The organism is Streptomyces sp. NPDC002324 (assembly GCF_053593335.1).
The window spans coordinates 113,470-170,874 of the sequence record NZ_JBSFCF010000017.1; the positions used below are offsets into that span (position 1 = coordinate 113,470).

Here is a 57,405-nt window from a genome sequence, read left to right on the forward strand (position 1 = left end):
GGCCTCGTTCGTGCGCAGTCTCGCGAACGCCGGGGAGATGGACCGGGCGCAGTACGGCCTGCCGTTCACCGCGAGCACCCGGCTGCTCTACTACAACAAGGACCTGTTCGAGCGGGCGGGCCTGGAGCCACCGAAGACCTGGGACCAACTCCTCGCCGCCGCACGGGCGTTGAAGGCGCAGGGGGTGAAGTACCCGATCGCCGTGCCGCTGGGACCGGAGGAGGCGGAGGCCGAGACGCTGATGTGGCTGCTGGCCGGCGACGGCGGCTACACCGACTCCACCAACCGCTACGACATCGCCTCGTCCACCAATGTGGCGACCCTGACCTGGCTGAAGGAGAACCTGGTCGGCGAGGGACTGACCGGCCCGGTCGCGCCCGGCGAGCTGAACAGCCGGGAGGCCGTGGACGCCTTCCTCACCGGTGACGCGGCCATGGTCAACGCCCCGCTGTCGCTGGTCCGCCAGATCGCGGACTCCTCCGACTCCGTGCTCTACGGCGCCGTGCCGCTGCCGAGCCGCGACGGCAAGGAGACGCCCACGATGGGCACCGCGGACTGGGTCTTCGCCTTCAAGAACGACGACCGTCGCGCCGCCATCGGGCAGTTCCTCGACTTCCTCTACACCGACAAGTACGTGACCGAGCAGGCCGCCCAGTACGAGCTGCTCCCCGTCACCACCTCCGCCGCCGACGCCATGCGGGCCGACAAGGCGCACCGGGCCCTGTGGAGCGGCCTCGACACCCTGCAGAACCTCCGCCTCTACCCCGTCGCCGAGACCAACTGGTCGGAGGTGGCCGCGACCATCCGCAAGCGGATCGGCAAGGCGGTGGCGCCGGACGGTAGTCCGCGGGAGGTGCTGGAGTCGATCGCGAGGGCGACGAAGTAGGCGGGCGGGGCGTACCGACGCCGAGGCGGTCGGCCGGGGCGGGGTGATCGCGCCGACAGGGCGGGGAGCGGCGGGGCCGGGCGAGGCGGGTGTCAGGAGCGCGTCGGCGCGCGCCCCGGAGCGGTCGGGGTGATCGGGTGATTCGGCGGTGCCGGCAGATGCGTCGCGATCCCAGCGGTGACCAGGCCGGATGCGAGGAGCAGGCCCTGTGGTGGCGCCATGCCCGGGAGACCGCCGCACCGCACGCGCCAGGCTGGTTCCACACGGGGTGATCGAGCCATGCCCCTGGCGCCGCCCGCCGTCAACACACCTGTCTCACAAGCGACTTGACGGTCACCGACTTTGCCGGACTGACAGCTGACCTACAGCATCCGTTCCTACGGTGCCGTGTTCATGACAGACACTCCAGTGCCCTCAGAGGCAACAGGCACGACAGAGACTCCGACTGCGACACCGACGCCGATCGGACGCCGTACCGTCCTGATCGCCACCGGCGCCACGGCCGCCACCCTGGCCGTGGGCGCCGCCGCCACGCCTGGAGCCCCCACTGCCAGGACGGCCGGCACGGGGAACACGGCCCCCGTGGCCGCCACGGCCGTCTGCACCCTCACGAAGGAGATGACCGAAGGCCCCTACTACCTCGACGGACAGCTCGTCCGCCCCGACATCCGCGAGGACAAGACCGGCTTCCCCCTGGTGCTGACCCTCACCGTGGTGGACGACGACACCTGCGCGCCGCTCAAGGGCGCCCTGGTGGAGATCTGGCACTGCGACGCGCTCGGCGAGTACTCCGGCTTCGTCGGCAACAACGGCCACGACGAGCCCGACAACGGTACGTTCCTGCGCGGCGCCGTCCTGTCGAACTCCAGCGGCGTCGCGAAGATCACGACGGTCTACCCCGGCTGGTACCGGGGCCGGTGCGTCCACATCCACCTCAAGGTGCACACGGACGTCACCCTCACCTCCGACGGCTCGTTCACGGGCGGCCAGGAGCTCCACACCGGCCAACTCTTCTTCAGCGAGACGATCACCGCCCGGGTCGGGGCCCTCTCCCCGTACGCGGCCAACACGGTCCCCCGCACCACCCTCGCCCAGGACTCCATCTACGACGAGGGAGGCGCCGCGTCCGGCCTTCTCACCCTGACGGCGCTGGGCGGCTCACCGGCGGCCGGGTACGCGGGGTCGCTGACGGTGGGGGTGGAGTCGAGCTGACCCAGCCGGTCCTTCCCCTCCGGGGCGCCGGCTCCCTCCCGGACCGTACGGGAGGGAGCCGGCGACGGACGCCGAACACCGAACACCGAACGCCAACCGATCAGCCGAGGTCGGGCAGACTCAATCACGACTCGATCGAAATCGTACGGTTTTGACCAGGCACGATGTCCTCTCGATCTCCTGGGTACTCATCGGACGAGCGCGGCTAGCGTGGGTGAGGTGCGGCAGTTCACCTTTGACGCCCAGCACCCGTGCTCGTACCCATCGAGTCCCATCGAGAGGAGGCGGCCGAGATGCCGGGCGGGGAGACGGACAGCGGTACAGGAACGATCGGCGGCCCGAGCGGCGACAGCCCGGACCACGCCCCCGGAACACTCCTGCTGAAACGCCACTTCACGGGCGAGAACCTGCCCCTGGTACGCGCCCAGGTGGAGGACACGGCCGCGACAGCGGGCCTGTGCGGCGTACGGCTCGGCGAGTTCACCCTCGCGGTCAGCGAGATCGCCGCCAACGCGGTCGAGCACGCGGGCGGCCAGGGCCGCCTCGAACTCCGCCGCCTGGCCCACGAACTGGAATGCCGCATCACCGACAACGGCCCCGGCTTCACCCCCACCCTCCCCGAACTCCTCCCCGGCCTCGACACCTGCCCCGGCCGCGGCCTCTGGCTGGCCCACCTGGTCACGGACCGCATGACGGTGACGACGGACATCACGGGGGCGGGGGCCGAGGTGACGTTGGCCGTGCGGCTGGGGTGAGGGCGCGCAGGACGGTCGAGCGCCGATCGACCCACGCACGGCCCACGCACGGCCCACGCACGGCCCACGAGCCAGCCCGGCCCATCGGTCCGCCGGGGCCCGCCGGGTCACGGGTTCTCCCAGGCCGCCGGTTCCGCCGCCAGGTTCTGCACCGGATCGGGGAGGGTGCCGGCCGCGATGTCGGCCACCGTGACGCCCTCCAGGATGCGGCGGACGTTGGCCCGCAGGGCGATCCACAGGGGGAGCAGCGGTTCGGCGGAGCCGGTGTAGGTGAGGCCGGTGGGGCGTTCGCCGCGTACCGACACGATCGGGCCGTCGACGGCCCGGATCACGTCGGCGACGGTGATGGCGGCGGCCTCGCGCGCCAGCCGGTACCCGCCGCTGCCGCCCCGCCTGCTGGTGACCAGGCCGCCTCGCCGCAGATCGCCGAGGATGCCCTCCAGGAACTTGTGCGGAATCTCCTGGACGGTCGCGATGACTTCCGCCTTCACCGGGCCGCTGTCCTGCCGTACGGCGACTTCCAGTACCGCGCGTACGGCGTAGTCCGCCCGTGCCGAGATCCTCATGGCCACCATTGTCGGCCACGCGGACGGCACTGCGGTCCCGCGCTCCGCAGGGGGCGCGGGAGCGGGCACGGCGGCTCAGCCCAGCCGGATCACGTTCCACGACAGCGGCTCCAGGACCGCGCTCAGTACGCCGTCCCGCAACGTGGACCCCGCACCCGCGTGCGGAGCGACCCGCTCGGGGTCCGTGAGCGTGTTGCGTGCGTCCGGGTCCGCGTCGGCCAGCACGCCGTGCTCGACGATCCTGGTCAACTCCAGTCCGTTCAAGGCGACTTCGAGCGGCAGCGCGTCCGTACGACCCCGGTTGACCGCGAACACGGTCACCGAACCGTCCTCGGCCCGCACCGCGGTCGCGTGCAGCAGGTCCGCCTCGCCGTACTTCTTCGTCCCGTACGTCGGCGAGTCCACGCGTACGTCGAGCACCTCGCCCCGGCCGTACTTCGCGGCCTGCGCGAACGGGAAGAACGTCGTCTGCCGCCAGGCGGGGCCGCCCGGCTCGGTCATGATCGGGGCGATGACGTTGACGAGCTGGGCGAGGCAGGCGACGGTGACGCGGTCGGCGTGCCGGAGCAGCGCGATGAGCAGGGAGCCGAAGACGACCGCGTCCATGACGCTGTAGTTGTCCTCCAGCAGGCGGGGGGCCTGTGCCCAGTCCCGCTCGCCGGAGTTCTCGATCTCGTGCCACTTGGAGATGTACCAGACGTTCCACTCGTCGAAGGAGAGGTTGATCTTCTTCTTGGACTTGAGTTTCGCGCCCACGTGGTCGGCGGTGGCGACCACGTTCTCGATGAAGGACTCCATGTCGACGGCGGAGGCGAGGAAGGAGTCGACGTCGCCGTCCTCGGGCTGGTAGTAGGCGTGCAGGGAGATGTGGTCGACGAGGTCGTACGTCTCCGTCAGGACCGTCGCCTCCCACTCGGCGAACGTCGGCATGGACTGGCTGGAGGAGCCGCAGGCGACGAGTTCGACGCCCGGGTCGATCTGGCGCATCGCGCGCGCGGTCTCGGCGGCGATACGGCCGTACTCGGTCGCCGTCTTGTGGCCGGTCTGCCAGGGGCCGTCCATCTCGTTGCCCAGGCACCAGAGCTTGATGCCGAAGGGGTCCTTGTCGCCGTGGGCGGCACGGAGGTCGGAGAGGGCGGTGCCGGTGGGATGGTTGGCGTACTCCTGGAGTTCGAGGGCCTCGGCGACGCCTCGGGTGCCGAGGTTGAGGGCCATCATGGGCTCGGCCTGCGGGCCGATCTTCTTCAGGAAGCCGATGTACTCGGAGAGGCCGAAGCGGTTGGTCTCGGTGGAGCGCCAGGCGAGGTCGAGGCGGCGGGGGCGGTCCTCGACGGGGCCGACGGAGTCCTCCCACTTGTAGCCGGAGACGAAGTTGCCGCCGGGGTAGCGGATCGTGGTGACGCCCAGCTCACGGATCAGGTCCAGCACGTCGGTGCGCAGGCCCGCCTCGTCCGCCGCGGGGTGGCCCGGCTCGAAGATGCCCGTGTAGACGCAGCGGCCGAGGTGCTCGACGAAGGAGCCGAAGAGTCGGGGGTTGACCTGGCCGACCTTGAACGCGGGGTCGAGGGTGAAGCGGGCGGTGCGGGTCATGGAGGGGCCCCTTCGGTGTGCGGTGTGCGGTGTTCGGTGTGCGACGGCCGGCGTGCGACGTTCGGTATTGCGGATGCTGATCGTTGAGCCGAACGGGACGCTAGGGTCGAAGTCGGGACCAGTCAATGGGGCGAGGGGCCGACAGCCCGTTGAGGGTCTATTGAGGGCCTGTCGGGGCTTGTCGGGGCTTGTGGAGGGCTTGTCGGGGGCCTGCTGAGGGCAGATGCGGGCTGTGCCGGGTTGATACGGGCTGCCGAGGGGCCGGTGCGGGCCCGGCGCCACCCGCGCCCTGGAGGGGCCGCGGCCGTGGCGCCCGCCGGGTGGCTCAACCATCGTTCGTCAGAATTCAACGATCGTTGGAATCTCATGGTGCCGGGGTCCCCCGGGCACGTAGGGTCGGCGCGTGCCCGTGCTGCCCGACACCCTTGCCGAGACCCTGAGACGACTCGACGCCCGTATCGCGGAGGCCGGTGCCGACCGTGGTCTCCTGCTCGACGTACGGGCGTTGGCGGACCGCACCGCCCTCGCCGAGGACGTGGTGCGGGCGCTGCTCGACGGGCACGGGCCCGCCGCCGACCGGGTCGACGACCGGGTGCGGGGGCGGGTGCGCGCACTGCACGAGGCGTATGCCGCGCGGAGCGGCAAGCGGGCCGGTGAGGTCGGCCGGGAGGTGGCGCAGCGGCTCGCCATCAGTCCCGAGTGGGCCCGGCAGCTGCTGCTCGGCAAGAAGATGCCGAACGTGCCCGACCTGACCGCGCTCGCGGAGTTCTTCGGCATCGAGGAGGGCGTCCGGTTCTTCACCGACCCGGCCGCGGCCGTCCTGAACCGGGAACTCGGGCGCCTGCTCGCAGGACTTGAGGGCGACACGGACGGCGACGGGCCGCTGGTGGAGTTCGCCACCCGGCACGGGGTCGTCACGCTCGCGCTGCGCGGCCATCGGCTGACCCCCCGCAAACAGGAGGCACTCGCCGTCATGCTCGAAGGGCTGCTCGGTGTCGACGACGAGGAGGCCCGCCGATGAGTCACGGCGCCGACCCGGGCCGCGACGCGGAGCGGCGCGGCCGGGCCGGGCGCGTCGCCCGGGGCACGGGCGGGCTGGGACTGCGCGGCGTCGTCGGCCGGGTCCGGGCCGCGTTGGCGCCCTCGCGGTCCGCCGCCGAGATGCGGAAACTGACCGCCGGGCTCAGCAAGGCGGTGCGGGGAAGGCTCGACGGGCCCGTCGGCGTACGGGAGTTGAGTGCGGCGCTGTGTGCGGAGATGAGCGCGCGGCGGGGCGGGCGGCCGGTGAAGCTGCGGTTCGAGCGGTTCCCGGACGGGATAGGGGTGACCGGACTGTGGATGGAGTTCCCCGACTTCGACCTGGTGATCGTCGAGGAGCGGGCGGAGACCGTGCAGCAACTGGTCATCCTGGGCCACGAGTTGTGGCACATGCACGCCGGGCACTGCCATCACCCGCTGCCGGGCCCGGACGCCGCCGCGCTCGCGCTGTCGGACGGGGTGGCCGAGCGGGATGAGCCCGGTGCGCCGGACGCGTCGCACGCTTCGGGCGGGACGACGTCCGCGCTGCCGCCGCTCTCCCCCGAGCTGTCCGCCGCGCTCGGGCAGGGCGGCACAGCCATCGCCGCGCGCAACGGTTCCCACGAGTCGGACGAGCAGGAGGCCGAGGACTTCGGGCACCGGCTCGCGACCGCCTTCCGGCCCTGGGTGGACGCCGGGCCGGGCGGGTCGGCCGACGCGGCGGATCCGGGCGACCCGGCCGACCCCGTCGGGCAGGCCATCCAGGCGTCCCTCGGCTATCGCCGGCCCCGCGGATGAGGGGGACGGCCGTGCCCGCGACGACGACCGGGGCCCTCAGCCCCGCGGACTTCTTCGGCGAGCTGTACATCTCGTTCTGGATCCCCACGGCCGTACTGACCGCCGCCCTGGTGATCAAGCTGCCCAGCATCGTGAAGCTGTGGCGGGACTCGCTGCTGCGGGCGGTCGGCGGGCTGCTGCTCCTCGCCTGCGCCGTCTTCGTGTTCGCGGTGCCGTCGGTCATCGCGTGGACCAACCGGACCGTGGGCGTCGCGAACGTCGCTGCGCCCTGGGTGTACTCCCTGATCACCGCGTTCTGCGCGTGCTGTCTGCTGCTGATCGTCGCCTGGCGCAACGGCCCGGCCGACCGGTCCCCGGCGACCCGCCGTCTCATGCGGTGGGTCGTCGCCGTGTACGCGGCGGTGATCGTCGTGCTCTGGGTGCTGTTCGCGCTCGCGGACGTCCCCCGCGAACGGCTGCGCGACCTCGACACGTACTACGCGACCACGCCCTTCATGCGCGAGGAGATCCTGCTCTACCTCGGCGCGCACACGGCGGCCTGTGTGGTCACCTACCGGCTGATCCGCAACTGGGTCCGCGCGGACGGCCTGGACCGGTGGCTGCGCGGCGGCCTGCGGGCGCTGGGCCTGGGCTGCGCGCTCAATCTGGCGTTCGACGCCGCGAAGCTCACGGCCGTGGTCGCCCGCTGGACGGGGCACGACCTGGACTGGCTGAGCACGCATGTGGCGCCGCCGGTCGCCGCCCTGGCGGCCATCTGCATCGCGGTGGGCTTCATCCTTCCGCACGGCGGCCAGTATCTGCGGGACCGCTGGAGGGTGCGGGCACGCCACATACGGCTGCGGCCCCTGTATCTGCTGACCCGGACCGTCGACGACTCCCGCGTCCCCTTCGCCCTGCGCGCCACCCCGGAGCTGCGCCTCACCCGCCGGGAGACGTTCATCCGGGACGCCCTGCTCCGGCTGACCCGCCACCTCGACGAGGACCTGCGGCACCGCGCCTACGACACCGCACTGGGCCTCGGGCACGAACCCGGCCGGGCCAAGGCCCTGGCCGCCGCCGTCACGATCCAGAACGCCGTGGCCGCGCGGAGGCGGTCGCCCGACAGCGGTACGACGGCCACGCTGATCTCGGGCCCGCTCGTCTTTCCGGGGCTCGCCGCGGGTGCGCACGGCCTGTCGGTGACGGGGGACGCCGAGGGCGCGCCCGGTCGGGCGGCCTTCCCCGCGTTCGCGGTCGCGACGGACTTCACCGATCTGCTCCAGGACATCGAGGCCGTGTCCCTGGTCCTGCGTGAGCCCGCCGAGATCGAGGCGGTACGGGCGCTCGCCGCCGCGTCCGCCGCCGGCGCGCGGGGCGGTGTGCCCGTACGCGAGTGAACGGGTCGTACCCCGCAGCCCGCCCGGCACGACCGTGGCCGCCCACCGAATCGGGGGGCGGCCACGTGGCGTTGGGAGTGCCGGGCTCCGGGATCAGCCCGCGAACGCCGGCTGGGCCAGGCCCTTGCCCGCGCCCGGTACGACCAGCAGGGAGCCGGACAGAGGGTGCGGGGTGTCCGTGCCCGTGCGGGCCGTCGTGATGTACAGGTCGGTGAGGTCGGGGCCGCCGAAGGCGCAGGCCGTGGGACGGGGGGTGGGCAGGGGGACGACGCGGTCCAGGGTGCCGTCCGGGGTGTAGCGGCGGACGGCGCTCCCCTCCCAGAGGGCGACCCAGACACAGCCCTCGGCGTCGACGGTGAGGCCGTCGGGGAAGCCGCCGCCGTCCTCGATGGTCACGAAGGGGCGCCGGTTCACGGGCAGACGGCCGTCCGCCGCGCCCCCGTCGGCACCCGTGTCCGTGTAGTCGAAGACGTCGATCCGGCGGGTCGGCGAGTCGATGTAGTACATCAGCCGTCCGTCCGGGCTCCAGCCGGTGCCGTTGCTGACGGCGACGTCGTCGAGGACGGTCGTGGTGAGCCCGTCGGCGGTGAAACGGGCCAGGGTGCCGCCGCCCGGGGCCTCGTCGTAGCGCATGGTGCCGGCGAAGAGGGAGCCGTCGGGTGCGACGGCGGCGTCGTTGGCGCGGCGGCCCGGGACGGGCTCGTGGTGCAGCCACCGGAAGCCGCCGTCGGGGTCGGTCAGGCCGACGCCGTCGCGGAGGTTCAGCACGAGGCCGCCGCCGGCGCGGGGCTTGACCGCGCCGACGTGCTGCTCGGTGACGAACACCGTGCGGCGGCCCGAGGCGGGGTCGTAGGTGTGGACGCGCGACCCGAGGATGTCGATCCAGATCAGGCGCTGGGCATCGGCGTCCCAGGTGGGACCCTCGCCGAGGGCCGCGTACTCCCGGACCGCGACCTCGTAGCCCGGGTGACTCGTGTGGGCGCTCATGCCACGCTCCGGTGGCCGAGGCGCTCGGACAGTTCCGCGGCGCCCTTGGCGGCGAGCTGCTCCAGCTCGATCCGGCGCTCGTCGCTCCAGCGGATCATGGGGACGGAGATGGAGATCGCGGCGACGACCCGGCCGGTGCGGTCGCGGACCGGCGCGGCGACGCAGGAGACGTCCGGGTTGGACTCGCGGTTCTCCACGGCGAGACCCCGCTCACGGATCCGGGCCAGGGTCTCGCGCAGGGCGGCCGGGTCGGTGATGCTGTTGGGGGTCATGGCGAGCAGGTCGGCGTCGTCCGGGATGCGGGCGTTCAGCTCGGCCTCGGAAAGGGAGGCGAGGAGCATCTTGCCGACGGAGGTGCAGTGCGCCGGGAGGCGGCGGCCCGCGGCGGAGACCATGCGCACGGCGTGCGTGGAGTCGACCTTGGCGATGTAGATGACGTCCGTGTACTCCAGGATCGCCACGTGCACCGTCTCGTCGCAGGTCTCGGCGACGGACCTGGCCACCTGCTGGCCCTCGGCGGCGAGGTCCAGCTGCTCGGCGTAACGGCTGCCGAGCTGGTACGGGCGGACTCCGAGGCGGTAACGTCCCGGCTGTCCCTGTACCTGGACGATGTATCCCCTGGCGGCGAGCGTGGTGACCAGCTCGTGCACGGTGGTGCGGGGCAGTTGGAGTCTGCGCACGATGTCGGGGGCGGACAGCGTGCCGTCCCCGTCCAGGAAGAGCTCCAATATGTCGAGCGCCCGGGTCACGGCAGGTACTAGGCGTCCCACGGTCGGCCCCCTCCCTTGAGTTTGTCTGCGGCGAGTGTTCGAGATTTCAACTGTCGATCGGCATAACGAACACAGGCTAGTCATAGTGCCCATGGCCGGGCAATGGCCGGGGGCAACCGGGGTTTGCGTGGGGGCGGCCGGATCCGGGGGTCGGTGGGTGGGTGCGGGCCCGGTGGGGCTTGTCGCGCAGTTCCCCGCGCCCCTGAAAAACAGGGGCTGCGCCCCATGCCTTTCACCCCACGGGCCACAGAAGCGCCGCCCCACAGAACCGCCATGCCCCAGACGCACAAGACTCTCGCCATACAGGGCGGGCCCAGGGAGCCTGAGCCTTCCAGGCCGCCGGGCCGCGATCTCTCAGCGGCACGGGAGCCAGGGCGCACCTCGCAAACCGCCGAGTCCGGGGCCTTTCAGGGGCGCGGGGAACTGCGCGAGAACCCCCACCGACCCCGCACCCGCCCCCTCGCGCACCCAGACTCACCCGGCTCGCGCACCCCCACTCACCCGGCACGCGCACCCCCACCCTCGGCACGCACACCCCCCGCCCGGCGCCACTCACCGTCGGGGGCGTGGGTCCCCCAGTTCCCCCCGCAGCCGCTGCGCCCTCAGCACCAGCTCCAGCTCGAAGCGGCGGTCGGGGTCGTCGATCTCGTCGCCCCAGAGTTCGCGGATCTGCCGGAGGCGATAGCGAACGGTTTGCGGGTGCACACCAAGGCGGGTGGCGATCTCGGGCGCGCCGCCGCGAGTCTCCAGCCAGGCGAGGAGGGTCTCGGCGAGGCGGCGCCCATGGGTGGGGCCGCAGTGGGCCAGGGGCGCGAGGCAGCGCAGGGCGAGGTCGTCGATCAGCTCCTCGGGCTGGAGGAGGACGAGGGCCTCGGTGTGCTCGGTGCAGTGCAGGACCTCGCCGCCGGGCAGCAGCCGGCGCTCCATGAGACGGACGGCGGCCTCCGCCCAGCGCAGCGACTTCGCCGCGTCGGCCAGCGGCACCGGCGGGCCGATCGCGCCCGACCAGCCGGTCAGGGCCCGGTGGAGCAGTTCGGGGCGGCCGGCCGCGTCCGGTTCGGGGACGACCATGCGGGGCTGCTCGTACTCCATGTCCAGCAGGACGCCCTGGCCGACGGCGGGGGCCATGGCCTCACGGGCGGGCCGTAACAGGACCCCGACCGCGACCTTCTCCGGGAGGGTCCAGCCGATCCGGGCCGCGCGTTCGGTGAGCGCGTCCGCCGGGTCGCCCCGATGGTGCTCGGCGAGGAGGAGTTCCATCAACCGGCGTTGCAGTCGCAGCCGTTCGCCGGCCTGCCGGGCCGCCGCCTCCGCGTAGCCGCGCACCGACTGGTCCACCAGACCGTCCAGGTATTCGTATCCGGCGTCGACCAGCTCGTACATGGCGGGCGGCGGGATCTCCACACGCTGGCCGATCTCCGCGAAGCGGCGCCAGGCCAGGCGTACGCCGAGCCGGTAGATCGCCTGCAGTGAGTCGAGGCTGCGGCCGTTCAGTCCCTCGCCGCGGCCGAACTCCTGGAAGACGCCGGGAGGAACGCGCGGCCGGCCCTCGGCGGTCTCCAGGTGCTGGACGAAGACCTCGATCGCGCGGCGGATGCCGATGAGGGCCATCGGCTCGCCGGAGTCGTCGAGCACGACGGGAAGGTGGGGGTACTCGCGGCGGATCTCGCGCAGGATCTCCTCGGCGAGGGCGGGGGCCTCGGCCATGGCGATCGCGGCGAACTCGCGCACCTGCAGGCGCGGCACGTCGTGCCAGGCGGAGCGGACGGTGACGGTTCCCGGGCCTCCGGTCGTCACCCCTCAGCGCTCCTGACCGGCGTTCTCGTAGGTGATGAGCGGGGTGTTCGGCTGGTCCGGGGTGGCGTCGAGCAGGGCGACGGCGCCGAACGCGGCCCCCACGGCGAGAGCCGCGGCGACCGCCATGGTCAGCGCGGCGGCGAGCAGTCTGGACATCGCAGGGGCAGCCTCTCGGTCGACAGGTCGTCCCCACCCAGGGCACCCCGCGGACTCAGTGTCAGCAATGCATTGACACTGCGTCAAGACTCCGCCTACGGTTCCCGGCCCATACACAGCCCCCACACCCAGCCCCCGTCCGCACGCGCACATTCCACCAGGCGTCGCACTTTCCGCACGCCTACCCGAGTCGCACCTCCCAACGCCCCCTGGAGTGCCCGGATGCGCCGTACAGCTTCACCACTCTCGCTGGTCCTGCTGGGCCTCGGCACGTTTCTGCTGGTCCTCGCGCCCTTGCTCGCCTGGTACGTGGAGCCGAGAGCCGCCGTGAATCCGATCGACATCGACACGACCGCCGTCTACTCCGGCACCGGCAGCGTCTTCGACGTCGAGCAGGTGAAGACCGTGCCGGACCAGGAGATCACCGTGACCCAGCGGGTACGCGGCGATGTGGCCGAAAGTGAGCGCAGCGGGGCCGCGGTGTGGGACGTGATCACCTCGGTCGACACCGACAAGTCGCTGCCGGCGGCCGATCCGCACGACGCGCTGGACTTCTCCCCGCACCGCTGGGTCAGCGACCGGAAGACCAACCGGCCCGTGCACTGCTGCGACGAGAAGCCGTACATCGAGGGCGAGGCGTACCTGAAGTTCCCCTTCGACGTGCAGAAACGCTCCTACCGCTGGTGGGACAACACGCTCGGCGCGACGGTGACGCTCCACTACGAGGGCCGGAAGAAGATCCGGGGCTACGAGGGACTGCGCTTCACGGCGAAGGTTCCGGCCACGAAGACCGGCACCCGGCTGGTCCCCGGCGCCCTCGTCGACGAGCCGGGCCGGCCGCAGGTGCTCGCCGAGGAGTGGTACGCCAACCACGGTCTCGAACTGGTCGTCGACCAGAGCACGGGACGCGTGCTCTACGCGCAGACCGGCCCGCGCCGGACGCTGCGGGCGCCGGGCGGTACCGAGGACGCGGCGGTGCTGCTCGACAGCCAGAAGCTCGCCTTCACCCCGGCGACGCAGAAGTTCGCGGTGGACCAGGCGGAGAAGGACAGCGGACTGCTGCGCCTGGTGGGGCGGACGGTGCCGATCGGTGCCACTGCGGTCGGTTTCGTCCTCGCCGTGGCCGGTGCCGTTCTGGTCGCACGTGGCAGGCGGCGCCCCGATACGCCCGAGTCGTCCCAGGAAGAGATCACGATGTGACAGGGCGTCAGTTGAATAAACCCCGGAAATTGTCACGCCGGTGAGTAGCAGCTTCGTACCGCTGGGCGAAAACTGTCCACCCCACCTGAGCACAACCCACCCACACCTCGCCCACAGCGACTCCCGGCAACCCCCCGCAACTCCGAGCGACTCCGAGCACCTTCGAGGAACGAGAGACCAGAACGACCCCACCCGGACTCCCGCCCACCGGAACATCCCCCACGGCGGACGTCCTTCTCCCCGCTGAGTTCCGCACCCCGAGACGAGTTGGAGCACCCATGCCCCAGCACGTGCCGTTCTCGCTGGTCGAGGTGTTTCCGCGCCTTGATCAGCACCGGTCCGCAGGCCCCCCGCAGCCCCGCCGGATCGTCTTTCTCGCCCGCCGTGACCTCGGTAATCCGGCGGCGGGGGGCTCCGAGCTCCTCGTCGACCGGCTCGCCGACGGCCTGACCCGGCTCGGCCACCAGGTCACCCTGCTGTGCGGCGGCCCCGCCGCCTACCGCGACTACCGGGTCGTGTCGGCGGGCGGCGACCTGAGCCACCATCTGCGCGCCAGATCCGCCTTCGCCCGTCAGGTCGGCGACTGCGACCTGCTGGTCGAGGTGTGCAACGGCATGCCCTACCTCGCCCCGCTCTGGCACCAGGGCCCGACGATGTGCCTGGTCAACCATGTGCACACGGATGTGTGGCAGTTGCGGTTCGGCGGCCCCCTGGCCCCGGCCGCACGCCTCGGGAGACGGCTCGAACACTGGTCGCTGACCGCCGCGCAACGCCGGAACCTGCTGGTCGCCGTGTCCTCCTCGACGGCCACCGCGCTCCGCTCGATCGGTGTGGAACGGGACCGGATCCGGGTCGTGCACAACGGGGTCGAGGAGCCGGGGCCGCGTGCCGAGCGGTCGGCCGAGCCGCTGTTCGTGGCCGTGGGCCGACTGGTCGAGTACAAGCGGATCGATCTGCTGCTGCGGCTGTGGGAACGGGTGCGGCCGGTGACGGGCGGGCGGCTCGTGATCGTCGGGGACGGGCCCGAACGGGCGCGGCTGCAGGCGATGGCCGGGCCCGGGGTCGAGTTCACCGGCCATGTGTCCGAGGAGGAGAAGCACCGGTTGCTGTGCGCGGCCTGGCTGCTGCTCCATCCCTCCGCCGTGGAGGGCTGGGGGCTCGTCGTCACGGAGGCCGCCGTGCGGGAGACGCCCTCGATCGCCTTCGACGTGCCCGGCCTGCGGGACTCCGTCGTGGACGGGGAGACCGGGGTGCTGGCCCGGGGCGAGTCCTCCTTCGCCGCCGCGTGGTGTGCGCTGGCCCTGTCGACCGATCGGCGGGTGCTGATGGGGAAGGCCGCGCGGGAGCGCGCCGCGCATTTCCGGTGGGATCGCACGGTGCGGCAGTTTCGGGCGGTGGCGGCGGAGGCGGTGCGGGGTTGGTCTCGTTGAGCGCCAAATGGGTTGCCACGAGGGTGCGTTGGCGGCTGCGAGTGCGTCGTGGCTCGTCGCGCCCCCGCGGCAAAGCCGCACATGTCACAGCCCCGCGCCCCTATCAGGGCGAGGCAGCCGGCGCAGGCTTCAAGGATCCCTCTTTTCGCCGGTCCGTCACCCTCTTCCGGGCGTTCATGCGGGAGCAGGACGACCCGGAGCACTGCTACACGCTGCTCGCGCGTGACGCCGTCGACCAGGTCGAGGCGTACGGCGGCCGGCCCGTGGACGGGCTGACCGTCGTCGATGTCGGCGGTGGCAGCGGGTACTTCACCGAGGAGTTCCGGCGGCGGGGTGCCCAGGCGTACCTCTTCGAGCCGGATTCGGGGGAGTTGGGGACCAAGCCGCCGGACGGGTCCGTCGTCGCCGACGGGTATCTCCTCCCCCTGGCCGACGGGGTCGCGGACGTCACCTTCACCTCCAACGTGCTGGAGCACGTCGCCGATCCGCCGACCTTCCTCAGCGAACTCGCGCGGGTCACCCGGCCCGGCGGGCTGATCTACGTGTCGTTCACGAACTGGCTGTCCCCCTGGGGCGGGCACGAGTGGGCGCCCTGGCACTACCTGGGGGCCGACCGGGCGCGGGCCCGCTATCGGCGCCGTACGGGCAAGGACGCCAAGCACACCCTCGGCGAGAACCTCTTCGCCGTACACATCGGACGCACTCTGCGGCAGGTGCGCGGCCGGGACGACGTGACGGTCGTGTCGGCGCGCTCCCGCTACTGGCCGTTTCTCGCGGAGACCGTCGTGAAGGCGCCGGGACTGCGTGAGTTCGCCACCTGGAACCTCCTCCTCATCCTCCGGCGGTGTCCACCATGACGAGCACGGTCCAGGCTCCACCCCCCGCGCCGGTACGGCCCGCGGGCACGACCGAGGGACCCCCCGAGGGCCCTCGGTCGCGGCGCTGGCTGCTGGGATTCTGGGCCGTGGTGTTCGTCCTGCTGGTCGCCGCCCAACCGGGCCGGCAGACCTTCGACACCAAGCTCGGCGTCACCACCGACCCCTGGCAGTTCGTCTCCGACCTCGGTCAGCTGTGGCACGACCGGGGCGGGTTCGGCGGCATCCAGGACCAGTACGTCGGATACCTGTGGCCGATGCTGCCGTACTACGGGCTGACCGATCTGGTCGGGCTGCCGGTGTGGCTGGCGGAGCGGCTGTGGCTGTCGCTGATCGTGTCGGTGGCCTTCTGGGGCGCGCTGCGGCTGGCGGAGCGGCTGGGCGTGGGAAGTCCGGCGTCGAGGCTGCTCGCCGCCTCGGCCTACGCGCTGTGGCCCGTGTTCACCACCGTCGTCGGGTCGACCTCGGCCGCCGCGCTGCCGGGGGCGTTCCTGCCGTGGGTGCTGCTGCCGCTGACGAACGAGCGGTACAGCGCGCGGGTGGCCGCCCTGCGGTCGGCGCTCGTCATCCCGTTCATGGGCGGGGTCAACGCGACCGCGACCCTGGCCTCGCTGCTGCCCGTCGGGCTGTATCTGCTCACGCGGAGGCCGGGACCCCGGCAGCGCGGGCTGATCGCCTGGTGGGTGCCGGGGGTGATCCTGGCGACCGCGTGGTGGGTGGTCCCGCTGCTGCTGCTCGGTTTCTACGGCGAGAACTTCCTTCCCTATGTGGAGAGTTCGCAGACGACGACGGCCACGATGTCCGCCACCGAGGCGCTGCGCGGTGCCGGGAACTGGGTGGGCTATCTGAACTTCGGTGAGCCCTGGCTGCCGGCCGGCTGGTCCGTCGCGGCGTCCGTGGTCGTCATCCTGGCGTCGGCGGTGGCCGCGGGGCTGGGTCTGGCCGGGCTGGCCCGGCGGGACATCCCCGAGCGCCGGTGGCTGGTGCTGACCGTGCTGGTGGTCGCGCTGTTCACCCTGGCCGGGTACGGCGGCGCGTTCGGGGCGCCCTTCCACGGGGTGGTCCAGGACTGGCTGAACGGGGGCCTCGTGCCCTTCCGGAACATCTACAAGTTCCAGACGGGGCTGGCGCTCGCGCTCGTCCTCGGGCTCGCGCACCTGGTGGGCGTGGCCGCGCGGGCGGAGGGGGCCCGGCGGGTGCGGGGGCGGCGGTTCGCGCCACTGGTCGCGGCCGTCCTGGTCGTACCGGGGCTGCTGTGGCCGTACCTCAACGGGTCGGTGCTGCAGCCGGGTTCGTTCCAGGAGCTGCCCAAGTACTGGCAGGCGACGGCGAACTGGCTGGAGAAGTACTCCCCGGACTCCCGCGCGCTGGTCGTACCGGCCACCGCGCACGGCATCTACACCTGGGGCACCACCGTCGACCAGCCCCTCGACGTCCTCGCCGACTCCCGCTGGGCTCAGCGCGACTACGTCCCCTTCGGCACCCCCGGCAACCGGCGCGCGATGGACGCCGTCGAGCAGGCACTGCTGACCGGGGGCGAAGTCCCCGGTCTGGGCGACTATTTGAGTCGCGCGGGCCTGTACTACGTCGTCGTACGCAACGACCTGGACCCCGACCAGATCGGCGCGGTGCCGACGGCGACCGTGAAGCGGACCCTGGAGCAGTCCGGGTACGAGCGGGTGACGGGGCTCGGGCCGGTGATGACCGGCGGACGGATCGCCGAGGGCACCCCGATGCAGGTCGAGGGCCTGTACGCGCGGCAGCGGGCCGTGGAGATCTACCGCCCGGCCGAGGACGTGCCGCGCCCCGGGCAGGCCGGGCTGAAGGCGATCGCCGACACGGCCGTCGTCTCCGGCGGCCCCGAGTCGCTGCTGCCGCTGGCCGCCGACCCGGAGCTGCGCGACCGCGCCACCGTGCTGACCGGCGACAACCACCCCGGGCTCGGTACGCCGGCCGTGCAGGTGGTCGGTGACGGGCTTCGCCGCGCGGACACCCGTTTCGGCCTGGTCAACGCCAACACCTCGTACACGTACACGGCGAACGAGCGGAACCCGAGCGGAAGCGTGCAGGACCCCGGTGCGCGGCCGAAGCAGATCCTGCCGGTGTCGGGCCTCGACCACCAGACAGTGGCCGAGCTGCGGGGCGCCAAGTCGGTGACCGCGTCGACCAGCGGCAACTGGCTGTTCCATCTGCCGCAGTACGACCCGGTGAACGCCTTCGACGGCGACCGGGGCACCGCCTGGGCGGAGGGCGCGGCCGGTTCGGCGGACGGGCAGTGGCTGCGGATCGACTTCGACGGCAGCCAGGACGTTCCGGCGACCTTCGAGGTCACGCCGCTGCCGCAGGACGGGGTGCGGTCGGCGCCGACCCGGATCAAGGTGGAGACCGAGCGGGGCTCACGCTCCACGAACCTCCAGGCCGACGGCTCGACCCAGAACGTCAACGCCGCTCCCGGCGACACGAACTGGCTGAAGATCACGATTCTCGACTCGGCGGAGCGGCACACCGGGCTCGTCGGCGCCGGCTTCTCCGAGATCGACCTGCCCGGCGTCAAGGTCACCCGGATGCTGCGGCTGCCGACGGACGCCCAGGACCCCGACGGCACGGCCGCCTCCGCCGAGGTGGTCTCGCTGCGGCGGGCCGCCGACCCGACCGGCCTCTCCCCCACGGGCACGGAACCGGGGCTGCACCGCACCTTCGGCACCACCACGGCGGGGACGTACGAGGTGAAGGCCACGGCCGTACCCGTGCCGGGCGACGAACTCGACAAGCTGCTCTACAAGGCCGCCCCCGAGCAGCAGAGCCAGATCAAGGCGAGCGCCGAGTCCACGGCCTCCCTCGGGGCCGGGCTCTCGCCGCGCAACCTGACCGACGGTGACCTGACCACGGCGTGGATCGCGGGCGACGACCCCACGATCCACCTCGCCTGGGGCGACAAGTGGCCGGTCGGCTCGCTCGTCCTGGCCCCGGCGGGCGGTCTGTCGGCCCGGCCGACCCAGGTCGAGATCAGCTCCCCGGACGGCGCCGCCATCGCCGGTGTCGACGAGAACGGCTGGGTCCGCTTCGACCCGATCACCACCGACCGGCTCGACATCACCGTCACCGAGACGGCCCCGCTGACCGTCCACAACCCCGTCGCCGACGACGACCTGCAGCTCCCGGTCGGTCTCACGGAGGCGTACATTCCGGCCCTGGACCAGTTCCGCACCCCGCGGCCCGCCCCGACCCGGGAGTTCGAGCTGAGTTGCGGCGAGGGCCCGGCGGTCGAGGTCGACGGGACGCTGTACGAGACGAGCGCCCGGGGGACGGTACGGGACCTGACGGAGCGGCGGCCGGTCGACCTGACGCTCTGCCGGGACGGAAAGGCCGGGGGCGGGCTGGAGCTCGGCGCGGACGACCGGCACACCTTCGAGTCCGAGGACACGGGCGCCCTGGCCGTCACCACCGTGACCCTCACCCGCGGCACGGTCGCCGAACCGGCCGCCGGCGGACGCGAGTTGGGCATACGGGACTGGCTCGGTGACCGCCGCGAGGTCACCGTCGGCGACGGCGCGGCCTCCTACCTGACGACGTACGAGAACTTCAACGACGGCTGGAAGGCCACGCTCGGCGGCCGTGAGCTGACCCCCGTGCGGCTCGACGGCTGGCAGCAGGGCTGGCGCGTCCCCGGCGGCGCGGGCGGCACGGTCAAGCTGTCGTTCGAGCCGTCCGTGACGTACGAGGCCGGGCTGATCGGCGCCGGTGTGGGCCTCGCGGCCCTGATCGGGCTGGCCCTGTGGCGCCGCCAGGAGCCCAACCCGGACGCGCCCCAGCCGGCGCCGCCGGGGCCCGGCCTCTGGCTCGGCACGGTCGCCCTCACCCTCGTCGGCATCGTCGTCGCGGGCTTCCTCGGCCTCCTCGTCCCGCTTCTGGCCCTCCTGGCCTGGAAGCGGCACACCCTGCTCGTCCCGATCGCCTTCCTCGCTCTGGCCGGCGCCGGTGTCGCCGCCGCGTCCGGAGCGGGTGAGCCGGTCGCGGCGGGTGAGGGCGCGTTCGGTCACCTCGCCCAACTCCTCGCGCTGACCGGCCTGTTCGCAGCGCTGGTGAGTGTGGGTGTCGGGGTGGAGGCCGGCCCCGGACGGCCCGGCACGACACGGCGGTTCGCGGTACCGCCGGGGGCACAGGCGCCGACGGAGCCGTTGCCGCGGCGCAGGCGGGTGGACCGGACGCTGAACGGCGGGCCGGGAGGCGCGGGCGACGGGTCCGTGGCCGGTCCGACGGTCTCGGCGCGCGGGCCGGGCTCCCCGCAGGGCGACCCGGACACCCCGACCCGGCGGATCGCGTTCACCAAGCCGAAGCCCCAGGCCCCGCCGGAGGACGGCGGCCCCGCGGGAACCGGCGGTACCGGCAAGGGGGAGCCCGGATGACGACGCTGGACCACCCCGCGCGGGACGACGCCGCCCCCGGCCCCGTCCGCATCCCCTTCCCGGTGGTCGACGAGGTGTCCCGGCACTGCGCCCAGGAGGAGGAACCCGAGACCGTCCACATCGAGGTCCACCTTCCCGGCCGGCTCGACCCCGACCGGCTGCGCACGGCCTTCGTCACCGCCCTGCGGGCCCACCCCCGCATCCTCATGCGGGAGGCACCGGGGCGCTGGTACAGGCGCCGCTACGAGTGGGAGCTGACCGAGGGGCCGGACGTCGAGGTGGTGGCCTTCCCGCCCGCCGGCCCGCACGCGCTGCGGGACGCGCGGACCAGGGCCCTGGTCGAGGCGCCCCCGCTGACGCTGTCGCCGCCGATCCGGCTGGAGGTGGTGGAGGGAGCGGGGCCCGCGGTGGGAAGCGAGGCGACCGACGCGGTCGGCCTCACCGCGGGCGGTCGGGCCGCCGAGCGGCGGAACCCACGCCCGGCCGCCCCCGCCCCCGGCCCCGGACGCCCGAACGGCACGGTGCTCTTCCTCACCATCAACCACACCGCCCTCGACGGCCCGGCCTGCCTCCGCATCCTCGCCACCGCGGCCCAGCTCTACGGCGGCGAGGACAACGCCCCCACGGCCCCGCCCGTCCGGCCCACCCCCGCCCCCGACGAACCGGCCCCGCCCGAGGCGGACACCCCCTCCCCCTGGGCCCGGCCCGCCCGCGTCGCCGCCGGCACCCCCGAACCCTCACCCGGCAACGGCCTGCTCGTCACCGAACTGCCCGTGCCCCGCCGCCCCAAGGGCGCCCCCTACACCGTGAACGACCAGCTCATGGTCACCACCGCCCTGACGCTCGCCCACTGGAACCGGGAACACGGCGCCCACCCCCGCCCCCTGCGCATCACCATGCCCGTGGACGACCGGCCGAGGGACACGGACATGGCGATCGGCAACGGCACCCGTCTGGTCGAAGTCCCCTTCCATCCGGCGGAGTTGCGCACCGATCACACCCCGCTCCCCGTGCTCCTGCGCCGCACGGCCGAACGCACCCGCGCCCTGAAGTCGCTCCCCCGGCCCCAACTCGGCCACGCCGCCTCCCTGTTGACGGCCCCGGTGGTCCCCGTCTCCTGGCGGGCGGCCGTCACCCGGGGCCTGCGCAGAGCCGCGGCCCCCTGGACGTCGACCACCCTGCTCAGCAACATCGGCCGTATCCCCTACGCGCTGGACTTCGGCGAGGAGGCCGGACGCGCCCACGCCGTGTGGTTCTCGGCCCCCGCCCGCATGCCGCGCGGCCTCACCGTCACGACCGCCTCCACGGCGGGCCGTCTGCACGTGGCCCTGCGCTGGTCCCGCGCCCTGCTCAGCCACGGCGACGGAGCCCACCTCCGGGACCTCTTCGAGCACCATCTGCACACGACGGAAGAGGAGACCCGTTGACGCCGGCCACCTCGCCCACCTCCACGTCGACCGAGCCGCCCGCGCGGGGACTGCGGGACTTCTACGAGGACCCCTCCGTCCCCGTCGCCTCCGGCACCCCCCGCAGCCTCGCCCAGGCCCGCATGCTGGCCGCCGCCCTCGGCCCGGCGGCCACAGCGGGCCCCCGTACCGTCCTCGACATCGGCTGCGGCGACGGCACCGCCGCCGCCACCGCCGCGCCGCTCCTCGCCGGACACCGCGTCATCGGCGTCGACTGGTCCCAGGACGCCCTCAGACGGGCTCGCACCCGCATCCCGTACGCGGTCCGCGGCGAACTCACCGACGGCGGGCTGCCGTTGCGGGCGGAGTCCGCCGACGCCGTCCTGTTCAGCGAGGTCATCGAGCACCTGGTCGACCCGGACGCGGCCCTCGACGAGATCCGCCGCGTCCTGCGCCCCGGCGGCCATCTGATGCTGTCGACACCCAATCTCGCCGCCTGGTACAACCGCGCCCTGCTGCTGGCGGGCGTCCAGCCGGTGTTCTCGGAGGTGAGCCTGCGCGGCATCCACGGCCGCCCGGGGAAGGAGGTCGTGGGCCATCTGCGGCTCTACACCGCACGCGCGCTGCGGGAGTTCGTGGCCGCGTCCGGCTTCGAGGTCGTCCGGCTGCGCGGGGCGCCCTTCCACGGCGTCCCGCGCCCGCTGCGGCCGCTGGACCGCCTGGCCTGCGCCGCCCCCTCGGTGGCGTCGATCCTGCTGCTGCACGCGCGAAGGACGTAGGCGATGTGGTGGGGGGTGGCCGCGGCCCTGCTGGCGAACGCGCTGTACAGCACCGGGTTCGTCCTGGAGAAACGGGCGCTCACCGCCATGCCGCAGGTGTCGGTCCGCGCACCGGTGAAGCTGCTGCGGCAGGTCGTCGGCAGCCCGCTGTGGATCGCGGGCTCGCTGTCGCTGGCCGCCGGGTTCGCCGCCCAGCTCGCCGTGTACCGGACCCTGCCGATCGCCGCCGCCCAGGGCATCTTCGTGTCGGGGCTGGTCCTGCTGGTCCTGCTCTCGGCGCGGCTGCTCGGCGAGCGGACCACGGGCCGGGAGCGGTACGCCCTCGGAGCCATCCTGGCCGCGCTGCTGATGGTGGTGCTGTCGCTCGACGAGGACTCCGACACGGTCGGCCGCGGGGCGCCGTACGCGCTGGTCCTGACGATCTGCCTGCCCGCCCTCGCGGCCGGGGTGGGGCTGTACCGGTCCGCCGAGCGGCGCGCCCGGCACCGGCACCGGCTGCCGACCACGGGCGTCGAGTACGGCGTGGCCGTGGGCCTGCTGTACGGCGTCAGCTCGCTCGCGATCAAGGGCGTGTCGAGCCGTCTGGCCACCGGCGGGGCCGGGGACGCGGTGGTCGGCCTGCTGGGCTCCCCGTACCCGTATCTCCTGCTCGTCACCGGCGCGTTCGGTCTGGTGATGTCGCAGGCGGCGCTGCAGCGCTGCCGGGCCTCGCTGATCGTGCCGGTCTGCACGACGGTGACCTCGCTGTTCACGGCGGTGCTCGGCACGCTGTCGTTCGGCGAGTCGCTGCCCGACGATCCACTGCGGCTGACCCTGCGCCTGTCCGGCACGGTGCTCGCGGTCGCCGTACTGCTGAGCATGCCCAAGCACGACACCCCGGCGCCCCCCGCGCCCCAACCCCCGGTACCGGCCAAGGAGCTGACTCCCCATGAACCCCGACGACCCGTTGCTCCGGATCCTGGCGTGCCCGCTGGACAAGGGGCCGCTGCACCTGGTGGTCCACGAGGAGGAGAAGGAGAAGCGGCCCGGGACCACGACCGCCGAGGCCCGGGGGTCTGAGTCGCTGTACAACCCCCGGCTGCACCGCCGTTACCCGATCGTCGACGGTATTCCGCAGCTGCTTCCGTCGTCGGGCGAGCAGGTGACCGAGGACGAGCACGAGAGGCTCTCCGCACTGCTGAGGAGGACGGGTTCATGACCACACTCGCCGCACGGCTGGCGCCGCTCCTGCCGGACCGGCTGGTCGCCGCGACCGCCCGGTCCGTCTACCCGCGCTTCGAACCGGAGCTGTCCCGGCTCGACGAGCTGTGCCCGCCGGACTGCGGGACGGCGGTGGACGTCGGCGGCTGGTACGGCCCCTGGACCCACCGGCTGGCGGGACGGGCCGCGCGCGTGGTGACCGTGGAGCCCGCGCCCCGGCTGGCCCGGCTGCTCGCCGCGTCGGCCCCCGACAACGTCCGCGTCGTCCAGGCCGCCGCCTCGGACGCCCCGGGCACGGCCCGCCTGTGGCTGCCGTCCGGCGACGACGGCGGCCGCGGGGTGTCCTCCCTGGTCCGCCGGGACATCCACGCCCGCGCACTGGACGTCGACTGCGTCACCCTGGACGGACTCGGGCTGACGGACGTCGGCTTCGTCAAGATCGACGTCGACGGCAACGAACTGGCCGTGCTGCGCGGCGCGTCGGACCTCTTGGTCCGGGACCGCCCGGCCCTCTTCGTCGAGCTGGAAGCCCGTATCCAGCCGATCACCCCGGTCGTCGACCTCCTGGCCGGCCTCGGCTACGCCGGCTGGGTCCTGCCCGCCGGGACCTGGCTCCCCCTCGTCCCGGCCACCCTGGAGGCGCACCAGGCGCGCACGTCGCACCGGGCGTCCCAGGGGCTGCTCCGGCGGGTCCTGCCGTTCGCCGGGCGGTACGTCAACTCGGTGCTGTTCCTGCCGGACGGGCGCCGCCCGGGTGAGCGGGCCGGTGGCCGCCGGGCCGCCTCCGCCGCCGTACGCGACGATGGACCCCATGCCCTCCGCGAAGCGCCCCGGCCCCGATAGGCCCTCCGGTCCGTTCACCCCCCTGGACTTCCAGCTCGTGATGCTGCGCCGGATGGCCGACCACAATCCGGGACTCGTCGAGGACGCCCGCCGCGCGCTGGGCGTCTCCGTCGCGGACATGCGGGAGGCCAACCGGCGGTGGCAGGCGATGGTGCGCTCGCCCCGGTCGCGGGGCTCGGCGTCGCGGTACCGGTCGGTGCTGGGGGCGCCGGAGTCCGTCACGGTCCAGAAGATCGGCGACCTGGACTGCGAGGCCTGGTTGTGGCCGGTGCCGCTGTGGGCCGACCTCCGCTTCGAGGTGCTGCTCGCGCCGAACGGGGCGGTGTGGAACGAGTGGCTGGTGCGGGCCCCGGGTGTGGCCGGGCCGGAGTTGCGCGCGCTGGAGGATCTGGCGCCGTGGTCCTGCACGGTGGACGAGGTGGCGCGGGCGTTCGCGCCGGCGCGGCCGTCGGAGGGGACGGCGCCGACGCGGTGGGGGCTCAGGTTCTCCGCGCCCGACGGGGAGGGCGTGCGGCGGGAGTGTGTCGCGGAGTTCACATGGGGGCTGTTGCAGCGGATCGCCACGGTGGACGCGCGGCCATGACAGCGCCGGATCGCACCTGATCGCACCTCGTCAGTTCACGCACACCGTCGGTCGCCTTCTTCCCCAACCGCTCGCAAGAGCAGCTCAAGCGGAAGATTGACGATCATCGAGCCGTTGCGGGTCACCGCTGGGCCTACTGTCCGTGAGGAGTTCCGATCCCACGTTCCGATCCCACGGAGAGGCAGCCCCATGACGACCCGGCACCCCGCGGAGCGAACCGTGCCCGTCGAGCGGCTGCGACTGGGGGATCACGCGTGCATGGGGCCGGGGGACCTGGAGGATGCCGGGGAATCCCCGTGGAAGGTGTTCACCGCCTACACCCGGACCAGCCTGGCGCGCGGGGAGAAGGTCCTGCTGGTCATGGACCCGGACGACCTGAGCGACGACGAGGTGGTCGCCCTGCTGGACCGGGGCAGCGGGCAGGTCGTGGCGGCGCGGGCCGGCGGTCAGCTGTCGCTCAAGCGCAACACCGAGATCTACGCCCCCGACGGCCGCTTCCGGGAGCGGCGCACGATCGACACCTACGCCTGCGAGGTCGACCGCGCCCGCGACGAGGGCTGGACGGGGCTGCGGGTCACCGCCGACATGAGCTGGGCACCCCGGATGAACCTCGGCCACGACCGGCTGCTCGACTACGAGGCGTCCGTGGCGCCACTGTTCGCGGATCCGCTGTTCACCGCGATCTGCTGGTACGACCGCCGGCGCTTCGACGACGACCTGACGGCCCGCGTCGGCAAGGTCCACCCGCTGCGGGTCATGGACCGCCTCGACGCCCTGGAGGTCACCGAGACCCCCGACGGCGGGCGGATCGCCGGTACCGCCGAACTGAGCACCCGCACGGAGTTCGTCGAGGCCCTGCGCGAGGCACTGGAACGCCGTGACGAGGCCGGCCCCAGCCACCTCGTCCTCGACCTGCGTGACCTGTGCTTCATGGAGGCCCACTGCGCCTGGCAGCTGATCAGCCTCGCCGCGTCGCTCCCGGCCGGCAGCGAGGTCACCGTGCGCTGCGGCGAGCTGCTGGGGCTGGTGCTGGAGCAGCTGGGCTCCGACGAGGTGCCCCAGCTGCTGGTCAGCGTGGAGGCGGACGGGGACGGGGGAGACGCCGGGTGAGCGGGATCGCGCCGCTGCGGACGGAGTTCGACGCGGCCGGTCTGCCCCTGCTGCGCTCGCTCGTCGAGGAGGCCGGCCTGCGGGTCGGTCTCGACGCCGCCGTCCGAGGCGCCTTCGTCCAGGCCGCGGTGGAGTGCGCGACGGACGCCGTGGAGCACGGAAGCGGCGCCGGTCTCGTCGAACTCCGAGCGGAGGAGGGCGAGTTGCGCTGTGAGGTGACGGGGTACGGGCCCGGTCCCGCGGCGGGGCGGCCGGCGGGACCCGGGGCGCGGCTCGCCGGGGCGCTGCTCGCGGGCGCGGTGCCGGGCGCCGGTGTCCTCCGGGTGCGCGGTACCGGCCGGGGCACCCTCGTCACCCTGTCGGTGCCCCTGCCGGGCTCCGCTACAGCCCCGCCCGCGCGCTGAACCAGGCCGCGACCTGACTGCGGTTGTGGAAGCCGAGCTTCACGAGGATGCGTTCGACATGGCCCTCGGCGGTGCGGCGGGCGATGACCAGGTGATCGGCGATCTGTCGGTTGGTACGGCCCTGGGCGACGAGGGCGGCGACCTGGAGTTCACGGCGGGTGAGGGGGACCGGGTCGGCGCTCGCGTGATCGGCGCCCGGTTCCGGGGCCGCGCCCGCGGGTCTCCCTGCCGGGTCGGCCCCCGCGCACCCGACGGAGGCGGCCCGCGTCCGGGGAGCCGGGGCGGGACCCTCCGCCGCGCGCACGCCGGGCGCCTGCCGCCGGGCCGGCTCGCCGAGCGCGTACGCCACCGCCTGCTCCGGGGTCAGGCGGCCGCCCCGGCGGTGGGCCAGGGTGTAGGCGTGGTCGCCGAGGACGCGGCGGGCGTGCTGTTCGGCGGCGCGGGGGCGGCCGGCCCTCAGGGCGTCCATGGGGTTGCCGCCGATGTCGTGCCAGATGCGGTCGACGGCGCCGCGCAGGACGCCCGCCCGCTCGGCGTCGCCCGCCAGGGCCTCGGCGGCGGCGAGCAGGTCGAGGGTGCGGGCGAGGCTCTGGTGCTGGCGCACGGTGTACGGCAGCCGCAGACAGGCGCGGGCCTGCTCGGCGGCCCGGTCGTACTGCCCGGCCGACCAGTGCGCGAGGGCGAGGGTGCGCAGCGCCCAGGAGCGGGCCCACTGTTCGCCGTGCGCCTCGCAGAGGGCGACGGCCTCGGCGCACAGCGGGATGGCCTGCGCGGCGCGGCCCCGGCTGACGAGGGTGCAGGCCAGTTCGACGCGGGTGAGGACGACGAAGGCGGTGCAGGCGCGGGCCCGGCCCGGGGCGAGGGCACCGGCGGGCACGGGCGGGGGCGCGGGCACCGGGAGTTCCCCGTCGTCGGCGGCGGCCGCCGCCCGCACCGGGTCGAGGCCGGCCAGGACGGCGGCGGAGCGGCTGTGCACCAGCGAGGTCAGGGCGCCCGCCCACATGGCGCGGGTCAGTGCCACGTCCGGCCGGGCCCCGGCCCGCAGGGCGCCGTCCATCCAGTGCCGGCCCTCGCCCCAGATGCCGCCCGCGACCCAGTGGAACCACAGGCGGGCGGCGAGCCGCAGGCCGTGCTGGGCCTCGCCCGGGGTGGTGAGGCAGAAGTCGAGGGCGGCCCGGAAGTTGTCCTGGTCGATGCGGAGGCGTTCGGTGATCTCCGCCTGGTCGGGGCCGAACCAGGCCTGCTCGTACTCGGCGCCGAGACGGGCGAAGTGGTCGCGGTGGCGCCGCCGGGTGCCGGTCGCCTCACCCAGGTCGCGCAGCTTCTCCAGTCCGTAGTCGCGCAGGGAGACCAGCAGCCGGTAGCGGACCTGTCCGGCGTGGTCCTCCCGGACGAGCACCGACTTGTCGACGAGCCCGGCGACGGCGTCCAGGACGGCGCACGCGGCCATCTCCTCCCCGGCGCGGGTGGCCTCGGCGGCGCAGACCGCCTCGGCGGCGGCGAGGTCGAAGCCGCCGACGAACACCGACAGCCGCGCCCACACCAACTGCTCCTGCGGGGTGCACAGTTCATGGCTCCAGTCGACGGCGGAGCGCAGGGTGCGGTGGCGGGGCGCGGAGGTCGGGCTGCCGCCGGTGAGGAGCTGGTAGCGGTCGTCGAGGCGTTCGACGAGCTGGTCCACGCCGAGGGCGCGCACCCGGACCGCCGCCAGTTCGATGGCGAGCGGCAGTCCGTCGAGGCGACGGCAGAGGCGGGCCACCGCCCGCTGGTTCGCCTCGCCGACGGTGAAGCCGGGGACCACGGCCGCGGCCCGGTCGGCGAACAGCCTGAGCGCGGGGAAGGAGTCGACCGCGGACGGGGTCAGCTCCTCCGGCGCGGGCGCGGGCAGCGGCGGCACCTCGAAGAGCTGTTCCCCGGCCGGACCGAGCCGGTGTCTGCTGGTGGCGAGGATCCGTACGCCCTCGGTGGCCGCCAGTACGGCCTGGGCGAGGACCGCGCAACTGCGCAGCAGGTGCTCGCAGTTGTCGAGCACGATGAGGAGGCGCCGCTCGCGCAGGTGGTCGACGAGGATCTCCAGCGGGGGCCGTACGGTCTCGTTGCGTACGCCGAGCGCGTCGTTCACGGCGTGCGGGACGAACGCCTCGTCGCTCAGGGCGGCCAGGGGCACGAGCCAGACACCGTCCGGGAAGGCCCGGGAGACCTGGCCCGCCACATGTCCGGCGAGCCGGGTCTTGCCCACCCCGCCGGGTCCGGTCAGGGTCAGCAGTCTGCCCGCCGCCAACAGCCTTCTGACATCGGCGGCCTCGTCCCGTCGCCCCACGAAGCTCGTCAGCTCCGCCGGGAAACCGGACGGGCGCCGCGACTCCGATCCGCCCACGATGCCGGTCACGCCCTCAGTTGTGGTTCCCGTACGCGCTGTTGTAACCGCGAAGGGTGGGCGGCGGGCACGGGCGGGGCGCGCGCTTCGTGGATTTCCCGCCTCTTCGGGTGAGGAGGGCTCGCGGGGCCGGGAGCGGGTGCCGCGGGTCAGCCGGTGGTCGCCGCCGCCAGGATCGCCTCGACGACGCGGGGCAGCGAGTCGGGGTGCAGCCACAGGAAGAGGTTGGGCTCGACCAGCTCCAGCTCCATCACGCACGGCCGCCCGTCCTGCCCGGTGACGAGGTCGACGCGCGCGTACAGCAGCTCGGGCTCTCCGGGTACGGCCGCCAACGCCCGCTCGGCGACGGCGAGTTCGGCCCCGGTCGGGGTCCAGGGCGCCAGGTCCGGGTGGGCGATCTTGTCGGCGTCGTAGGCGGTGCCCGGCGCGAGCACCGCCCCCTTGCGGCTGGCGTGCAGCAGCCGGCCGCCGAAGAACTGCAGGGCCCGCTCCCCCTCGGTGTCGATGCTGGTCACGAACGGCTGCACCATCGCGGTGAGCCCCTCGGCGTGCATCCGCTCGACATGCCCCGCGGCGGTGTCCCGCTGGTCGGGCGTGTAGCGGGCGGCGAAGCGGGCGCCCGCGCCGGAGGTGGGCTTCACGACGTACTCGTGGGTCTCCGGAAGCTCCACGGGCTCGCCCGGCGCGAGATAGGCCGTCGGCACGACGGGTACCCCGGCGGCGGCGAGGTCACCGAGGTACCGCTTGTCGGTGTTCCAGCGCACGACCCCGGCCGGGTTGGCGAGCCGGGTGGCCGCGCCCGCCTTCTCCGCCCAGGCCACGAACTCGGCCGCGCGCCAGCTGTAGTCCCAGGTGGACCGGATGACGACGAGGTCGTACCCGGCCCAGTCGGCCGCCGGGTCGTCCCAGTGCACGGCCGCCGCCTCGGCCCCGGCCTCCCCCAGCGCCCGTACCAGCACCGGCAGGTCCCGGTCGTGGCTCGCCTGCGGACCGGGGTCGTAGGTGGCGACGGCGATACGGGGGGCGGCTGTGCGGGCCACGGGGGCTCCATTCTCGGACGGCTGCGGGTGACCCCCGGGCGGATGTCCAGGGGGTCATGGGCGCAGGCTAACAACCGCGTGTGCCGGGGAGGGAGGGGGTTTCCCGCGAGCACGCTCCCGCTCACGGCACGGCGGGGCCCGTGAGGAAGCGGCCGTCGCCGTCGTACGGCCAGACGTTGGGGACGCAGCCGTTCATGCCCTTGATCTGCTGCATCATCGCCGGGGCGGGCTCGCCGTCGCCGGGGCAGCCGACATGGCCCTGGCCGAGGAAGTGGCCGACCTCGTGGTTGATGATCAGGGCGCGGTAGGCCTCGACGTCCTTGGCGTAGACGGGGGTCGCCAGCTCCCAGCGTTCGAGGTTGACCATGACCTTGTCGTTCACGTTGCAGTTGAACTCGCCGCCGGTGTCCAGCCCGCCCGTGCCGCAGACGTCGTCGACGGTGCCGGGGGTCGCCACCTTGACGACGAAGTCGAAGGTGCCGCCGGAGACCCGCTGGAAGGCGTGGTCACCGCCGGCCGTCCAGCCGCGCGGGTCGGCCAGGACCCGTTCCACCTCGTCGGCGACGTCGGCGGGGGAGAGCGACAGCCCCTTCTCGACCTCGACCCGGTAGCGCAGGGGCGTGCCCCTGCCCACCTTGCCGCTGCCGCCGGACGCCGTGCCGAACGTCCCCGGCCCGGTTCTCGGGATGGTCACCGGCTCGCGGCTGGGAGACGGGGCCTTCGACTCGTCCGGAGACGTATCGGGCGAGTCGGCCGCGGAGGAGGAAGGGGAGGAGGGGCTGCGGGGGGCGTCGACGCCGGAACTCCTGCCGCCCGTGGAACCCTTGCCGCCCCCGGGGCGGGGGTCGGCCGAGCGCCGGGACCGCTCGGACGAGGGCTCCGCGGACGCGGTGGGCTCCGCCTCGGCGGCCACCTCCCGCGTGCCGCCGTTCATCCAGCTCACCGCCGCGAACCCGGCGACGCCGAGGACCGTCACGACCCCGAGACCACCCCACAGGGGCCCTTTCCCGCGCCGCTCGGGGGCTCTGCGTCTGCGCCCCGGCCCCTTCCTGCTGCCCGTGGCCGTCGCCTGGGCCGAATCCTGCGCGGTGACACGCGGCGGGCCGCCGCGGCGGGTGCGCCTGCCGGAAGGTGTTGCGTGGTGGGCGGTCATGTTCCTTCAGAGTGTGATCGATATGTGATCGGATGTGGCCGAGTCAGTCACGAAAAGATAACGGATGATCGGCGCGGCTCCGCACCACCGCTTGACCTTCACCTTCGGTGAAGCCCCAGCATCGATCGCGGAACGAGGAACGGTCAGGGCCGAATGAGCCGGGCAGAGCCGGCCGGGGAGAGCCAGGGGGAGTCATGGAGATGCTGACCATCGGGGCCTTCGCGAAGGCGTGCCGGCTGTCACCGAAGGCGCTGCGGCTCTATGACGAGCTGGAGCTTCTCCGGCCCGCCCACGTCGACCCCGACACCGGCTACCGCTACTACGCCACCGCGCAGTTGGAACAGGCGCGAATGGTGGCCTGGCTGCGCCGGCTCGGCATGCCGCTGGCCCGTATCCGTACGGTGTGCGCGCTGGAGCCGGGCCCGGCGGCCCGGGAGATCCGCGCGTACTGGGCCGGGGTCGAGGCCGAGACGGCGACCCGGCGCGATCTGGCGGCCTTCCTCGTGCACCACCTCACCCACCCGTCCGAGGAGGACACCACGATGCTGGAACTCCGTTACGCCGCCCTCTCCGACACCGGCCTGGTCCGCGCCGCCAACCAGGACACCGCCTACGCCGGGTCCCGCGTCCTAGCCGTCGCCGACGGCTTCGGCCCGGCGGGCGCCCCCGCGAGCACGGCCGCCGTGGAGGCGCTGAAGACCCTGGACCGCGACACCCTGCCGGCGGGCGGCGTGCTGAACCTGCTGGAGGACGCGGTGCGGGGCGCGAGCACCGCCGTCCAGGACATCGCGGGGACCGGGGACGACGGGACGACCCTGACCGCGATGCTCTGGACCGGCTCGCAGCTCGCCCTCGTCCACATCGGCGACTCCCGCGCCTATCTGCTGCGCGAGGGCGAGCTGTTCCGGATCACCCACGACCACACCGTCGTCCAGTCGATGATCGACGAGGGCCGACTGACCCCGGAGGAGGCGACCGCCCACCCCCAACCCGCCCTGCTCCTCAAGGCGTTGACCAACAGCGAGACCGTCACCACCCCCGACCTGCGCCTGCACGACGCCCACCTCGGCGACCGCTATCTGCTGTGCTCCGACGGTCTGTCGACGGTCGTGCCCGACCCGGAGATCCGACGCGTCCTGTCCACCGCCCCGGACCCGGAGGCCGCCGCGCACGCCCTCGTCTCCGAGGCGAACGGGGCGGGCGGCCCGGACAACGTGAGCTGCGTGGTGGCGGACGTGGTGCGGGAGGGGGCCGGGACGCGCCGGGGGTGACAAGGACCGCTGGAGCTCCTACGGTCCGGCACGCCGTGTCATCGCCTCCAGCGCCCTGTTCAGGCGTTCGAGCCACTCCTCCGCCGTGCCCCGCACCCGTGGATGGGCGGCGCGGAAGTCCGTCCAGTCGGCGGGGTCTGGTGCGACCGCGTCCAGGCGCAGGGCGTCCGCGACGACCGGGTCCCCGGGGCCGGGGCGGAAGACCTCGCGCAGCAGCCGCGGGGACAGTTCGGTGACGTCCGCCTCCGCGAGGAGGACGGCGTCGTGGAGGTCCTTGGCCCGGGCACGGCCCTCGGTGGCGCAGTCGGTGTGCAGCCACAGGAGTTTCCAGGCGAGGGACAGGCCGGGGCCGGGGGTGCGGACGACGGTGCGGCCGGAGCCGTCGCCGCGGGGCACCGCCGTCCACACGGGCAGCTCGGGGAGCCTCTCGTCGCGGGCGAAGTCCAGCCGCGCCTCGCCGGGCGGGAGGCCGTCCGCCGCCCAGGGGATGGTCAGGCGGGTGCCGGGGGTCTCGTACTCCGTGTAGGTCCAGGTGCCGTCGGGGCGGGCGGCGGACGCGTCGAGCACCACCCCCGGCGCGGCCACGGGACGCTCCCGCACCAGGTCGAGCACCGCGAGGTGCGGCGGGTGTTCCTCCGGCTCCGCCTCGACCACCCAGTGCAGCCCCTCGGGCGGGACCGCCGGCCGCAGGCCCCCGGTGTCGAACTCCTCGAACGTCCACATCTCGTACCGCCCGGCGCCGTCGGCCGCCTCCGGCCACTGCTGTACGGCCTCCAGCCCCTCCACGTACGGATAGGGGTGTGCGGCGTCCACCGGGACCAGCAGCGGCCGGGGGACGATCCAGTCGAGGTCGGCGGGCTCCCGTGCCCCGGCCCCCACCCACGCCGGCATCACCATGCTCCCGCGCAGCACCAGGTCGTCCCCCAGGGGCGAGTCGGCGACGAGCCGGACCAGGTGGTCGAGCACGGCCCGGTGGGCGGCCCGCCACCGCTCGGACGAGGTCATGCGGTCTCCGCCCGCACGCCTGCCCGCAGGTCCCCCCACGCCGCCGGCCGCACATCCGCCCGCCCTGCCGCCCCCTCGTCGATCCACTCGCTGTCCAGGTCCGGTCGGTCGTCGTGCACGACGAACTCCTCCTCCACCTCCACGGCCTTGAACCCCGCCTCCGCGAGCGCGTCGAGGAGGGCGTCCAGACGGCGGCGGGCCTCGGGGCGGCCCACGTCACGGCAGCGCTGGGTGACGAACCGCTCATGACCGCGTCCGCCGCAACCGCCCACCGTACGGCGGGCGTTGCGCGACACATGGGCCGCGTGCCGCTCGGCGAGGGCGCGCACCGGCCCGACCTCGGAGTCGTCGGCGAGGGCGAGCTTGACATGGTGTTCGAAGTAGCAGCCGGGAGGCAGGGCGCGGGCCTCGGCGGCCGTCAGCGGCACGTCCTCGTTCCAGGGTGCCGCCTCGATCTTCACCCGGGCCACCTTGAACCCCTCGGTGCGCAGCCGCTCGACCCACTCGGACGCGGCCGCGCGCTGCGCCGACAGGGAGCCCTCGCCGCGCACCGTCAGCATCGGCTGGTCGGGCGTCGCGCCACGGTCGAGCACGATCCGTGTGTACTTGACCCGGTGGCGCTGTGCCCACAGACGTACGCGCCCCTCGCCCCCGTCCCGGGGCTCGTCCCCGGTCACCATCGTCAGGTGGGTCTCGAACTCCCCCGCGAACTCCCGCACCCCGGCCCCGCATTCCCCGTGTACTTCCGCCTGCCCGCTTCCCGGCGGCCGACTGTACCGACCACCACCGACAGGGGCGCGGGGGCCGGGCTCAGGGCGCCGGGTCCCCCGGGTCCCAGTCCAGCAGGCGGACCTTGGCGACCGTCCGCACATGGCGACGCATCGCCGCGGCCGCCTGTGCGGGCTGCTCGGCGGCGATGGCGTCGAGGATGGCGCGGTGCTGGGCGAGGGAACGGTCGGGGCGGCCCGGCTGGCGCAGGGACTCGGTGCGGCTCTCGGCGATCTGGTCGGCGATGGACCGCATGAACTCGGCGAGCAGACTGCTGTGCGCGGCCGCCGTGACCGCCGCGTGGAACAGCCGGTCGCCCTCGATGCCGTGCCCGTCCCGCTCGATCTCCCCGGCCATGTGCGTGAGCGCGTCCCGCATCGCGGCCAGGTCGTCCTCCGTACGGCGCTCGGCGGCCAGTTCGGCGAGCTTCGTCTCCAGCGCCTCGCGGGCCTCCAGCACATCGGGCAGCCGGCGGCGCCGTTCGACCATGTCCTCCACGGGCTCGACGTCGAGGCTGTCCCGGACGAGATAGGTGCCCCCGCCGTGCCGCGCCTCCACCAGGCCCTGGACCTCCAGCACCACGATGGCCTGCTTGACCGAGGCCCGGCTCACCCCCAGCCGCTGGGCCAGGTCCCGCTCGGGCGGCAGCCGGTCCCCCGCCCTCAGACCGCCCTCGGCGACGTACTGACGCAACCGGTCCAGGACCTGCTCGTAGAGCCGCTGTCTGGCCATGGGCCGCAGGGCGTCGCTCACGGTTCCCCCTCTGGTCCGGCATCGCTCGCCGGGAGCGTAACACCGGCGGGTGTCAGTGGCCCGGTGGCCGAGTGGCTGAGCCAATTCCCGCGCGACCTCTTGACGGCACCGCCGTACGCCTCCACGCTGGCCCCACCGCGAGTGGCTCAGCCACTCGTCCACTCTCCCACTCGCCCCGCTTGCTCAGCCCCTGTGTTCCGGGACCCAACGACGGGAGCCCGCATGTCCCCCCAACTCATCTCGATCCTCGTTCTCGCCGTGGTGTTCGTCATCGCCACGACCCGTTCCGTGAACATGGGCGCGCTCGCCTTCGCCGCCGCCTTCGGGGTGGGCGAACTGGTGGCCGACCTCGACGCGGACGGCATCTTCGCGGGCTTCCCCGGAGACCTGTTCGTCGTCCTCGTCGGTGTCACCTACCTCTTCGCGATCGCGCGCTCCAACGGCACCACCGACTGGCTCGTGCACGCCTCGATCCGGCTCGTGCGGGGCCGGGTGGCGCTGATCCCCTGGGTGATGTTCTTCATCACCGGCGCGCTCACCGCGATCGGCGCGGTCAGCCCGGCGGCGGTCGCGATCGTCGCCCCCATCGCGCTCAGCTTCGCCTCGCGGTACGGCATCAGCCCCCTGCTGATGGGCGCGATGGTCGTCCACGGGGCCCAGGGCGGCGGCTTCTCCCCGATCAGCATCTACGGCACGATCGTCAACGGCATCGTCGAACGCGAGAACCTCCCGGGCAACGCGACAGCCCTCTTCCTGATCTCCCTGATCGCCAACCTCGTCATCGCGGGCGTGGTGTTCGTGCTGTTCGGCGGCCTGAAGCTGGGGAAGCGGCCCGCGACCGATCCCGACCCCGAGCGCCCCGAGGCCACCCCCACGACGGACACACAGGCCGCCCCCGCGACCGGCCCGGCGGCGGGCACACAGCCCGGTCCCGCGACCGGCCTCACCGTGGGCACGCGGCCCGGTCCCGCGGCGGGCACCCGGCCCGCCTCCACGGTGGGTACCGGAACAGCCCCCACGGTGGGTACCGAGGCGGTCCTCACCCCCGCCCGCATCGCCACGCTCGTCTCCCTCGCCGTCCTGGTCGTCGCGGTCCTCGCCCTCGACCTGGACGCGGGCCTCACCGCGGTGACCCTCGCCGCCGTCCTCAGCGCGGTCTGGCCGGACGACAGCCGCGAGGCGGTGGGCCAGATCGCCTGGTCCACGGTCCTCCTCATCTGCGGCGTCCTGACCTATGTGGGCGTCCTCGACGAGATGGGCACCATCACCTGGGCCGGCGAGGGCGTCGGCGGCATCGGCGTCCCTCTCCTCGCCGCCGTGCTGCTCTGCTACATCGGCGCGATCGTGTCCGCCTTCGCCTCCTCCGTGGGCATCATGGGCGCCCTGATCCCCCTGGCCGTACCGTTCCTGGCGCAGGGCGAGATCGGCGCGGTCGGCATGATCGCGGCGCTCGCCGTGTCCGCGACGGTCGTGGACGTGAGCCCCTTCTCCACGAACGGCGCGCTGGTCCTGGCCGCGGCACCGGACGTGGACCGCGAGCGTTTCTTCCGCCGGCTGATGGTCTACGGGGGGATCGTGGTGGCGGTCGTACCCGCGGTGGTGTGGCTGGTGCTGGTGGTCCCGGGGTTCGGGTAGCCACCTGTGCGGTAGCGGTACCCGGACGACGACAACCAAGGAGTACGAGACGTGTCCCCTCTCTTCCCGGCCCTCACCGGCGAAGCCCGGACCCCCGGACGCCCCGCCCTGCGCTTCGGCGACCGGTCCCTGACGTACGCGGAACTCGCGGCCGTCACCGACACCCTGGCCGAGCGCCTCCGGGGCGCCGGCCGGGTCGCCGTCTGGGCGACCCCCACGCTGGAGACCGCCGTGGCCGTGGTGGCGGCGCTGCGGGCCGGCGTACCCGCCGTACCCCTGAACCCGAAGTCCGGGGAGAAGGAACTGGGCCATATCCTCGGCGACAGCGCACCGTCCCTCGTCCTCGCCGCACCGAACGACGAACTCCCGTCCCCGCTCGGCGAGTTGTCACGCATCGATGTCGCGGTCGAGACCGAGGCGTACGCTGCAGGAGTCCGGCCCGCCCCGGCCGGGGAGCCGGTCGCCGGGGAGACGGCCGCCGAGGAGGACGCGGCCCTCGTCGTCTACACCTCCGGCACCACCGGCCCGCCCAAGGGCGCCGTCATCCCCCGCCGGGCGGTCACGACCACCCTGGACGCGCTGGCCGACGCCTGGCAGTGGACCGCCGACGACGTGCTGGTCCACGCCCTCCCCCTCTTCCACGTCCACGGCCTGATCCTGGGTGTCCTGGGCCCGCTGCGGCGCGGCGGCGCGGTCCGCCACCTCGGCAGGTTCGACACGGCCGCGGTGGCCCGGGAGCTGTCGGCCGGCGCGACGATGCTGTTCGGCGTCCCCACGATGTACCACCGCATCGCGGAGACCCTGCCAGCCGACCCGGAGCTGGCCAAGGCGCTCGGCGGCGCCCGCCTCCTCGTCTCCGGCTCGGCCGCGCTGCCGGTGCACGACCACGAACGGATCGCGGCGGCCACCGGACGCCGGGTGATCGAGCGGTACGGCATGACGGAGACCCTCATGAACACGAGCGTCCGCGCGGACGGCGAGGCCCGCGCGGGCACGGTCGGACTCCCGCTGCCGGGCGTGGAGTTGCGGCTGGTCGAGGAGGACGGCACCCCGCTCACCGCGTACGACGGCGAGTCGGTCGGCGAGATCCAGGTGCGCGGCCCCAACCTCTTCACCGAGTACCTCAACCGCCCCGACGCGACCGCCGCCGCGTTCGCCCCCGACGGCTGGTTCCGCACCGGGGACATGGCCGTCCGCGACCCCGACGGTTATGTGCGCATCGTCGGCCGCAAGGCCACCGACCTCATCAAGAGCGGCGGTTACAAGATCGGCGCGGGCGAGATCGAGAATGCCCTCCTGGAACACCCCGGGGTACGCGAAGCCGCCGTCACCGGCGAACCGGACCCCGACCTCGGCGAACGCGTCGTCGCCTGGATCGTCCCGGCCGACCCCCAGTCCCCGCCCCCGGCAGGCGAGTTGGCGACCCATGTGGCCGCCCACCTGTCCCCCCACAAGCGCCCCCGAAGGGTCCACTACCTCTCCGCCCTGCCCCGCAACGACATGGGCAAGATCATGAAGCGAGCGCTGAAGACGGATGAAGACGGATGAGTGACCGGCGCCGCTCGGCCCGCGAGGCCATCGCCTTCCTGACCGACGACTTCACCGAACTCCCCACGCCCGAACGGGACTACGCCCCCGACGGCCCGCTCGCCTGGCACGGCTACGACACCTCCCGCGCCCGCGCCGCCGAGCGCACCGGCGAGGAGGAGTCGGTGGTGTGGGGGCGGGCGGTGGTCGGCGGTACGGCGGCCGTGCTGATCTCCTTCGAGTTCGGCTTCCTCGGCGGCTCGCTCGGCGAACGGACCGGCGACCGTCTGGAGGCGGCGCACGACTACGCCCGCGCGCACCGCCTCCCGGTCGTCTCCCTGGTCGCCACCGGCGGCAGCCGTATGCAGGAGGGCATGCGCGCCCTCGCCCAACTCCAGCGCGTGGCGCGCGAGTCGGCGCTGACGGCGGCGGCCGGGTTGCCCCGGATCGCGGTGCTCCGCGACCCCACGACGGGCGGCGGCTGGGCCACGCTCGGTGCGGGCGCCGACATCGTCCTCGCCCTCCCCGACGCCCAGGTGGGTTTCGCGGGCTCCCGGGTACGCCCGCCCGACGCGGACCCGGCGGCGTACACGGCCGAGGCCCAGGTGGCGGCGGGCTCGGCGGACGCGGTCGTGCGTCCGGACGACCTCCGCGCCACGCTCACCCGCTGGCTGGCCCTCCTGACCAGCCCCTCCACGACCCCCGCGCCCCCGCCGCACGCCCTGCCGACCCCCCCGCCCCCGCCGGACACCCTCCCGGCACCGGCGCCCGGCGCCCGCACGACCGGCCACGACACACCCCGGGCCGTGCCCGCCCCGCAGCCCCCCGCACTCCACGAGGCCCCCCTCCCCGCCACCGGCTGGGAAGCCGTACGACGCGCCCGGTGCCCCCGACGCCCGCGCGCCGAGGCCTACTTGGACACCTACTTCACCCACCGCACGGCCGTCTCCGGGGACCGCGCCGGCGGCACCGACCCGGGCATGCTGTGCGGCTTCGGTGCCCACGAGGGCCGTACCGTCGCCTACGCGGCCCAGTGCGGCACCGCGACGCGCCCGGCGGGCTATCGCACCGCCGCCCGTCTGATCCGTCTCGCCGACCGCCTCGGCATCCCCGTCCTGACCCTCGTCGACACTCCCGGCGCGGCGAACGACGCCGCGGCGGAACGCGAGGGCGCGGGCCCCGCCATCGCCGACCTCTTCACCGCCGTCGCCACCGCCCGCACCCCCCTCACCACCCTCCTGATCGGCGAGGGCGGCTCCGGCGGCGCCCTGGCCCTGGCCGCCCCCGGCAACACCTGGGTCACCCCCGACAGCTACTTCTCGGTGATCGCCCCGGAACTGGCGGCCGCCATCCTCAAGCGGCCGCAGGAGCTGGTGCGGGCGACGGCGGACGAACTGCGCGTGCGCCCCCAGGACCTGGTGGAGCTGGGGGTGGTGCGAGGGGTCGTAGCACGGGAGGGAGCCGAACCCGCGACGACGCGCCCACCCGACTGACGGGCCGCCCCGGCCCACCCCCACCCGCTCACGCCCCTTCCCGGCCCGTCCTCCCGCTCCTGCCGGGCCGCGGCCGCCCGCCTGCCGTCACCCGAACCACCCGTCCAGCGGCACCCCACCCGGCCCACCCCAGCGGGCACCGCGGCGTCGGCCCGCGCACGATGCAAGGGAACCAGGGAACCGCCGACCGGCGGCGGCCCGCTCGGTCCGTGCTCTCGGGAGGATCCGCCATGACCGCGATGACCGCCAGTCTGGAGCAGCTGCGCCGCTGCCACTTCGGCGTCGACCTGGGAGCCGCGCGGACCCGCGTGTACGTGAAGGGCGCGGGCCTGGTGGTGGACCAGCCGAGCGTGGCCGCCGTGAACACCCGGACGGGCGCGCTGATCGCGGTCGGGGAGTTCGCCGAGAAGATGAGGGGCCGTACGCCCGACTACATCCGGGTGGTCCGGCCCGTCTCCGGCGGCACGGTGGTCGACATCGAGATGGCCCAGCGGATGCTGCGTCAGCTGCTGGGCGACCAGGTCCGCCGCACCCTGCGCCGCAAGCCCGTCCTGCGCGCGGCGGCCTGCACCCCGCACGACGCGGACCCGCTCGCCCAGCGCGCCACGATCGAGACCCTGGTGGGCCTCGGGGCCCGGCGCGTGGAGCTGGTCGACACGCTCATCGCGGCAGCCGTGGGCTGCGGACTGCCCGTGGAGCAGCCCGAGGCCACGATGATCATGGTCTGCGGTGCGGGGGCCACCGAGCTGGCCGTCCTCTCCCTCGGCTCGGTCGTCAGCGCCGTACGCATCCCCGTCGGCGGTGAGGCCATCGACCACGCGATCGTGCAGCACCTGCGGCTGCGTCACGAACTGACGCTGCCCAGTCAGTCCGTACGGCCGCTCCAGCTCGCCCTCTCCGGCAACGGCCTCACCCCGCACGGCCCCGCCTCCACCGAGATCCACGGCCTCGACGTGGCGACCGGGCTCGCGCGCTCCGTCCAGGTCGACACCGCGGCCGTGCGCGACGCCATCCAGACCCCGCTCACCGCCGTGGTCGACGGCATCGGCAAGGTGCTGCGCGACTGCCCGCCCGACCTGGTGGCCGACCTCGCCGACCGCGGCATCATGATGGTCGGCGGCAGTGCCCTCCTCCCCGGCTTCGACCAGATGCTCCGGCACGCCACCGGTATGCCGGTCCACATCGCCGAACGCCCCGACGTCTGCGCCGCCCTCGGCATCGGCGCCATGCTGGACGGCCGTCTCGCCCCCATCAGCCTCGACCCGGTGAGCGACTGACGGCAGGCACGCGCGACCACCGCACGGCCGCCCCGCCGCGCCACCGTGCCACCGCCACCCGGCACCCGGCACCCGGCACCCGGCACCCGGCGAACACTTCTACGGCATCCCGCCGGCATTCCTACGAGCCGCAGCACGCGGAGCGCGCGAGGGCGGTCGGTGCCACGGCGGTCGCCCGGCGGTCGCCCCCGTGAGCCCGTGACGCCCCACCGAACGCCCGTACGCGTCGTTCTCGCGGACGTCGTCCGACGCTAGGGTTACTCGGAGGAACGCGGCCACGGAGGTGAGCGCTCGGATGCCAGGCCACGTGACCCGGATCGGTATCACCGGACACCGCGAGATCCCGGAGGCCGCCCTCCCCGCCGTCCGCTCGGGCCTCCGGGCGGAGTTGGGGGGCCGCCCGGCCACCACCCGGGCGCTCAGCAGCCTCGCCGCCGGCGCCGACCAGCTCTTCGCGGAGATCGCCCTGGAGAGCGGCCTGCAGCTGACCGCCGTGATCCCCGGCATGGACTACGAGGCCCACCTCGGCGACGACGAGGTCAGGGCCGCCTACCGCCGGCTCCTGAAGTGCTGCGGCGAACGCGTGGAACTGCCGCGCGAACGCACCCACGAGGAGGCGTACCACGCGGCCGGCCGCTACATCGTCGACCACGCCGACCGCCTGATCGCCGTCTGGGACGGCGACCCGCCCCGCGGCCTCGGCGGGACGGCCGACATCGTCGACTACGCCCGCCTCACGTGCGTCCCGGTGACGGTGCTGTGGAGCCCGGGCGTACGCCGCGCCTGACGTCCCGTCTCCCGTCCCGCCTCGCCACCCGTACGCCGTCTCGCCGTCTCGCCGTGGCGGTCAGGACCCGAACCGCACCAGCCAGTCCGTGTGCTGGGGCGAGACGACCCGCTCCGCCTCCGCGACCGCGTCGGCCCAGCCGTCCTCACCGACCGTGGTGCTCATGGCGACGCGCAGGGTGTCCAGGTCCTGTTCGACGAGCTTGTGCGCGTACGTCAGCGGCCGGTGCCGCCGGACCTCCTGCCAGGCGACTCCCGCCGCGGCCGCGGCGCTCAGCACCCCGGTGGGGTCCCAGCGGCCGTCGATCGCCCCCATGGCCCGCAACACGGCGGTGACCAGCGCCAGCAGCGTCAGAAAGGTCGTCATGCCCGACCAGCGCACGGACGAGCGATGCGCCTCCCCTGCGCTGTTGCCGTACCAGGAGAGCTGTTCCAGGACGCGGTCGCGGAGATAGATGTCGCGCCGGGCCGCGAACGGCTTGGCGCGGACCGCGCGCATCATCGGCGTGATCTGCCCGAGTCCGAGTTCGGTGACGGCCTCCCGGGGGTCGTCCCACCCGACCTTGCGCAGCTCGCTGAGCCGTTCCTCCAGCCGCTCCGCGAACAGCGCCTCGGGGTTGACGAGCCGTGAGTGGAACGGGCCGCCATGCACCATGAACTGCCAGGCCAGCGACTTGACCACCTCGGCCGCCGCCCGATGCGCCTGCCACTGCACCCGGGCACGCCGACGGGACGCGTAGACCCCGATCCCCATCGTCAGGGCGTACAGCACGGCCGCGACGGCCGACGGCACCCGGCTGCCCACCCGCTCGGCCAGGGAAGCGGTCGCGGTGGCGAGCAGCAGCACGACCAGCTGCGTACGGACGACCTTGAAGGACTCCCCCTGATGGGTCACCGCCTTCTCATCGCACACGTGGAACAACGGGGACAGATCTCGATCACTCACCGTGGTGCTGGGGCCGGGCGTCGCAGCCATGCACACCTCGTACGGATGCCGAAGTCGACGGAACGGTCATGCTCTCGTCAATTTTGAATTCGCGCCAGGCCGCCTCCCTCTCATATCGCGCAGCGAACACCTGGCGGCGCATGATAGAAACGCGCACGTCTGTAGTCTGTCGTCCCCCCTCATGTCCGAGCCTCGACCAAAAGGATCTCGTCAGCAAGGGACCGATGACAGCGTCCCTTTTTCGAACTGGAGCGACGAGATGAACCTTTCCCTCACGAAGACGACACGTGGATCGGACACCACCCGGTCGGCCCACAGGAGGCTCGCCCCGCTCGCGACGGTCGCCGCACACGAGCCCCGCACCCAGCGTTCCACCGGACGGGTGACGGACGCTCGCGACCTGGGCCTCGCCAGGCAGGGCTTCACCTCCAGCATCTGACACGGGTCGGCCGGGGCCTCAACCTCCTTGTTGATCAAGGAAGTTGGGCCCCGTCGTCATGTCTTCCCCGGATGGCGTGAGGGCTTACACTGCCGAAGTGAGGGACCCCGCGATCCAGCAACTGGTACTCAAGATCCACAGTCGGTGCGACCTGGCGTGCGACCACTGTTACGTGTATGAGGCCTCCGACCAGTCGTGGCGCTCGCGGCCGACCGTCATCTCCGAGGAAACCGTCGCCCAAGTGGCCCGACGCCTCACCGAGTACGTGCTGGCGAGAAATCTGGATTCCGTCACCGTCATTCTGCACGGCGGTGAACCGCTCCTTGCCGGCCCGGCCCGGCTCCGCCGAATCTGCGCGGAACTCACCCGCGCCCTCGCCCCGGTCACCGCCCTCGATCTGCGTATTCACACCAACGCCGTGCGGTTGAACAGAGATCACTTGCAGATCTTCGACGAATTCCGGGTAAAGGTGGGGGTCTCGCTCGACGGCGACCGTGTCGCCAACGACCGCCACCGGCTCGACCGCCGGGGCCGCAGCAGCTACGACCGGGTCCTGCGAGCGATCGAACTCCTCCGCCTCCCCGAACACCGGCATCTGTACCAGGGCCTTCTGTGCACGGTGGACGTGGCCAACGACCCGGTCGCCGTGCACGACGCGCTGACCTCGCTCGATCCGCCCCGGATCGACTACCTGCTCCCCCACTCCACCTGGGACTTCCCGCCCCCCGGCCAGGAACCCGGCGGACCGCCGACGCCCTACGCCGACTGGCTCCTGAGGGTCTTCGACCGGTGGGAGGAACAGGGGCGCCCCATGCCGGTACGCACCTTCGAGTCGGTGCTCAGCACGCTGCGCGGCGGCCCCAGCCTCACCGAGGCACTGGGGCTCGCGCCGTCCGACCTGGCGGTGATCGAGACCGACGGCACCTTCGAGCAGGCGGACTCGCTCAAGACGGCGTACGAGGGTGCGCCCGCGACCGGCTACGACGTCTTCCGGCACGGTTTCGCGGAGTTCGCCGAGCATCCCGGCGTCCGGGCCCGCCAGCTGGGCATCGCGGGCATCAGCGACACCTGCCGCCGCTGCCCGGTCGTGGAGTCCTGCGGCGGCGGCCTCTACGCCCACCGCTACAGCGAGGAGAAAGGCTTCGACAACCCGTCGGTGTTCTGCGCCGACCTGCGGGGCCTGGTGGAGGGCATCGCGGAGCGGATCACCGACCACGCGCTCCACCCGGCGGTCACCGACGCCGAGGAACTGCGGCTGGCGCAACTGCGGTTGGACCGGGACCTGCTGGCCCGGGTCAACGCGCGGCTGGCGGGCGACCCCGACTGGGACGCGGCCTGGCGGGTGCTGGTCCGGCTGGACGCCGACGGCGCCACCGCCGCGCACCTCAACACCGTCCTCGCCCACCCGTATCTGCGCACCGTGCTGCGCCGCTCCCTGGACGGCCCCGCGGACCTCCCCCGACTGCTGGCGGCGGTCATGGCGGCCGCCGTGTCGGCGGGAGCGGAGGCCACCCTCGCCTGGCGGCAGCCCGGCCCGGACCTCCACCTGCCGACCCTCGGGACCGTGCGGCTGTCGGGCCCCGGGCGGGTCGAGTGCGTGAGCACGGCGAACGGTCTCCAGGTGCACGGCACGGGGGACGACGGAAGCGAACTCACCGCCGAATGGCGGCCGTCGGAGACGGTGGGACTCCTCGACGGACCGGCGCTGCTCCTCGACGACGCCGATCCCTCCCGCGACCGCTTCGAGGCGCCGGTCGCGGATCCCCTGACCCCGAGCGACCTGGCCCTCTTCGTGAAGCGGCTGCAGGCGGCCCATGAGGCGCTGGACTCGCGGGAGCCCGGCTGGCGCAAGGCCGCCGACGCGCTCGTCGTGACCACGATCACCCCGCTGGTCCCGGGCTCCGGACTACGGCTCGGCGCCCACGCGTTCGGCGCGCTCGGTGTGGCCGTCGACTTCGAGGCGGACGCGTTCGTGACGGAACTGCCGCTCCTGGGGCGCAGATCCAGGCTCGCGGCCCTGCGGGAGGTCACGGATCTGTGCGTGCCGGGCAGTGAGGCCGGGCGGTTGCTCGACGAGGCGAGTGAGTGCGTGGGAGGGCTCGCCTCGGCCCCTCACGACACCGCCGCGTCGCTGCGCCGACGGGCGGAGGACGCCCTGGACAGGCTCGTCTCCACCTCCTCGGGCCGTCGCCTCACGGCGAGTGGGCTTCACCTGGTCGACGAGTTGCGTGCGGAACTGGCGGTGGTGCATGGCTGACGCGACTCGGCCGCGCGACGCGCTCGCCGGCATCGGGGTCCGGCCCGGTGGTGTCCTCATGGTCCACTCCTCGTTGCGCGGCACCGGATGGAGCCCCACCGAGGTACGCAACGCCCTGCTGGACACACTCGGCCCCGACGGGACACTCGTCGTACCCGCCTTCACCCCGGAGAACTCCGACACCTCCCCCGCCCATCACCGCCGTACCGAGGGGATGACCGACCGGGAGAAGGCCGAGTTCCGCGCGTCGATGCCCCCGTTCGAACCGAACGCCACCCCCTGTCCCACCATGGGCGCGCTCGCCGAGTGTGTGCGGACCACTCCCGGGGCGGTGCGCAGCGCGCATCCACAGACCTCGTTCGCCGCGATCGGACGCCGCGCCGAGGAGCTTCTCGCCGGCCACGACCCGTACTGTCACCTCGGTGAGCGGTCCCCGTTGGCGGCGCTGTACGAGGCCGGCGCGCAGGTGCTGCTGCTGCGGGTCGGGTTCGAGGTGTGCACCGCCTTCCATCTCGCCGAGTACCGGATGACCCCGCCACCGCCCACCCGCACATATCGCTGTGTGGTGGAGGACAAGGGCAATTGGATCGAGTACCCGGATCTCTCCTTGTTCGACGGCGACTTCGCGGCGATCGGCGCTCGGCTACCGCACGCTTTGTTCACGGAAAGGGAGTTCGCGGGAAAACCGACGTTTCTGTTCGAGATACGCGATGCTGTCGACACGGCACGGCATCTGATGTCCGGATATCGCTCTGAAATGACGTGAAACGAGCCATGTGCCCGGGGGTTGATCGGGCACATTGTTGGTTCCGGCTGGAGGGCGCCTGGGCGGGGGCACGAGGCATCGAAAGGCGGGGGCGTGTGGACACATCTGCGCGGGGGCGGGCTCCGGACAATCGGCCGTACTTCTTTCTCAGTTACGCGCACACACCGCCTTCGGGGCCCGACAGCGGCGATCCCGACCACTGGGTGCACCTGCTCTACAAGGATCTGTGCGCGGACGTCCTGGCCCTCACCGCTCATCCGCGGGGGACGCCCGCGGGATTCCTGGACCGGGAGATGCGGTCCGGGGAGGGCTGGCCCGACCGGCTCAGTGAGAACCTCGCGCACTGCCGGGTGTTCGTCCCGCTGTACTCACCCCGCTATTTCTCCAGCGACAACTGCGGCCGCGAGTGGTTCGCCTTCGACGAGCGCATACGCGAGGCCCGCAACGCGGGACTCGGTGACATCCCGGCCATCGTCCCGGCCCTGTGGACGAGCATGGATCTCGAAAACCTCCCCGAGTCCGTGCGACAGATCCAGGTCGAGCGCTCCCAGTACGGGGAGCGCTACTCGTCGTACGGGATCTACGGGCTGATCAAACTCAAACGGCTGCGGGACGAGTACGAGGAGATCGTGTTCGGTCTCGCCCAGCGGATCGTGCAGGTCGCCGAGAACACCCCGCTGCCGTCGAGCCGGCCCCGGCCCTACGAGTCCACGCACAGCGCGTTCCGGCCGCACGGCGAGGGGCCACGCCGTATCCACCTCACCGTGGCCGCGCCCAGCCGGAGTTCGGTCCCGGAAGGCCGTGACGCCATCCCCTACGGCGAGGACGCCACGGAGTGGAACCCGTACCACAGCGAGTCGCGGCGACCGCTGTCGGCGCTCGCCGAGGAACTGATCCGGTCCCTCGACTACCGGATCACCGTGTCGGACTTCGATCTCCCGGACCCCGGCACCGACGGTCTCACCCCGGCCGACATCGAGGCCGACGGCACCGGGCAGCCGCTCGAACCCCATCCGGGCATCCTGCTGCTCGACCGCTGGGCTCTGCTCGACCGGGACCGGCGCCACCGGCTCAAGACGTTCGACTCGGCCGCGCACCCGTGGGTCGGTGTGATCGTCCCCTGGAACCGCCTCGACCTCCAGTGCCGCGGTGAACAGGGCGAGCGGCTGAAGGAGGAGCTGGAGGACACCCTGCCGGTGATCCTGGAGCGGGGGCGCCGCGCCAAGTGCTGGGCGGCGGTCAACGGCGTACCGACGCTGAAGCAGTTCACCGAGATTCTGCCGGTGGTCGTGGCCCAGGCGACCCGGCAGTTCCTCAAACACGCGAAGGCCCACCCGCCCCCCGGCCCGGTCACCCCGAGGCCCCGGCTGAGTCTCGCCGATCCGACCTACCCCGATGCGGATTCCGACCACGGAGGAGAAGCATGACGGCCCGTAAGGACGGACGCATCATCACCTTCTACTCGTACAAGGGCGGTACGGGCCGCACGATGGCCCTGGCCAACGCGGCCTGGATCCTGGCCGCCAACGGCAAGCGGGTCCTGGCCGTCGACTGGGACCTGGAGGCACCGGGCCTGGACCGCTTCTTCCAGCCGTTCCTCGATCCGAGCGTCCTCGCGTCCACCACCGGCGTCCTCGACATGATCACCGAGTACTGCTGGGCCGCGACCACCGGAGGCCCGCGCAGCGGACCCTGGCACCGGGACTACGCCCGGGTCGAGCAGCACGCCGTGTCCCTCGGCCCCGAGCGGCTCGGACTGTCCTTCCCCGAGGGCGGCTCGCTCGACTTCCTCTCGGCCGGCCGGCGGAACCGGGAGTACTCGGCGACCGTGTCGTCGTTCGAGTGGGACAACTTCTACGAGCGGCTGGGCGGCGGTCAGTTCCTGGACGCGCTGCGCGAGGACATGAAGGGGTCCTACGACTACGTCCTCATCGACAGCCGCACCGGTCTGTCGGACAGCGCGGACATCTGCACCATCCAGATGCCCGACGTGCTCGTCGACTGCTTCACGCTCAGCGGTCAGTCCCTGGACGGGGCCGCCGCCGTGGCCCGCAGCGTCGAGGGCGGCCAGCACAAACGGCGGATCAGGGTGCTGCCGGTGCTGATGCGCATCGACGAGGGCGAGAAGCGGAAGGTCGACGCGGGCCGGGCCCTGGCACGGCTGCGGTTCGAGGGGCTGCCCAGGGGCCTCGACGGCGAGGAGCTCGGCGCCGAGCAACAGGACGCCTACTGGGGCGCGATGGAGATTCCGTACGTCCCGTTCTACGCCTACGAGGAGACGCTCGCGACCGTCGGCGACAAGAGCAACATCGCCAACTCCCTGCTGTCCGCCTTCGAAAGGCTGACGAAGGTGATCTCCGACGGCGAGGTCACCGCGCTGCCGCCGATCCCCGAACCGGTGCGGCAGCGCTGTCTGGAGGCGTTCACCCGACGGCAGCCGATGACGGACATCCTCATCGTGTACGCGGCGGAGAACCGGATGTGGGCGGACTGGGTGGAGGCCGTCCTCCGGCAGGCCGGGTGCAACGTCACCCTGCACGACGTGTCCACCGGCCCCCCGGAGCGCCTGGACACCGCCACGCGCGCCCTGCTGCTGGTGTCCCACGCCTTCCAGAAGTCCCGGCACGCCCAGTCGGTCTGGCGCTCGCTGGCCGACACCGCCCTGGCGATGCCCCGCGCCGCCACGGTGCCGCTGCGCGTGGACGAGGTCCGATTCCCCGACGCCTACGTCGACCACGAGCCGGTGGACCTCTACCGGTTCGACGCCGGCCAGTGCGTCTCCGCCCTGCTCGGCGCGCTGAAGCTGCCGGAGCGGCCCGACGACCTCGTGGTCGTGGAACCCCGCTTCCCGGGCAGCGCGCCGACCGTGTGGAACGCGCCGCAGCGCAACACCACCTTCACCGGCCGCAGCCGCATCCTGGACGAGCTGCGTGAACAGCTGCGGGGCGGGGTGTCGGCCGTGGGGAGCCAGCCCAAGACCCTGTTCGGTCTCGGTGGCGTCGGCAAGACCCAGGTCGCGCTGGAGTACGTGCACCGGTTCATGGCCGACTACGACCTCGTGTGGTGGATCTCCGCCGAGCACGGTGACGGCGTCACCTCCGCCCTCGCCGAACTCGGCGCGCGGATCCACGCGCCCGGCGGCGACGACATGACACTGGTCAGCCAGGAGACCGTACGGATGCTCTCCGAGGGGGTGCCGACCAAGCGCTGGATCCTGGTCTTCGACAACGCCGACAACCCCGAGGAGCTGACCAGGTTCTTTCCGCAGGGCGGCGGCGGTCACCTCCTCGTCACCTCCCGCAACCAGACCTGGGAGCAACGGGGCACCTCGCTGCCCGTCGACGTCTTCCCCCGGCACGAGAGCGTCGAGCACCTGTCGCGGCGCGCCCCCGGACTGAGCGCCGACGAGGCGGACCGGGTGGCGGAGGCGGTCGGCGATCTGCCGCTGGCGGTGGAGCAGGCCGCCGCCTGGCTCGCCGAGACGGCCACTCCCATCGAGGAGTACCTGCGCCAGCTGAACGAGCAGACCACCGGTGTCCTCGACCTCAACCAGCCCGCCGACTACCCGCAGACGGTGGCGGCGACCTGGAACATCTCCATCACCCGGCTGCGGGAACGCTCGCCCGCCTCGGTGCGGCTGCTGCAGCTGTGCGCCTTCATGGCCCCCGAACCGATCTCCTCGCACCTGCTGTACAGCCGGGAGATGCTCGACGAGCTGAAGAAGGTCGACCCGAGTCTGCAGGAGAGCCTGATGCTGGGCCGGGTCATCCGGGAGATCGGCCGCTTCGCCCTCGCCAAGGTCGACCAGGCCAGCACCAGCATCCAGGTCCACCGTCTGGTGCAGGCCGTGATCCGCTCCCGGCTCACCGAGGAGGAGCAGCGGCAGGCCCGGCACGTGGTCCACACGATGCTCGTCGGTGCCCGTCCGCCCGGGGACGAACCCATCGACGATGCCGAGACCTGGCCCCGCTTCGCCATCATCTGGCCGCATCTGAACGCCTCCGAGCTGCGCGACTGCCACGAGGTCGAACCCCGTCGGCTGCTCATCGACCGGGTCCGCTACCTGTGGAAGCGCGGCGACTTCCCCGGGGCGCGCAGACTCGCCGAGGACCTGCTGGCGTACTGGAAGGAGACGCTCGGCGAGGACGACATGCAGTACATGTACCTGCACGGCCAGCTCGCCAACGTGCTGCGCACACAGGGGCGCTTCGTGGAGGCACGCGACATCGACGAGGAGGTGCGCGAGCGGCAGCTGAGGGTGCTGGGCCCCACCCATCCCCACACCTACGTCACCACCTCCAGCCTCGCCAGCGACCTCGCCGCCCTCGGCGAATACACCAAGGCGGTGAAGCTGGCCCGCGAGGCCCACCAGGGGTTCAGCCAGATCTTCCACGAGTCGCACGGCCGGACGCTCAACGCCGCGAACAACCTCGCGCTCGCGCTGCGCATGGTCGGTCACTACGACGAGGCCCGCGACGTCGACCAGGACACCTACACCCGTCGCCGGGAGGTTCTCGGGCCCGACCATCCCTACACGCTGATCTCGGCGCAGGGGCTCGGCCGCGATCTGCGCGAGGTCGGCCGCTACACCGACTCGGTGGCGGTCCTGTCCGAGGCGTACGAGATCCACAAGCGGATCCTCGGCAAGGACTTCCCCGGCACGCTCAGCTGCGCCAAGTCGCTCGCGGTGTCGCTGAGGCGGGCGGGCCAGTTCGTGGACGCGCATCGGCTGACCCGGGCGACACTCACCCAGTACCGGACCCAGTACACGAGGGACAAGTACCCGGAGCCGATCCCCGACTCGCTCGCCTGCGAGCTGAACCTGGCGGCCGACCTGTACGCCGCCGACGAGCCGGACCGGGCGCGCGAGACGGTCCGCAGCGTGCTGGAGCACTATGTGCAGGTGCCGGGCAGGGAACACCCCTACACGCAGGCCGCGCTCAACAACCTCGGCATCTATCTGTGGGCCTGCGGGGACGCCGAGGAGGCCGAGGAGGTGTTCCAGCAGGTCACGGAGCGCATGGCGGCGGGACTCGGCGAGGAGCACCCCCACACCCTCTTCGCCCGCGCGAACCACGCCAACGTACTGGCGGAGAAGGGCCGTCCGGAGGAGGCCTGGGCCCTGGAGGAGCCGGCCCGCAACGTCCTGAAATCCCTCCTCGGCCCCCAGCACCCCGAGACCCTCGCCGTCGTCAGCAACTCCGCGTTGACACTGCGTGCCCTGGGCCGTGAGGAGGAGGCCCAGCGCCTGCGCGAGGCGACCCTCGCGGAGCTGCGCCGGCTCGGCCAGAAGCTGGGCGAGGGCAACGGGATCACGCGTCTGGTGGGTCAGCGGCGGCGGGTGTACCGGGACCTGGAGCCGCTGGCCGTGTGAGGGGGCGCGCCTCTTCGCGTCACGGCGGACCGCGCGAGCGGCCCGTTCACGCCGCCGCCGGCTCCGTGGCGGTGAGGAGCCAGCTCAGGACGCCCGGCAGGGCCCGGATCGCGGCGAAGTGGGCGGCGGCGGGTTCGTAGACGGTGACCGCGCCGGGGATGCGGTCGGCGAGCCAGGAGGAGTGGGCGGAGGGGGTGAAGACGTCCTTTCCGGCGTGCCAGAGCAGGACGGGGACCCGGATCCCCGCCGGGTCGAAACCCCAGGGGCCGGTCAGCGCGAGCGCGTCGTCGATCCAGCCGTAGGGCGAGGTCCGCAGCGCCTCGTGGTAGTTGCGCAGCAGCATCGACCGGATGCCGTTGTCCGAGACGATGGCCCGGTCCTCGTCGGTGAGGTCGCCGCGCAGTTCGTCGAGCAGCCGGGCGGGGTCGGACCGGATGGCGGCCGACCGGGGAATGAGCTGGGCGACGAAGCCCCGGGGGTCGGTGAGCACCGAGCGGAACTCACGGACGTTGTGCGGGGCCATGCCGGCGAACCAGTCGAGTCCCTCCGCGTCCTGCGGCGCGAGCGTCACGAGTGCGGCGGCCCTGGTCACCCGGTGGGGCAGCAGAGCGGCACAGGCCAGCGCGTGCGGTGCCCCGCCGGACCGGCCCACGACGGCGAAGCGGTCCAGCCCCAGCGCGTCGGCGACCACTTCGACGTCCCCCACGACATCCGCGACCCGTCGTCCCGGTCGCCGGTCCGAACCTCCGTACCCGGGGCGGTCGTAGCTGATCAGTCGGGCGCCGCGGTGGTAGAGGAAGATGGACCGTGGTCTCGGTCCCACCCTGCTCCCGGGCATGCCGTGCAACAGGAACACCGGCCGTCCGCCCGGATCCCCCGCGCACTCGACCCGCAACCGACGCCCGTCGGCCGTCCGGACGTGGTCCGGCGTCCGTACGAGGTCATGCACAGCGTCCCCCTCCCTCGGTCCGCAGACCGGGACCACGCTGCCCGAACATTTCCCGCGCGCCTACCCCGCGAAACGAATACGCAGGTCAAATGGGGCCTGAGCAGGGCCCAAGCAGGGCCTGAGCAGCAGAATCTGATGAAGCGTCAGTACACGTCTTGACTTCACCACCCCTGCCCGTCAGATTCGAGGCTCCGCACACCGCCCGGCGCGAACGGGACCGTCGCCGCCGGGGCGGCAGCACGGCCACCGTCCCTTCGTGAGGCTGGAGCGTCCGGCATGTCCAAGAGCGCGGATCCTGAGAGACGTACGGGGGCGGAGGCCGGCCCCAGTCGGCGGCGGGTGCTCGGTACGGCCGCGGGGGCGGGAGCCGCCGTGGCGGCCGGTGGGGTCGTGGGGAGTCCGGCCGCGGCCGCCGCCCCGCCGGTCCTCGGCACCTACGACGTGGTCGTCGTCGGCTCCGGCGCGGCCGGGATGACCGCCGCGCTCACGGCGGCGAAGCAGGGGCTGAGTTGTGTCGTCGTGGAGAAGGCGCCGACGTTCGGGGGGTCGGCGGCGCGGTCGGGGGCAGGGATCTGGCTGCCCAACAACAGCGTGATCAAGGCGGCGGGGGTGCCGGACACACCCGCCAAGGCGGCGCAGTACCTCGCGGCCGTGGTCGGTGACGAGGTGCCCGCCGACCGGCAGAAGGCCTTCCTCGACCACGGGCCCGCCATGCTGTCGTTCGTCATGGCCAACAGCCCGCTGAGGTTCCGGTGGATGGAGGGGTACAGCGACTACTACCCGGAGCTGCCGGGCGGGCTGCCGAACGGGCGGTCCGTCGAACCGGACCAGTTCGACGGGAACCTGCTGGGCGAGGAGCTGGCCCGGCTCAACCCCGCCTATCTGGCGACGCCGGCCGGGATGGTGGTGTTCAGCGCCGACTACAAGTGGCTCGCGCTGACCACCGTGAGCGCGAAGGGGCTGGCCGTCGCGACCGAGTGCCTGGCCCGGGGGACGAAGGCCGCGCTGCTCGGGCAGAAGCCGCTCACCATGGGCCAGGCGCTCGCGGGCGGGCTGCGGGCCGGACTGCTCGGCGCCGGTGTGCCGGTGTGGCTGAACACCCCGCTGACGGACCTGTACATGGAGAACGGGGCCGTGGCGGGGGCGGTCGTGACCAGGAACGGCTCCACCGGCCTGGTCCGCGCCCGCAAGGGTGTCGTCGTCGGCTCCGGCGGCTTCGAGCACAACGCGGCCATGCGGGCGCAGTACCAGGAGCAGCCGGTCGGGACGCGGTGGACGGTGGGGGCGAAGGAGAACACCGGGGACGGGATCCGGGCGGGTCAGCGGGCCGGTGCCGATCTCGCGCTGATGGACGACGCCTGGTGGGGGCCCGCGATCGACACCCCGGGGCAGGCCTGGTTCTGTCTCGCCGAACGCACCCTGCCCGGTGGGCTGTTGGTCAACGGGGCCGGTGCGCGGTTCGTCAACGAGGCGGGGCCGTACAGCGACGTCGTCCACACGATGTACGAGAAGGACACGTCGTCCGCCTCGCACATCCCGGCCTGGCTGATCGTCGACCAGAACTACCGCAACCGGTACCTGTTCAAGGACATCGTGCCGACCTTCCCGTTCCCGGACGAGTGGTACGACGCCGGGGCCGCCCACAAGGCGTGGACGATCGACGCGCTGGCCGGTGCGATCGGTGTCCCCGCCGCCGCCCTGCGTTCCACCGTCGACCGCTTCAACTCCCTTGCCCGGCAGGGGGACGACACGGACTTCGGGCGGGGCGACAGCGCGTACGACCACTACTACACGGACCCGTCCGTGCACCCCAACTCCTGCCTGGCGCCCTTGTGGCTGCCGCCCTACTACGCCCTGCGCATCGTCCCGGGCGACCTCGGCACCAAGGGCGGCCTCCTCACCGACGCCCGCGCCCGCGTCCTGCGCCCGGACGGCACGGTGATCGCCGGTCTGTACGCGGCGGGCAACGCCAGCGCCGCCGTGATGGGCCGCAGTTACGCGGGCGCCGGGTCGACGATCGGGCCCGCGATGACGTTCGGCTACGTGGCCGCAATGGACATCGCGGGGAAGCTCTAGGGGCGCGCTAGGGGGTGTCGTCCGCCACCGTCTCCCGGAGCCGGAGGTCGATGTACGGGATCGTGTCCCCGTCCAGCAGGTAGCGCTCGGTCTCGACGAAACCGTGGCCGAGCGCGAACCGCAGGCCGTCCTCGTTGGACGCGAGGACACAGGTCTCGATCACCCGGGCGTCCAGCTCCCGCGCCCGCCGCACCGCCCGCTCGTACAAGCGCTCGCCGAATCCGCGCCCGCGGTGTTCGGCGAGCACGCGCGCGATGACCATGGCCGTCGCCGTGTCCGGGCCGGGAGGGCGGACCGTGGAGTTGCCCACGACAACGCCGTCGGCGTACGCGAGTTCCAGGTCGTTGCGCGCGGCCCGCTGCCGGACGTCGTCGAGCGAGAGCTGATGCGGGGGGATGATCGTGTTGTGGACGTACCGCCAGGCTTCGAGGTCCTCGTCGCTCGCGGTGGCGTCCAGGCGCCTGATGTCGAGATCGGTCATGGGGGCAGCCTAGGCAGGGTCCGCGCCGGGCCCGTCGTCGAGGAGGGCGTACGCCCGTACCGGGAACGTGCCCATGCCCTCGACGGCCGGGGGCGCGGCGTGGAACCGGAAGCCCCGCGGGGGCAGTCGGTCCAGGCCCCGCAGGTGTTCCACCACGGGGATGCCGGCGGCGAGCAGGCCGGTGTGGGCGGGGCGGGTGCCGTCGTCGGTGTCGTCGATGTTGAGGGAGTCGATGCCGACGAGGGCGGCGCCCCGCTCGACGAGCAGTGCGACGGCGCCGGCGGTGAGGTAGGGGTGGCCGTGCCCGTACCGGTCCGTGCCCCAGTGCCGGTCCCAGCCGGTGTGGATCAGCACGGCCCGCCCCGAGACGTCGTACGGCAGCAGCGCCTCCCGGTCCACGGCCCGGCTCCCGGTGTCCTGGACGCGTACGACGACGCCGTCGAGGTCGGTGAAGCTGTCGATCGGCAGCGCGGCGAGGTCGTGTCCGGCGCCGAAGCGGTGGAAGGGGCTGTCGAGGTAGGTGCCGGTGTTGGACACCATCGAGATACGGCCGATGGCGAACTCGGTGCCGGGCGCGTAGACCTCCCGTGAGGCGTGCCGGGTGAGGTGCTCGCCGATCTCGGGGCCGGGGAGCCCGGGGTAGGTGGTCATGCCGTGCCGGATGGTGTGGCTCAGGTCGACGATCCGGCGGGCGCCCTCCCCCCGTACGGGCTCGCGCGGCACGCCGGCGGTGTCCGTCACGCCCCGCGACCCCTTGTGCGGCTCCCGCACCGCTTCCCGGCTCCTGATGTGCACCTTGTCGACCATGAGCAGTCCGAGGTGGCGGACGAACAGCTCGGCCAGTTCGCCGTCACCGATCTCCGCGTCCGCCACGTCCAGCAGGAAACCCCGGGTCTCCAGCCCGCCGCCGTTGCCGAAGACCACCTCGGCGTCGAACCGGATCCGCCACTGCCCGCCGGCCCCGCTCCGGTCACCGTCGCCGTGCCGTACGGCGCTTCCGCCCTGGTCATCGCTGTGCTCGCTCATGCCCTGATCCTCCCTGCAGTACCACTTCACCACAAGCAAGATTTACTGAAGCGGCACTACAGTGCGGCTTATGGAACTGGATCCTCGCCGGCTGCGCGTCCTGCGTGCGGTGGCGTTGCGCGGTGGGGTGGTGGACGCGGCGAAGGTGCTGCATCTGACGCCCTCGGCCGTGTCGCAGCATCTGGCGCGGCTGGAGCGGGAGGTGGGGCAGCCGCTGGTGGACCGTTCGCGGCGCCGGGCGGGGCTGACCCCGGCGGGGCGGTTGCTGGCGGCGCGGGCCGAGCGCATCGAGCGGGAACTGGCCGAGGCCCGCCGGGAGCTGGCCGAGCTGACCGGCCGTTCGACGGGGCCGGTGACGGTCGCCGCGTTCTCCTCCGCGGTGTGCCATCTGCTCGTCCCCGCCCTCGGCGCCCTCGCCCGCACCCATCCGGGGCTGGAACCGCGGGTGGTGGAGGCGGAGGGCGCCGAGGCCCTGCGCGATCTGCGCACCGGAGGGCTGGACCTGCTGGTCGTCGAGTACGACGGCGACGATCCCGACCCGGACGAGCAGTGGCGCGACCTGGCGTCCGCGCCGGTCGCCGACGACGCGTACCGGGTGATCACTCCCGCCGACTGGTCGCCGCCGCCCCGTTCGGTCAGTGATCTGGCCGGGCGCCCCTGGGTCACCGCCCCGCCCGGAACCGCCTGCGGTCGCGCCCTGGCCCGTATCTCCGCCCAGTACGCCTTCACCCCGCGCCGCGCGCACACCGCCCTGGAGTTCCCGACGGCCCTCGCCTTGGTCCGGGCGGGCCTCGGCGCGGCCGTCGTCCCCACGCTCGCCCTGACCGACGCCCCGCCGCAGACCGTGGCCCTCCCGACGGTCCCGGTCGCCGGTCATCGCCGCATCGCGGCGGTCTGGCCGGCCTCGCCGTCCGGCCCGCAGCCCCGGACGTCGGCCCTGGTCGAGGCGCTCCGGCTCGCCGCGGTGCGACTGGGGCTGCCGGCCGCGCCCTGACCGGGCGCGGCCGGCAGGCAGGCCGCTCTACCGCACGGCTTCGGCGTGCTCCGGCGCGCGCTTCTCGCCCGTCGCCGCCTCGGCCTCCTGCTCGGCCTTCCCGCCGAACGCGCGGCGGCCCGGCAGGACCGCGAGGACGATCACCGTGCCGACGGCCATGATGATCCCGCCGACGAGGCTGGTCTGGGCGACGCCGTGGGCGAAGGCCTGGTGGACGGCGTCCACGATCGCCTGGGCCTGCCGGGGACCGGCGGAGGGGTCCTGGGCGACGCGCTCGGCGACGGCCAGTCCGCCGCCCACCGAGTCCTGCGCGGTCTCCATCGCGGCCACCGGCAGCCGGTTGCCGACCAGGTCGGTCAGCTCGTCCCGGTAGGCCGTGCCGAGCAGCGAGCCCAGCACCGCGATGCCCAGCGCGCCGCCCAGCTCCAGCGCGGTGTCGTTGGCGCCGCCGCCGACACCCAGCTCGGACTCGGGGAAGGAGTCCATGATCGTGTCGGTGGCCGGCGAGACGCTCAGCCCGATCGCGAAGCCGAGCATCATCATCGGCGCCAGGAAGTCGACGTACGTCGAGCCCTCGTCGATCCGGGTGAGCAGGAACACGCCCGCCGTGCCGACGACCATGCCGGTCACGACCATGGCCTTCACGCCCAGCTTCGGTGTGAGCTTCCCGGTCACCACGGCGCCGAGGAAGACCGCGCCGGCCAGGGGCAGCAGCCGTACACCCGTGTCCAGGGCGTCGTAGCCGAGGACGAACTGCAGGAACTGGGTGGAGTAGTAGATCGCGCCGAACGTGCCGAAGAAGAAGAACAGCACCGCGAGCATCGAGCCGCTGAAGGGCCGCAGCGCGAACCTGCGGACGTCCAGCA

The 57,405-nt window shown here is 73.2% G+C and carries 48 protein-coding genes (2 of these 48 cut by a window edge); 31 read left to right on the top strand and 17 right to left on the bottom strand.

Features of this window, described 5'->3' with window-relative positions:
* From ACWCRJ_RS22790 to ACWCRJ_RS22800, 3 genes are all read left to right on the top strand, one after another.
* Window positions 1-886, top strand: partial view of an ABC transporter substrate-binding protein gene (locus tag ACWCRJ_RS22790; protein ID WP_450940986.1) — the 3' portion only. Its footprint begins 350 nt before the window's first position; the window shows 886 of its 1,236 coding nt (coding positions 351-1,236); its start codon lies beyond the left edge, outside the window; it ends in the stop codon at window positions 884-886.
* Between the two features lie 393 nt (window positions 887-1,279).
* Window positions 1,280-2,098, top strand: coding sequence for an intradiol ring-cleavage dioxygenase (locus ACWCRJ_RS22795; RefSeq protein WP_450940987.1), 819 nt, complete (start codon window positions 1,280-1,282; stop codon window positions 2,096-2,098).
* 293 nt (window positions 2,099-2,391) lie between these two features.
* Complete coding sequence (locus tag ACWCRJ_RS22800) at window positions 2,392-2,853, top strand: ATP-binding protein (RefSeq protein WP_450941041.1); 462 nt, start codon at window positions 2,392-2,394, stop codon at window positions 2,851-2,853.
* Between the two features lie 107 nt (window positions 2,854-2,960).
* Here ACWCRJ_RS22800 and ACWCRJ_RS22805 read toward each other — a convergent pair whose 3' ends face one another.
* Both ACWCRJ_RS22805 and arfA read right to left on the bottom strand, forming a co-directional pair.
* On the bottom strand, window positions 2,961-3,419 hold the full coding sequence (locus ACWCRJ_RS22805) for an RrF2 family transcriptional regulator (RefSeq protein ID WP_450940988.1): 459 nt from the start codon (window positions 3,417-3,419) through the stop codon (window positions 2,961-2,963).
* A 75-nt stretch (window positions 3,420-3,494) separates the two neighbouring features.
* Complete coding sequence (gene arfA / locus ACWCRJ_RS22810) at window positions 3,495-5,009, bottom strand: arabinosylfuranosidase ArfA (protein ID WP_450940989.1); 1,515 nt, start codon at window positions 5,007-5,009, stop codon at window positions 3,495-3,497.
* A gap of 403 nt (window positions 5,010-5,412) precedes the next feature.
* Between arfA and ACWCRJ_RS22815 the strand changes: the two genes are divergently transcribed.
* From ACWCRJ_RS22815 to ACWCRJ_RS22825, 3 genes are read left to right on the top strand one after another with little or no spacing between them, the layout of a single operon-like run.
* The gene (locus ACWCRJ_RS22815; protein ID WP_450940990.1) at window positions 5,413-6,030 is read left to right on the top strand and encodes a transcriptional regulator; all 618 of its coding nucleotides are present in this window, start codon (window positions 5,413-5,415) and stop codon (window positions 6,028-6,030) included.
* Window positions 6,027-6,824 (top strand): toxin-antitoxin system, toxin component, encoded by a 798-nt coding sequence (locus tag ACWCRJ_RS22820; protein ID WP_450940991.1) that lies wholly within the window; start codon window positions 6,027-6,029, stop codon window positions 6,822-6,824. Before ACWCRJ_RS22815 ends, ACWCRJ_RS22820 begins: the two co-directional genes overlap by 4 nt.
* Window positions 6,821-8,200 carry an MAB_1171c family putative transporter gene (locus ACWCRJ_RS22825; protein WP_450940992.1) on the top strand — a complete coding sequence of 460 codons (1,380 nt, stop codon included), beginning with the start codon at window positions 6,821-6,823 and terminating at the stop codon, window positions 8,198-8,200. Before ACWCRJ_RS22820 ends, ACWCRJ_RS22825 begins: the two co-directional genes overlap by 4 nt.
* A gap of 93 nt (window positions 8,201-8,293) precedes the next feature.
* Here ACWCRJ_RS22825 and ACWCRJ_RS22830 read toward each other — a convergent pair whose 3' ends face one another.
* From ACWCRJ_RS22830 to ACWCRJ_RS22845, 4 genes are all read right to left on the bottom strand, one after another.
* Entirely contained in the window at window positions 8,294-9,187 is an 894-nt protein-coding gene (locus tag ACWCRJ_RS22830) for an SMP-30/gluconolactonase/LRE family protein (RefSeq protein WP_450940993.1), read from the bottom strand.
* Entirely contained in the window at window positions 9,184-9,957 is a 774-nt protein-coding gene (locus tag ACWCRJ_RS22835; RefSeq protein WP_450940994.1) for an IclR family transcriptional regulator, read from the bottom strand. Before ACWCRJ_RS22835 ends, ACWCRJ_RS22830 begins: the two co-directional genes overlap by 4 nt.
* A 552-nt stretch (window positions 9,958-10,509) precedes the next feature.
* On the bottom strand, window positions 10,510-11,754 hold the full coding sequence (locus ACWCRJ_RS22840; protein ID WP_450940995.1) for a PucR family transcriptional regulator: 1,245 nt from the start codon (window positions 11,752-11,754) through the stop codon (window positions 10,510-10,512).
* Window positions 11,755-11,757: 3 nt separating this feature from the next.
* Window positions 11,758-11,910 (bottom strand): hypothetical protein, encoded by a 153-nt coding sequence (locus ACWCRJ_RS22845; RefSeq protein WP_005478871.1) that lies wholly within the window; start codon window positions 11,908-11,910, stop codon window positions 11,758-11,760.
* Window positions 11,911-12,132: 222 nt separating this feature from the next.
* On the opposite strand from ACWCRJ_RS22845, the gene ACWCRJ_RS22850 reads away from it, so the two are divergent.
* From ACWCRJ_RS22850 to ACWCRJ_RS22905, 12 genes are all read left to right on the top strand, one after another.
* A complete protein-coding gene (locus tag ACWCRJ_RS22850; protein ID WP_450940996.1) occupies window positions 12,133-13,110 on the top strand; it encodes a DUF3068 domain-containing protein in 978 nt (325 codons plus the stop codon).
* Window positions 13,111-13,388: 278 nt separating this feature from the next.
* Window positions 13,389-14,540 carry a glycosyltransferase family 4 protein gene (locus ACWCRJ_RS22855; protein WP_450940997.1) on the top strand — a complete coding sequence of 384 codons (1,152 nt, stop codon included), beginning with the start codon at window positions 13,389-13,391 and terminating at the stop codon, window positions 14,538-14,540.
* 176 nt (window positions 14,541-14,716) lie between these two features.
* Window positions 14,717-15,397, top strand: coding sequence for a class I SAM-dependent methyltransferase (locus tag ACWCRJ_RS22860; protein ID WP_450940998.1), 681 nt, complete (start codon window positions 14,717-14,719; stop codon window positions 15,395-15,397).
* Window positions 15,394-19,821 carry an alpha-(1->3)-arabinofuranosyltransferase gene (locus ACWCRJ_RS22865; protein WP_450941042.1) on the top strand — a complete coding sequence of 1,476 codons (4,428 nt, stop codon included), beginning with the start codon at window positions 15,394-15,396 and terminating at the stop codon, window positions 19,819-19,821. Before ACWCRJ_RS22860 ends, ACWCRJ_RS22865 begins: the two co-directional genes overlap by 4 nt.
* Window positions 19,818-21,248 (top strand): condensation protein, encoded by a 1,431-nt coding sequence (locus tag ACWCRJ_RS22870; RefSeq protein ID WP_450940999.1) that lies wholly within the window; start codon window positions 19,818-19,820, stop codon window positions 21,246-21,248. The genes ACWCRJ_RS22865 and ACWCRJ_RS22870 overlap by 4 nt, the downstream gene beginning before the upstream one ends.
* Window positions 21,245-22,006, top strand: a complete 762-nt coding sequence (locus ACWCRJ_RS22875; protein WP_450941000.1) for a class I SAM-dependent methyltransferase — start codon at window positions 21,245-21,247, stop codon at window positions 22,004-22,006. Before ACWCRJ_RS22870 ends, ACWCRJ_RS22875 begins: the two co-directional genes overlap by 4 nt.
* 3 nt (window positions 22,007-22,009) lie before the next feature.
* Window positions 22,010-23,065: a hypothetical protein gene (locus tag ACWCRJ_RS22880; protein WP_450941001.1), complete on the top strand. Its 1,056-nt coding sequence runs from the start codon at window positions 22,010-22,012 to the stop codon at window positions 23,063-23,065.
* Entirely contained in the window at window positions 22,953-23,204 is a 252-nt protein-coding gene (locus tag ACWCRJ_RS22885; protein WP_450941043.1) for a Trm112 family protein, read from the top strand. Before ACWCRJ_RS22880 ends, ACWCRJ_RS22885 begins: the two co-directional genes overlap by 113 nt.
* Window positions 23,201-24,049, top strand: coding sequence for an FkbM family methyltransferase (locus tag ACWCRJ_RS22890; protein WP_450941002.1), 849 nt, complete (start codon window positions 23,201-23,203; stop codon window positions 24,047-24,049). The genes ACWCRJ_RS22885 and ACWCRJ_RS22890 overlap by 4 nt, the downstream gene beginning before the upstream one ends.
* Window positions 24,009-24,632: a hypothetical protein gene (locus ACWCRJ_RS22895; protein ID WP_450941003.1), complete on the top strand. Its 624-nt coding sequence runs from the start codon at window positions 24,009-24,011 to the stop codon at window positions 24,630-24,632. Before ACWCRJ_RS22890 ends, ACWCRJ_RS22895 begins: the two co-directional genes overlap by 41 nt.
* Before the next feature lie 189 nt (window positions 24,633-24,821).
* Window positions 24,822-25,742, top strand: coding sequence for an MEDS domain-containing protein (locus ACWCRJ_RS22900; RefSeq protein ID WP_450941004.1), 921 nt, complete (start codon window positions 24,822-24,824; stop codon window positions 25,740-25,742).
* A complete protein-coding gene (locus tag ACWCRJ_RS22905) occupies window positions 25,739-26,146 on the top strand; it encodes an ATP-binding protein (RefSeq protein WP_450941005.1) in 408 nt (135 codons plus the stop codon). The genes ACWCRJ_RS22900 and ACWCRJ_RS22905 overlap by 4 nt, the downstream gene beginning before the upstream one ends.
* Here ACWCRJ_RS22905 and ACWCRJ_RS22910 read toward each other — a convergent pair.
* The 3 genes from ACWCRJ_RS22910 to ACWCRJ_RS22920 form a co-directional block, all read right to left on the bottom strand.
* Window positions 26,124-28,535: an ATP-binding protein gene (locus ACWCRJ_RS22910; protein ID WP_450941006.1), complete on the bottom strand. Its 2,412-nt coding sequence runs from the start codon at window positions 28,533-28,535 to the stop codon at window positions 26,124-26,126. The two genes, ACWCRJ_RS22905 and ACWCRJ_RS22910, sit on opposite strands and share 23 nt — an antisense overlap.
* A 137-nt stretch (window positions 28,536-28,672) precedes the next feature.
* The gene (locus ACWCRJ_RS22915) at window positions 28,673-29,563 is read right to left on the bottom strand and encodes an ATP-grasp domain-containing protein (protein WP_450941007.1); all 891 of its coding nucleotides are present in this window, start codon (window positions 29,561-29,563) and stop codon (window positions 28,673-28,675) included.
* Window positions 29,564-29,684: 121 nt separating this feature from the next.
* On the bottom strand, window positions 29,685-30,539 hold the full coding sequence (locus ACWCRJ_RS22920; RefSeq protein WP_450941008.1) for a DUF3152 domain-containing protein: 855 nt from the start codon (window positions 30,537-30,539) through the stop codon (window positions 29,685-29,687).
* 371 nt (window positions 30,540-30,910) lie between these two features.
* Between ACWCRJ_RS22920 and ACWCRJ_RS22925 the strand changes: the two genes are divergently transcribed.
* Entirely contained in the window at window positions 30,911-31,987 is a 1,077-nt protein-coding gene (locus ACWCRJ_RS22925; RefSeq protein WP_450941009.1) for a MerR family transcriptional regulator, read from the top strand.
* An 18-nt stretch (window positions 31,988-32,005) separates the two neighbouring features.
* Here the strand turns inward: ACWCRJ_RS22925 and ACWCRJ_RS22930 are convergent, their stop codons facing one another.
* The 3 genes from ACWCRJ_RS22930 to ACWCRJ_RS22940 all read right to left on the bottom strand — a co-directional run bounded on the left by ACWCRJ_RS22930 (window position 32,006) and on the right by ACWCRJ_RS22940 (window position 34,513).
* Window positions 32,006-32,992, bottom strand: coding sequence for a nucleotidyl transferase AbiEii/AbiGii toxin family protein (locus ACWCRJ_RS22930; RefSeq protein WP_450941010.1), 987 nt, complete (start codon window positions 32,990-32,992; stop codon window positions 32,006-32,008).
* Window positions 32,989-33,711, bottom strand: a complete 723-nt coding sequence (locus ACWCRJ_RS22935) for a hypothetical protein (protein ID WP_450941011.1) — start codon at window positions 33,709-33,711, stop codon at window positions 32,989-32,991. Before ACWCRJ_RS22935 ends, ACWCRJ_RS22930 begins: the two co-directional genes overlap by 4 nt.
* 91 nt (window positions 33,712-33,802) lie before the next feature.
* Entirely contained in the window at window positions 33,803-34,513 is a 711-nt protein-coding gene (locus ACWCRJ_RS22940; protein ID WP_450941012.1) for a FadR/GntR family transcriptional regulator, read from the bottom strand.
* 222 nt (window positions 34,514-34,735) lie between these two features.
* Here ACWCRJ_RS22940 and ACWCRJ_RS22945 point away from each other — a divergent pair, with 222 nt between their 5' ends.
* The 5 genes from ACWCRJ_RS22945 (at window position 34,736) to ACWCRJ_RS22965 (ending at window position 41,232) form a co-directional block, all read left to right on the top strand.
* On the top strand, window positions 34,736-36,148 hold the full coding sequence (locus ACWCRJ_RS22945; RefSeq protein ID WP_450941013.1) for an SLC13 family permease: 1,413 nt from the start codon (window positions 34,736-34,738) through the stop codon (window positions 36,146-36,148).
* Window positions 36,149-36,199: 51 nt separating this feature from the next.
* Window positions 36,200-37,696: an acyl-CoA synthetase gene (locus tag ACWCRJ_RS22950; protein WP_450941014.1), complete on the top strand. Its 1,497-nt coding sequence runs from the start codon at window positions 36,200-36,202 to the stop codon at window positions 37,694-37,696.
* Window positions 37,693-39,168 (top strand): carboxyl transferase domain-containing protein, encoded by a 1,476-nt coding sequence (locus ACWCRJ_RS22955; protein WP_450941015.1) that lies wholly within the window; start codon window positions 37,693-37,695, stop codon window positions 39,166-39,168. The genes ACWCRJ_RS22950 and ACWCRJ_RS22955 overlap by 4 nt, the downstream gene beginning before the upstream one ends.
* A 239-nt stretch (window positions 39,169-39,407) precedes the next feature.
* The gene (locus tag ACWCRJ_RS22960; RefSeq protein WP_450941044.1) at window positions 39,408-40,445 is read left to right on the top strand and encodes a rod shape-determining protein; all 1,038 of its coding nucleotides are present in this window, start codon (window positions 39,408-39,410) and stop codon (window positions 40,443-40,445) included.
* A 295-nt stretch (window positions 40,446-40,740) separates the two neighbouring features.
* Complete coding sequence (locus ACWCRJ_RS22965; protein WP_450941016.1) at window positions 40,741-41,232, top strand: hypothetical protein; 492 nt, start codon at window positions 40,741-40,743, stop codon at window positions 41,230-41,232.
* Window positions 41,233-41,292: 60 nt separating this feature from the next.
* Here ACWCRJ_RS22965 and ACWCRJ_RS22970 read toward each other — a convergent pair whose 3' ends face one another.
* Entirely contained in the window at window positions 41,293-42,207 is a 915-nt protein-coding gene (locus ACWCRJ_RS22970) for a DUF4231 domain-containing protein (protein ID WP_450941017.1), read from the bottom strand.
* 229 nt (window positions 42,208-42,436) lie between these two features.
* Here ACWCRJ_RS22970 and ACWCRJ_RS22975 point away from each other — a divergent pair, with 229 nt between their 5' ends.
* From ACWCRJ_RS22975 to fxsT, 5 genes are all read left to right on the top strand, one after another.
* Window positions 42,437-42,616 carry a hypothetical protein gene (locus tag ACWCRJ_RS22975; RefSeq protein ID WP_450941018.1) on the top strand — a complete coding sequence of 60 codons (180 nt, stop codon included), beginning with the start codon at window positions 42,437-42,439 and terminating at the stop codon, window positions 42,614-42,616.
* 97 nt (window positions 42,617-42,713) lie between these two features.
* Complete coding sequence (gene fxsBH, locus ACWCRJ_RS22980) at window positions 42,714-44,873, top strand: radical SAM/SPASM protein FxsBH, inactivated beta-hydroxylase extension form (RefSeq protein ID WP_450941019.1); 2,160 nt, start codon at window positions 42,714-42,716, stop codon at window positions 44,871-44,873.
* Window positions 44,866-45,639, top strand: coding sequence for an AAC(3) family N-acetyltransferase (locus ACWCRJ_RS22985; RefSeq protein ID WP_450941020.1), 774 nt, complete (start codon window positions 44,866-44,868; stop codon window positions 45,637-45,639). Before fxsBH ends, ACWCRJ_RS22985 begins: the two co-directional genes overlap by 8 nt.
* 95 nt (window positions 45,640-45,734) lie before the next feature.
* Window positions 45,735-47,066 carry a TIR-like protein FxsC gene (locus ACWCRJ_RS22990; protein ID WP_450941021.1) on the top strand — a complete coding sequence of 444 codons (1,332 nt, stop codon included), beginning with the start codon at window positions 45,735-45,737 and terminating at the stop codon, window positions 47,064-47,066.
* Window positions 47,063-51,013 (top strand): FxSxx-COOH system tetratricopeptide repeat protein, encoded by a 3,951-nt coding sequence (fxsT, locus tag ACWCRJ_RS22995; RefSeq protein WP_450941022.1) that lies wholly within the window; start codon window positions 47,063-47,065, stop codon window positions 51,011-51,013. Before ACWCRJ_RS22990 ends, fxsT begins: the two co-directional genes overlap by 4 nt.
* Before the next feature lie 46 nt (window positions 51,014-51,059).
* On the opposite strand, the gene ACWCRJ_RS23000 is transcribed toward fxsT, so the two are convergent.
* On the bottom strand, window positions 51,060-51,962 hold the full coding sequence (locus tag ACWCRJ_RS23000; protein WP_450941023.1) for an alpha/beta fold hydrolase: 903 nt from the start codon (window positions 51,960-51,962) through the stop codon (window positions 51,060-51,062).
* 276 nt (window positions 51,963-52,238) lie between these two features.
* Here ACWCRJ_RS23000 and kstD point away from each other — a divergent pair, with 276 nt between their 5' ends.
* Window positions 52,239-54,038, top strand: coding sequence for a 3-oxosteroid 1-dehydrogenase (gene kstD, locus ACWCRJ_RS23005; protein ID WP_450941024.1), 1,800 nt, complete (start codon window positions 52,239-52,241; stop codon window positions 54,036-54,038).
* A 7-nt stretch (window positions 54,039-54,045) separates the two neighbouring features.
* Here kstD and ACWCRJ_RS23010 read toward each other — a convergent pair whose 3' ends face one another.
* Entirely contained in the window at window positions 54,046-54,519 is a 474-nt protein-coding gene (locus ACWCRJ_RS23010) for an N-acetyltransferase family protein (RefSeq protein WP_450941025.1), read from the bottom strand.
* Window positions 54,520-54,528: 9 nt separating this feature from the next.
* On the bottom strand, window positions 54,529-55,545 hold the full coding sequence (locus ACWCRJ_RS23015) for a cyclase family protein (RefSeq protein WP_450941026.1): 1,017 nt from the start codon (window positions 55,543-55,545) through the stop codon (window positions 54,529-54,531).
* A gap of 70 nt (window positions 55,546-55,615) precedes the next feature.
* On the opposite strand from ACWCRJ_RS23015, the gene ACWCRJ_RS23020 reads away from it, so the two are divergent.
* Entirely contained in the window at window positions 55,616-56,539 is a 924-nt protein-coding gene (locus tag ACWCRJ_RS23020) for a LysR family transcriptional regulator (RefSeq protein WP_450941027.1), read from the top strand.
* A gap of 27 nt (window positions 56,540-56,566) precedes the next feature.
* Here the strand turns inward: ACWCRJ_RS23020 and ACWCRJ_RS23025 are convergent, their stop codons facing one another.
* A protein-coding gene (locus tag ACWCRJ_RS23025) for an MFS transporter (protein WP_450941028.1) crosses the window boundary here: on the bottom strand, window positions 56,567-57,405 show its 3' portion. The gene runs 787 nt beyond the window's last position; 839 of the gene's 1,626 nt are visible here — the last part of the coding sequence; the start codon falls outside the window, past its right edge — the gene reads right to left on this strand; its stop codon occupies window positions 56,567-56,569.

What these genes read in the sequence shown, in the direction of transcription:
- ACWCRJ_RS22955 (WP_450941015.1), top strand. Translation starts at nt 37,693, where the DNA reads ATGAGTGACCGGCGCCGCTCGGCCCGCGAGGCCATCGCCTTCCTGACC.
- ACWCRJ_RS22895 (WP_450941003.1), top strand. Translation starts at nt 24,009, where the DNA reads ATGGACCCCATGCCCTCCGCGAAGCGCCCCGGCCCCGATAGGCCCTCC.
- kstD (WP_450941024.1), top strand. Translation starts at nt 52,239, where the DNA reads ATGTCCAAGAGCGCGGATCCTGAGAGACGTACGGGGGCGGAGGCCGGC.
- ACWCRJ_RS22970 (WP_450941017.1), bottom strand. Translation starts at nt 42,207, where the DNA reads ATGGCTGCGACGCCCGGCCCCAGCACCACGGTGAGTGATCGAGATCTG.
- ACWCRJ_RS22865 (WP_450941042.1), top strand. Translation starts at nt 15,394, where the DNA reads ATGACGAGCACGGTCCAGGCTCCACCCCCCGCGCCGGTACGGCCCGCG.
- ACWCRJ_RS23020 (WP_450941027.1), top strand. Translation starts at nt 55,616, where the DNA reads ATGGAACTGGATCCTCGCCGGCTGCGCGTCCTGCGTGCGGTGGCGTTG.
- ACWCRJ_RS23015 (WP_450941026.1), bottom strand. Translation starts at nt 55,545, where the DNA reads ATGAGCGAGCACAGCGATGACCAGGGCGGAAGCGCCGTACGGCACGGC.
- ACWCRJ_RS22855 (WP_450940997.1), top strand. Translation starts at nt 13,389, where the DNA reads ATGCCCCAGCACGTGCCGTTCTCGCTGGTCGAGGTGTTTCCGCGCCTT.
- ACWCRJ_RS22830 (WP_450940993.1), bottom strand. Translation starts at nt 9,187, where the DNA reads ATGAGCGCCCACACGAGTCACCCGGGCTACGAGGTCGCGGTCCGGGAG.
- ACWCRJ_RS22805 (WP_450940988.1), bottom strand. Translation starts at nt 3,419, where the DNA reads ATGAGGATCTCGGCACGGGCGGACTACGCCGTACGCGCGGTACTGGAA.
- ACWCRJ_RS23010 (WP_450941025.1), bottom strand. Translation starts at nt 54,519, where the DNA reads ATGACCGATCTCGACATCAGGCGCCTGGACGCCACCGCGAGCGACGAG.
- ACWCRJ_RS22960 (WP_450941044.1), top strand. Translation starts at nt 39,408, where the DNA reads ATGACCGCCAGTCTGGAGCAGCTGCGCCGCTGCCACTTCGGCGTCGAC.
- ACWCRJ_RS22860 (WP_450940998.1), top strand. Translation starts at nt 14,717, where the DNA reads ATGCGGGAGCAGGACGACCCGGAGCACTGCTACACGCTGCTCGCGCGT.
- ACWCRJ_RS22985 (WP_450941020.1), top strand. Translation starts at nt 44,866, where the DNA reads ATGGCTGACGCGACTCGGCCGCGCGACGCGCTCGCCGGCATCGGGGTC.
- ACWCRJ_RS22800 (WP_450941041.1), top strand. Translation starts at nt 2,392, where the DNA reads ATGCCGGGCGGGGAGACGGACAGCGGTACAGGAACGATCGGCGGCCCG.
- ACWCRJ_RS22825 (WP_450940992.1), top strand. Translation starts at nt 6,821, where the DNA reads ATGAGGGGGACGGCCGTGCCCGCGACGACGACCGGGGCCCTCAGCCCC.
- ACWCRJ_RS22880 (WP_450941001.1), top strand. Translation starts at nt 22,010, where the DNA reads ATGTGGTGGGGGGTGGCCGCGGCCCTGCTGGCGAACGCGCTGTACAGC.
- ACWCRJ_RS22900 (WP_450941004.1), top strand. Translation starts at nt 24,822, where the DNA reads ATGACGACCCGGCACCCCGCGGAGCGAACCGTGCCCGTCGAGCGGCTG.
- fxsT (WP_450941022.1), top strand. Translation starts at nt 47,063, where the DNA reads ATGACGGCCCGTAAGGACGGACGCATCATCACCTTCTACTCGTACAAG.
- ACWCRJ_RS22975 (WP_450941018.1), top strand. Translation starts at nt 42,437, where the DNA reads ATGAACCTTTCCCTCACGAAGACGACACGTGGATCGGACACCACCCGG.
- ACWCRJ_RS22870 (WP_450940999.1), top strand. Translation starts at nt 19,818, where the DNA reads ATGACGACGCTGGACCACCCCGCGCGGGACGACGCCGCCCCCGGCCCC.
- ACWCRJ_RS22930 (WP_450941010.1), bottom strand. Translation starts at nt 32,992, where the DNA reads ATGACCTCGTCCGAGCGGTGGCGGGCCGCCCACCGGGCCGTGCTCGAC.
- ACWCRJ_RS22965 (WP_450941016.1), top strand. Translation starts at nt 40,741, where the DNA reads ATGCCAGGCCACGTGACCCGGATCGGTATCACCGGACACCGCGAGATC.
- ACWCRJ_RS22925 (WP_450941009.1), top strand. Translation starts at nt 30,911, where the DNA reads ATGGAGATGCTGACCATCGGGGCCTTCGCGAAGGCGTGCCGGCTGTCA.
- ACWCRJ_RS22845 (WP_005478871.1), bottom strand. Translation starts at nt 11,910, where the DNA reads ATGTCCAGACTGCTCGCCGCCGCGCTGACCATGGCGGTCGCCGCGGCT.
- ACWCRJ_RS22850 (WP_450940996.1), top strand. Translation starts at nt 12,133, where the DNA reads ATGCGCCGTACAGCTTCACCACTCTCGCTGGTCCTGCTGGGCCTCGGC.
- ACWCRJ_RS22890 (WP_450941002.1), top strand. Translation starts at nt 23,201, where the DNA reads ATGACCACACTCGCCGCACGGCTGGCGCCGCTCCTGCCGGACCGGCTG.
- ACWCRJ_RS22820 (WP_450940991.1), top strand. Translation starts at nt 6,027, where the DNA reads ATGAGTCACGGCGCCGACCCGGGCCGCGACGCGGAGCGGCGCGGCCGG.
- ACWCRJ_RS22795 (WP_450940987.1), top strand. Translation starts at nt 1,280, where the DNA reads ATGACAGACACTCCAGTGCCCTCAGAGGCAACAGGCACGACAGAGACT.
- ACWCRJ_RS22945 (WP_450941013.1), top strand. Translation starts at nt 34,736, where the DNA reads ATGTCCCCCCAACTCATCTCGATCCTCGTTCTCGCCGTGGTGTTCGTC.
- arfA (WP_450940989.1), bottom strand. Translation starts at nt 5,009, where the DNA reads ATGACCCGCACCGCCCGCTTCACCCTCGACCCCGCGTTCAAGGTCGGC.